This window comes from Streptomyces sp. NPDC046379 (assembly GCF_055587785.1).
This window is the reverse complement of the sequence record NZ_JBVJFP010000028.1, coordinates 1-43,631: the sequence shown is the minus strand read 5'-3', so window position 1 is coordinate 43,631 and position 43,631 is coordinate 1. Positions and strand designations below refer to the sequence as shown.

The window sequence follows — 43,631 nt, the reverse complement described above, 5'->3', positions numbered from 1 at the left end:
TGGAACAACTCCCACAACTCGTCCGGCACCAGCCGCTCAACGATCCCCACCACGCCCCACAGCCTACCGAGGTAGCCAAATGAGATGACCTCTAAGGCTTCCTGAGATCCCGCGCCCCGGAGAGGCCCACCCCTCAGGGCCACATCCGACTGCCGGAGCGCTCCGGAGATGGGTGCATTCGGCCGCAACGTCTCCTCCGGCAACTATGGAGGAAGGCGCCGCCTCTGCCTTCGATGTTCGAGCGCGTTGTATCCCCACGCGACAGTGTGTGCTCGCGGGGGAGAGCAGACGTACGCCTCGGCAGCGCATCCCCGAAGGTTACACTTGTCGCACTTAATCGCTTTGCCCCACAGGCTCGCGTTCAGGCCTGACGCATGCTGGAAGAGGCGGAATGGATGTTCCAGGTCGTGCCCGAAACGCTCGGCAGGACGGCTGCGCCAGCGACCTTGCGGCAGCCGTCCTGGACCGGCGGGGTGAAATCTTGGCTTGGACGCCCGGAGCCGTCCACATGCTCGGCTATTCCGCGAGCGATATGCTCGGGCGCTCGGCCCACACCCTCGTCATCCGCCCAGGTGACGCATCGGTACCGGCCTGCCCAGCGGGTGATGACTGCTTGCAGAGCCGTATGTTCCTGCGGCATCGCGAGGGAAACAGTATTGCTGTCACTCTCCAGTTGACACCTTTGGGTGACGGGTCAGCTGGCCTTCTCGCCGTCGCCGTGCCTGCCGACGAGGCGGACCTACGGAGCCAGAACGACGCGCTGGTCGATACGCTCGTGCAGCAGGGTCGGCCGCAGCTAATCGTCTATGACACGGACCTGCGCATTGCACGGGCGAGCACGATGCTCGGTGACGTGCGCGGTAAGAGGCTGCGAGACCTGTATGTGGCAGAGGATGCGGCGGCCGTGGAAGAGCGCTTGCAATTGCTCTTGAGCGACGACGGTGAGCGATCCGACTGGACGCAGCGCGTCCGGACACGGGAACAGCCCGAAGATGAAGTCGTCTTTTCCTTCACGGCGCTGCGTCTACTCGGGGATGCGGGTGTCCTGACAGGATTTGCCACCATTGCTCGTGATGTCACAGGAGAGCACCGTTCGCGTCGTCATCTGGCCTTGCTGCGCGGGGCGACGGCCGCCATCGGCGGATCCTTGGACGTTGCGCGGACGACCGGGGCGCTCTCTTGGGCGTTCGTCCCGGAATTCGCCGACTGGGCTGCGATCGATCTTGTCACTGCGGTGTTCGAGGGCACGCCGCTGCCGGGCTCGGCGGGGCCCTGGCCCTCGCAACAGCGACAGTCAGCCGTTGCGTACGTCGGCGCCACACCCCCTATCGACCTGCGCAAGCGTGCCACGGCATTGGCTCACACTCCGGACACGGACCGCACCAGGTCCCTCCGACTCGGTCGAGCGCTGCTCACCCATGACCTGTCTGCTCTCACACGGGGGCGCAGCGAGGAGGCGCGATTCCTGCGGACGATTTATCCCGAGACGGTGCGCTCCGTCATCACCGCGCCGCTTCGCGACCCCAACGGTCTGCTGGGCGTCCTGGCCATCGGCCGCGGCGCGACTGCTCCGAGGTTCGATGAGACAGACGTTCTGCTCGTCGAGGAGATCGCCTCACGTCTGGCCCTCAGTATCAACAACGCATGGCGATTCGCTCAGGAACACCGAAGGGCCGTCACCCTGCAACGCAGTCTGCTCCCCAGGGCGCACACCGACGGCCCTGCCGCCGAAACCGAGGGCTTCTATGTATCGGCGAGTGCCGGCAGCGGTGTGGGCGGCGACTGGTTCGACGCCATCCCTCTCTCCTCCCTGCGTACCGCCTTCGTCATCGGGGACGTCGTCGGCCATGGCCTGCAGGCGACCGCAGCGATGGGGAGACTGGCCACAGCAGTACAAACCCTGGCAGACCTCGATCTCGACCTCAGCGAGCTCCTCGCCCGGCTGGACGACCTTGTCCTGCGCCTGGCCGCGGAGCAGGATGCCCCGCAGGCGGGTTCGCAGGACGATCAGAGCGCGGCTGCGGCCGGGGCCTTCGGAGCTACCTGCCTCTATGCCATCTATGACCCCGTGAGCCGCCAGTGTGCCGTGGCGAGTGCGGGCCATCCGCCCCCGGCCCTTCTGCGCCCCGGCGAAACGACGGCGTGCCTGCTCGACCTGGAGCCCGGGCCGCCCCTTGGCATCGGCGGCATGCCGTTTGAGACGGTGGAGGTCGAAGCGCCGCCGGGCAGTGTGCTGGCGTTCTACACCGACGGGTTGGTCAGCGGGATCGCAAGCGACTGGAGCCAAGGCACGGAGCGGCTGGTTCAGACGCTCAACGCCGGCCGAAGCGCGGGCACCCCCCTGCGCCGACTGGGACACGACGTCACTTCTGCGCTCGCGAGTACTCAGCGGCGCGACGACGCCGCGCTTCTCCTGGCCAGAACCAGGGCGGTGTCTCCGGATGACATCTGCTTCCAGCATCTGCGCGCCGAGGAGTCGGTGGTTGCCGAGGCGCGCCATTCGGTTGTGCGGCAGGTGGCGGCCTGGGGGCTCGACGAGTTGGCCTTCACCACCGAGATCATCGTCAGCGAACTGGTGACCAACGCCATTCGCCACGCCGGCGGGCCCATTGGCCTGCGGCTGATTCGAAGCTCCGTGCTGGTCTGTGAGGTGACAGACTCGATCAACACCCAGCCCAGGATGCGCAGGGCCCGATCCACGGACGAGGGTGGCCGCGGTCTCTTCATCGTCGCCCAACTCGCCCAGCGCTGGGGCAGCCGCTACGGCCCCACAGGAAAGACCATTTGGGCTGAGCAGGCTTTGCCCGTGACCTGAATGCGCCGACCGCCCGGCGGAGGTCGAATCGTCCCACTCGGCGCACTCTGCGCTTCGGCCGGGAGAGGGGACGGATGATGTGCGAGCACCCCCGGCACGCGACGACTGGGCATCCCGACCGAGCCCAAGGTTGTCCTGCGTGAGGCGGACGGGGGTGCCAAGAATGTCGGCGATGGTGCCGCTGGTACCCCACGATCGGACCCTTGCGCCGAGGGCTGGAGCATGCCCGAGGCCATCCCCGGGGGAGAGGGGATCCGGAGCCGGCGATCTGGGACCGAAGGCAGGGGACGGATCGCTGAGCATGAGGCCTCACAAGGCGTGTCTCCCGCATGGTCGGCGTTGATCGTAGCTTCTCCGACCCCAGACGGAAAGCGCTTTCCTTGACGGCGACCCAGTCTGGCCTCAAGGGCGGCTCTCTGATGTGGGCCCGGGTAGCATCTCCGCGTGATCTGGTTTCCATTCGGATGTTGACAGAGGGGAGGTGGTCTTGTCCTATAGAAAGCGTTTACCCACCCCGGATCCTTGCGTGAGACGCCACCGCACTGTCGGCATCGGCTGTAGACGGCACCGGATCCAGTCGATCAGACGACGTGACCCGCACACGTCACGTCGAGGAGACGAACGTGAGAAGCAAGACCGTGGCGCGAACTCCCTCCAGCCGAGCCCCGCATTCCCGGAAAGCCTCCAGGAGAGCAGCCGCGAGCGGCTGGATCGGGAGCGCCCTTGAGTACTACGACTGGTTCATCTACGCCCAGGCCGCCGCGCTGATCTTCCCAACCGTGTTCTTCCCTACGGGGAACCCCGGCGTGGCCATCATCGCCTCACTGGGCACGTACGCCGTCGGCTACATCGCACGGCCCATCGGCGCATGGCTCCTCGGACACTGGGGAGACAAGCGGGGACGCAAGAACGTGCTGGTCCTCGCCATGCTGCTCATGGGTGTTTCGACCTTCGCGGTCGGGCTGCTCCCCACCTATGATCAGATCGGGATCCTGGCCCCTTGCCTGCTGCTTCTCCTCCGCCTCGTCCAGGGGTTCGCAGTGGCCGGCGAGCTGAGCGGTGCCAGCGCCATGATTGTGGAGCAGGCGCCGTTCGGCCGTCGCGGCTACTACGCGAGCTTCACACTTCAAGGCACACAGGCAGGGCAGGTCTTGGCCGCCGCCCTCTTCCTTCCACTCTCTGCAGTTCTGTCCGACGAGGCCTTCAACTCCTGGGGCTGGCGCGTCCCGTTCCTTCTCAGCGCACTCGTCGTCTTCGCCGGCTACTTCATCCGCCGCCGGGTCGACGAGACGCCCACGTTCCTTGAAGGGGAAGCGCAGGAGAAGAGCGCGAAGGCCCCCATCGTCCAGGTGCTCAGGGAAAGCGGGCTCGATGTTGTACGAGCGGTGTGCATGACACTGGTCAACGTCGTCGGTGTGACGGTGGTCGTGTTCGGGGCGGCGTACGCGACACAGCCCGGTTACGGCCTCGAAATGAGCAGGGACATCTATCTGTGGCTGCCCATCGTGGCCAACCTCATCGGGGTGGCGCTCATCCCGTGGTTCGGTGACCTCTCGGACCGTTATGGCAGACGGCCGCTGATGATTCTCGGCTCACTGGGATCGGGCGTGCTGTCATGTGCCTACCTGTTCGCCGTGAGCCAGGACAATGTGCCACTCGCCTTCATCCTCGCGGTCGTAACGTGGGGCGTACTGTTCCAGATCTGGAACGCCACGTTCGCCAGCTTCTTCCAGGAGCTCTTCCCGGCCCGGACCCGTGTCACTGGGTTCGCGATCTCCCAGAATCTCGGGCTCGCCATCGTCGCCTTCCTGCCGAGCCTCTTCACGCTGGTGGCTCCTCCGGGATCCGCGAACATTCCGCTCGTCGTCGGCGGCCTGTGCCTCGGAATCACCATCATCGGCGCGATGGCAGCCTGGTCGGCGAGGGAGACACACCGCATCCCCCTCGACAAGCTCGGCACACCGGACGCGGAACCCGTGTCGCGTGAGGAATACGACCGGATCCGAGCCGCTGCGCGGTGACCCGACCGACGAACCGGACGGCGGCGGGACCTCGCCCGACTGCCCAGACCCGCCGCCGTCCCGAAGGTCTTTGAGTGCGCCGTCGCCCCGACGGTTTCCCCATCGGCATCGGGCGCGCTACGTCGTCCAGCCGCTGGACCTGCCCCCCGGGCCTGCCGCTGCTCATGCCCGCGCGTCGGCGGCTCGCGCCGACCAGCTGCGCGCGGTGCGCCGACCAGGCCTCACGTGCCTGACTCTTACGCGAGAAGAAGCGCTGAGCTTGATCAGTTGAAGTCGGCTGAGGCCGGAGCGACCGCGAGCGTGATGTGGGGAACGGCCCCCAGACAGAACTCGGCCGCCCGCTCAGGTCCGAGACGGTGCGCGTGGTGACGCAGTGTCGGCAGACCGATCAGCACCGCTGTTCGACCGCTTCGTCGAGGATCCCGTACGCGGCGAGCTCGCCGCCGGGCACCAGTTCGTGGATCAGGTGATGGCCGCCTCCGGATCGGTCTGCCAGTAGGCGGCGACCTTCGTGCTGGCGCTCACCAGATTCATCGCGGCGGTCTGTCCACTGTCGGCAGCGGCACGCCGTTCTCGCCGGGCGGGCCGGCTTGCTCGGCGTCACGGCGCATCGTGCCGCAGACATCCGCCGGGCCTGCGCCCACCGACCGGCCCGGTGGCCGCCAGCCGTGACAGCCCCCTCCATCTGGGCCGTCACCCGGCGCGTCGAGGGCACCGAGACGAACGCCGGCGGGTGGACGGAAGCCACCAACACGCGGGCCGTCGCCGTCGGCGAGGCCCATGCCCCCAACTGACTCGCGCGGAGTCGTCCGAGTGCGCGGTGCCGGCTTGGTCACGGCGGCGGCTGCTGAAGAGGGCTTTGTGCCGGTAGTGGAGATGGCTTTTGAGCGCGCCGTGAGCCGTCGGTGAAGCCGTGGTGGAGACTCGCCTGCTGAGACAACTGGGTCGGATGCTGCGGGTGTGGGGGGCTTGTGCGGGTGACTGGGCTGGGGAGGGTTGGGAAACAGCCCTCGGGGTTCTTCGCCGTCCACCGAGTCGGCGGAGAACCCTTGATTGACCTAGTCGTATTGGGGGTCTGGTGGTCCACCGACGCCATTTGCGCAACCAGTTCTCGATGTCATTCGTCGGAGGGGCGGTCGGGCAAGACCGCCCCTGACGTGCCGGCAGCCAACTGCACTCCCGACGGTGCCTCTGACCAGGCCAGATAGCGAACCGCTGCACCCCGAACCGGTGCGACACCTGAACATCGAACCAAACAACCTTGTCGGAATAACCCCCCCCCCTTTCGATGCCATCATTGAAGCCGACCACGCCAACGTCGCGTCGCGGTAATTCCGTGGTCGGCAGGTCACGGGCTGGGCGTGAGCCCGGAGTCCCGCGGCGCGGGAGCCGGGAACCCTTCGGTCACACGGGTCAGTGTCTCCAGCGGCCGGGACAGCATCTCCGAGAAGGCGAGTTCGGCCGCGCCGACCAGGATGGCGTCGTTGCCGAGTTCGCTGACGCGCAGGCGCAGATCCTCCCGGCAGGCAAAGAGGGCGCTGGTGTTGATGCGGCTGCGCACTTGTGCGGCGGAGGCGAGGAAAACCTCCCGGAGGGTGCCGCCGAAGACGATCAGATCCGGGTTGAAGAGGTTGACGAGGGTGGAGATGCCGATGCCGAGCCAGTCTCCGACGAGGTGCAGCGCCGCACGTGCGCTGACGTCGCCGCGGTCAGCGGCGGTCACCACCGCCCGCACCGCCTCGGTGCCGGTGACACGACTGTCGCGTCCGGCGGCCTCCAGGAGGGTCTGCTCGCCTGCCTCGGCTTCCAGGCAGCCGTACCCTCCGCAACCGCACCGCCGTCCCTCGCGCGGATTGACGGTGATGTGGCCGACCTCGCCGGCGTAGCCGCGTTCGCCGCGCAGCAGTTCGCCTTCGACGACGATTCCGGCGCCGATGCCGATCTCGCCATGGAGGTAGATGAGGTTCCGGCTGGCCCTGCCGGCACCACGTCTGTATTCCGCGAGGGCGCCCAGATTGGCCTCATTGGCGACGAGGACCGGGATGTCCAGCGGCAGCCTGCCCGCCAGCTCGGCGGCGAAGTCGACGTCCTGCCAGCCCATGTTCGGGGTGAGGGTGACCAGCCCGTGGGGGTGGCGGACCATGCCGCGCACCGCCACGGCCACGCCGACGCACACGCTTGCCTCGGGAGCCGAGGCCAGCAGCTGCTGGGCGAAGTCGGCGAAGATGTCGGCCACCTCCGCGGGGTCCTGCCGGCGTTCCTGGGGCCAGGAGTACTCCCGCCGGTCCAGGAACACCCCGCCGAGCCCGATGAGCGCGGCGGCCAGACGCTCCACGCCGACGTCGAAGGCCAGCACGTGCACCCGCGTGGGCTCGGGCCGGACCACGAGCGAGGGACGCCCGGCCCGGCCGGTGTCCTGCGGCAGCTCCTCACGGACCAGACCCACTGCGGACAGCTCGCTGACCAGGCCGAGAATGGTGCTGCGGTTGAGACCCATCCGGCTGGTGAGAACGGCTCGCGAGGTGGGCCCGTCGAGATGGACGTGACGCAGGAGGGTGCCGAGGTTGTGCTGGCGGATCTCTTCCTGGGATGGGCCAGCTTTCATCGCGAGAAGACCTCAATGTTGAACCGAACGGCGGCGGGACAGTGCGTCCACACCGGCGGCCACCAGCAGCACCGATCCCGTGACAGCGTACTTGACACCGGAGGAGTAGCCCATCAGACCCATGCCGTTCTGGATCACGGCGACGACCAGACCGCCCAGCACGGCATCGATGACGCGCCCGCGGCCGCCGAAGAGGCTCGTGCCGCCGATGACGGCGCTGCCGACGGCGAGCAGCAGGACGTTGCTGCCACCGGTGTTCGGGTCCACGGAGTTGCCCCGGGAAGCGGCGATGATGCCACCCACGGCCGCCAGGGTGGAGCAGATCACGAAGGCGGCGATGCGGATGAAGGGGACGTTGATCCCGGCGCGGCGTGCCGCCTCCGGGCTGCCGCCCACGGCGTAGATGTGCAGGCCGAACCCGGTCCGCTGGAGGACGAGTGTGCCGAGCAGGACCAGGGCGCCGATGACCGGCACGACGATGGGAACGCCCTTGAGCGAGTCGACGACGACGTTACGGCTGCGTTCCTGGTTGAGGAGGAACACGGCCAGGCCACCGAGCGCGGTGATTATCCCGATCCGTACGGCGACGAGCATCGGGGGGACGTCGTGCAGGCCGCGCTTGCGGCGGTTGTGACTGCGGCGCAGTTGCAGACCGGCGTAAACAGCGACACACCCGGCGAAAAGGGCCCAGCCGAGGAGCGGGCTCAGGTTCTTGTTCGCGATGGCGAGGACCGTGGGGTCCTTGATGGAGATGTTGGTGCCTTCCTCGAGGAGGATGAGCACCACGCCCTGGAAGCCTAGGAACGCGGCCAGGGTCACGACGAACGAGGGGATGCCGACTTTCGCCACGAGGCTGCCGATGAGGAGCCCGATGGCAGCGCCCGTCAAGAGGGCTGCGGCCACCGCGGAGTACCAGGGCCAACCCTGGTTGGTCAGCAGGATGGCCAGGACAGCGGCGCAGACACCGCTGGCGTAGCCGGCCGACAGGTCGATCTCGCCGAGCAGGAGCACGAAGACGAGCCCCATGGCGATGGCGATGCTTCCGGCACTCTGAGTGAGGAGGTTGGAGAAGTTCAGATTCGACAGGAAGACCGGGCGCAGGAGGGAGAAGAGGACGCACAGGACGATGAGACCGCCGACGGCGGGAAGCGCGCCGAGCTCGCCGCCGCGCAACCGTTCCAGGTAACCGCGGCCGATGTCGCCGAGGCTGGGTGCTGCGGGCCTGCCCTCGTCGGAGGCGGCGCCGGACTGCTTCTGCTTCTGGGGTGTGAGGGCGGCGGTCATGCTGCGGCTCCCTTGGGGGATGTGGTCAGGCCCAGGTCACCGCTGCGGCCCGAGGTGATCAGTTCGACGACCTGGGAGTGCGTCACGTCCGAGGTCTTCACCTGGGCTGCCATGCGCCCCAGGTACAGCGCGGCGATGCGGTCGGACACCGCGAAGACGTCGTTCATGTTGTGGGAGATGAGCACGACGGCCAGACCTTTGTCAGCCAGTCGTCGCACCAGCTCCAGAACCTGTGCGGTCTGGGCCACGCCCAGGGCGGCGGTGGGCTCGTCCAGGATGACCAGTTTGCTGTTCCACAGCACGGCCTTGGCGATGGCGACGGTCTGACGCTGGCCGCCGGAGAGGCTGGAGACCTTCTGGCGCAGGGACTTGACCGTGCGGACGGACAGCCCCTTGAGCGTCTCGGCAGCCTTCTGCTCCATGGCCGAGTCGTCGAGGACGAGGCCCCGGCGGATCTCGCGCCCCAGGAACATGTTCTGCACGATGTCGAGGTTGTCGCACAGTGCGAGGTCCTGGTAGACGATCTCCACGCCTAGCGCGGCGGCGTCCCGCGGGTTGCGCACCTGGACCGGATTCCCGTCGAAGAGATACTCGCCGCCGTCGATGGGGTGGATTCCGCCGATGCACTTGACGAGCGTCGACTTGCCGGCGCCGTTGTCGCCGACCAGGGCGGTCACCTCTCCGGGGTACGCGCTGAGCGCGACGTCGTGCAGCACCTGTACCGGGCCGAAACTCTTGTCGATTCCGCGCAGTTCCAGAATCGGTTTCGATGTCATGGGGAAGTCTCCTGAAAGGGCTGAGCGAGAGCGGGTCCGTGTCGCAGCGAGCGCGGGACCCGCGGTCGCGTTCGGGTCCGACGGGCTACTTGATGCCGGCCTTGTTGCACAGGGCCGCGTAGTTGCCCGTGCAGAGCTGGGCCTTGGTGACGAAGCCGTCGTCGATGACGTCCTGGATGTTCTCCTTGAAGACGGAGACCGGTGTCAGGAGGTGCGCCGCCACGTCGCGCTTGCCTTCCGGGTCATGGACGGTGGCGTTGGTCTTGGGCTTCTTGCCGCGGGCGAGGTCGATCGCGAGTGCGGCGGCCGCGTCGGCCTCCTTCTTGACGGCCTTGTAGACGGTCATGCACTGCTCACCCGTCAGGATGTTCTGCAGGCCCTGAACGGTGGCGTCCTGGCCGGTGACGGGCACGTCTCCGCTGCGGTGGTTCTTGCGCAGGACGGATATGACCGCGTTGGCCAGACCGTCGTTGGCGGCGAGCACGCCGTCGACGTCGGGCTGGCTGGTGTACATCTGCTCGAAGATGGTCCCGGCCTGGGCGCTGTCCCAGTCGGGTACGGACTGGTTGGGCCCCTTGGCGTACTCGCCGGAGGCGTACTTGGGGTCGAGGACGCTGTTGTAGCCATTGGCGAAGAGCGTGGCGTTGTTGTCCGTCGGTGAGCCGTTGAGCTCGGCGACGACGGGCTTCTTCACTCCCTTGTCGCTCAGGCACTTCACGAGGCCCTGACCCTGCAACTTGCCGACCGCGGTGTTGTCGAAGCTGACGTAGTACTGGGCGGAGCCGCCGAGCGTGAGCCGGTCGTAGTCGATCGTGGCCACACCCTGCGCCTTGGCCTTGTCGAGGACCGCCTTGCCGGTGCCGCTGTCGAGGTTCACGATGATCAGTACGTTCACACCATTGGTGATCATCTGGTCGGCGATGGTCTGGAACGCTTGCTTGTCGCCCTCGGCGTTCTGGATGTCGTAGTCCACGCCGGCGGCCTTGAACGCCGCGCTCAGGTAGGTCCGGTCTGCGGTTTCCCATCGGACGGACGACTTGCTGTCGGGGAGGATCACGCCGATCTTCGGCTTACCGGCGCCGGCCCCATCGGAACCGCTGCTCGAGGAAAAGCTTCCGCAGGCGGTGGCTGAGGCGAGGACGAGCGCAGACGCGGAGACTGCGACGAGGGGGGATCCCTTGCGCACGGCAGGGTCCTTTCGGGGGAGGGGCGTGCCCGGGGCTGAGCCGGACGTGCGTTGGACAGGAAGACGGAGGCGCACTCGGCATCCTGCGGCGAGTGACGATCCGGTGAAAGTTGTCTGCGAAAACATACGATCCCCGCCGCCGTCGCACCAGACTTCGGGCGGGCGGCAAGGTAACGATCGGGTCACCGCGTCCGGGTACGCGCCGCCTGCTGGTCGGCACATGGGCCATCGCACCTGCTCAGAAGGCGGTCGGATGTAGGCCGGTCGGTGTGCGGTTGATGTCGGGTGCGTGCGACACAAGGGGCCGAACCGGCCGTCAGAGCCTGACTTCAGCGGATTGATGCGAAGGGTGCATGGGAAGTCCGGCACGGGACTCTCAGTGAATTCGTTTACAGCGAAAACAATCCCGGTGCGGAAGTGCGGCAGGATCGGCTCGCCGGAGTCCGGCAAGCCGAGCACTGGTCTCGGGACCTGGGCCCGCGGCTCAGGTCGGGCCGGTCAGGCGCGAGGCACGGTGAAGGCGAGGGGCCGTGCGCGGCCGTCCGCGGCCAGGTGGACCTTGGTGCTCAGCCCGCCGCGGGAGTGTCCGAGCGCGTGATCGGCGGGCTCGCCGCAGTGGGCAGCCCTCTCTTGAGTGTTCCGGCAGTGTGTTGGTGGGCCCGGATGACCGTGGAGTCCGCCGGCACTGTCCGATGCCATCGTCGGCGTCCGCGGCATCCAGGACGGCGGCGAGGATCATCTCCGAGGCACCGTCGACGCCCATCTGATCAGCCGCTTGAGAGCGGTCTGCAATGAGCCGAGCTCGTCGGGCAGGTCACGCCAGGGCGAGTCGATGCGGTACTTCCACGCAATGGGCTCGAGCGTGCGCCGGTGGTCGGCCCACCGTCGTCCGCGGACCGGATCGGCCGGCATCAGCGGCTCGATCCGGTCCTGCATGGCCCGTTCCGGATGTTCCCGTCCGGGTGAACTCGCGATTGATGCGGCGATTCGCCGTCCTGGTGACGTGATCATGTGGTTACAGGCGACGCGAAGAGCGTCCGGAGGGGAAGAAGTCGATCGTGAATCTGATGGTGCGTGTGCTGGAGGGGGCCGCTGCCGGCGCTTTCATGGCGTCGTCGTGGGCGGATCTGTACCGGCGTGACTCGCAGGCGACTCCCTATCAGTCACCGTCGTGGCTCACCGGGTGGGCGCGCCAACTCCCTCCCAACTCGCGCCTGGTCGTTGCCCTGTGCGAGGGGTCCGCCCGCCAGGTCCTGGCCGCTGTGCCGCTGGTCTGCGACCGTGCGGGCGCCCGACCGCGTACGGTCGCCCTGTCTGCGCCGATGGGGGAGTACGTCCGCGCCGTGGGCCCGGCAGCTGAAACTCACAGGTGGCGGCGGCTTTCGCCGGGTACCTACAAGGGCTGGCGGCTGACGGCCAGCACGTCGATATGGCGGGCCTGCCCGCAGACAGTGCCCTCGCCCGACACCTCACGTCCACCGGCCCCGCCGCTCCTGGGGGCTGGCACACCAGCATCACCGACTGCGCCGAGATCTCCTTACCCCTTGCCTATGAGGAGATGTCCCGTTCGACCCGACGTGAGCACAGGCGACGCCGGCGCGCCTGGGACGAACTCGCCCAACGTCACAAGGTGAGCTACCGGCGAACCCGCGATGGTGACGAACTGCTCCCCGCCTACGCGGTCCTGGCCCGCCTGCACGAGCGCCGCTGGGCCGGCCACGCGCCGCGTGCCGGCTCGCCCCACATTCCCGGCGCATTCCACTGGCCGGCCGTGCTTGAGCGCTGTGGCGCCGGCATGGCGTTCATCGCCACCCTCGCCGTGGACGACGAGATCGTCGCCGCCCAGCTCTGCCTGACGCGACACCGCCGGGCCTACTCCGTGGTGCCGGCCATGCACCCGCACTACACGGACCTCGCTCCCGGCCACGCCCTCCTGCGCCACCTCGCACAGAATTTGACCACGGCCGGATACGAGTACCTCGACCTGGGCGGCACCGTCCCGGGCCAGCACGCCTACAAGGATTACTGATCATTTCAGAATGAGTTTTGGTTCAGGGCTTGGCAGTTGGGCTGGCGGGCGGCAGAGTTCTGCGGGTGTCGGATGATCTTGTGCCTGATGATCTGTGGGACCGCGTGGCCCCGCTGCTCCCTCCTCGTCCGCCGCGTCGTCGCCGGTATCCAGGTCGGCTGCCGACGGACGACCGGGCCGCCCTGCGCGGGATCATCTATGTCTTGCGCACGGGTGTGACCTGGGCGGACGTGCCGACCGAGACGATCGGCTGCAGTGGGGTGACGTGCTGGCGGCGGCTGCGGGACTGGACCGAGGCCGGCGTCTGGCCCCGCCTGCACGAGATCCTCCTCGCAGAACTGCGCAGGGCGGGTCTGCTGGACATGGAGGACGCCGCGGTGTGGGCGGGCGGGAGGTTCAGATGACCGGCGGCCGTCCGGCAGCGGTGAGCCGGTATACGGTGCGCCGGTTCATCGGGTGCCGCGGGTGCGTACGCCGGGTCGTCCAGCCCTCGCGCATCCCGCGCAGCGTCTGACGCAGTCCGCCACCGCGTACGGCCCGGGCCAGGGTGATCACGGTCCACGCGCCCAGGTGGAGGGCGAGGAGCGCGGGGAGATGTTGCGGTATGCGATCCAGATCCGGTTGCGGGCGGCGAGCCGGTGGTACAGCGCGTGGCGGGCCGGTGTGGTGAGCGGGTGGTGCATACGGATGCCGGCGGCGTACCAGCCGCTCCAGTCCGCCGCGTACAGCCCGTAGGCCAGGTCGAAGCCTTCGTGGTTCAGGAACAGGCTGCCCTCCCAGCCGCCGACCTTGTCGAAGGCCTCCCGCCGGATCAGGACGATGCCCTCGGTCATCGAGGTGACCCTCCCCGGCCGCCCCGGGGCGGAGGCGCGCAGCCGGGGGACCCAGCGGCGCGGGGTGGTCACATCGTCCAGGCCCGTCAGCCGGGGCTGTACCCAGGCCGCTTCCGGATGCTGCTCGGCCTCGGCGACGAGCCGGACGAGGATGTCGGGGCGTGGGAAGCTGGCGTCGTTGTCGAGGAAGAACAGCCAGTGCGCGGGTTTCCTGCCTGACGGAGTGCCTCGGCGCCGGCGTTGCGGCCTGCGGGGATGCCGACGTTCTCCGGCAGGCTGATGCTGAGCGCGCCGGGCGGCACGACCTCGGGTCGGCAGCCGGTGCCGACCACGCACACCCGCACGTCGACACCGGCCTGTGCCACGAGGGTCTCCTGGGCGGCCGTTTCCTCGGACGGCCGGTCGTTCATCGTCAGGACGATGACGTCGATACGCGGCTTGGGCATGTGTCGGTGAGATGCTCGGCCCAGCGGGCGATGAGCGGGGCGAGGCGGGGGTGGACGCCCCTGGAGCAGGCCTGCAGGAGCTGGCCGAGCGGGACGAGTTCCCCGGCGCGGCTGGCATCCGTGCCGAGGACGTGGGCGAACTCGTGGCGGATCCGCGCCGCGGTCGCGGGCGCGGCCAGGGAGTAGGCGTGCAGGAGCCCCGGGTCGTAGCCGACGGGCAGGCGCCCCAGTTCTCCCAGTCGAGCAGGATCAGGGGCGCACGGGTGAGGTTCGCCCAGTGAAGGTCGCCGTGGCCGGTGGTGTAGGCGTGGATCTGGATGGGGTCGATGCCGAGGAAGCGGCGGAAGTTGTTGTCGATCCATCGCTGCCGTACCGCCTCCCGATCGGTGGGCACCGTGGCGAGCGTCTCCAGTGCCGCGCGGAGATCCGCCCACCACGCGTCAGGAAGGGCGACATCCCGGGCGAGCACCGGCGTACTGCTCGTGACCGGGGGCACGGGGACGTATTCGGTGAGCTCGGCGCGGTAGGCGGTTTCGTCCGCGGTCCAATCGAGCAGGCCCCGCAGCCGCGGCCGGGGCATGGACCGGGGCACGAGGGCGTCCGCCGAGGCGGTGCCCTCCCACAGCCGCCCGCCTTGCTTCGCGACCGGGGCGGCCACGACGCGCAGCCAGCAGCTCCCGGCCTGCCGGCTGAGGGTGCGGCCCTGCCAGCCCCATACTTCCGGGCCGGACGCGGTCACCTGGAGGCTGTGTGCCGCGGCGGCGTGAGCGGCCCGCATCCGCGTCTGCTCGTCACGTGCTGGCGGCGCGGCGAAGACCGCCGCCTGCCGGTCTATCCGTCACATGCCTCCCCGGAAGCGGTCCGGGCTTCGCCCCGGTTAACGGGGGAGGGCAGGAAGGCGTCACGGCGGGGCCACTGCACCACGACGCGGCAGTGGTTCTTGTCCACCACGTCGCCGGGAGATAGCCGGTGGTCCGGCGTTCCGGCGGGGTGCACGGTCATGGCCGGATCGCTGCTCGAGCCGCCGTCGCCGCGTACGTCCCGGTCCCATGCCTGGACTGCCTCCGCCAGCTTCGCGCCGAGGGCGGGACCCTGGTCACCGAAAGCGTGGACGTACCACTCCCACTCACGCTCCTCGAGGATCTCACTGTGCCGGGTCTGCACGTACGTGAGGTAGGCGAGCGAGGCGTCGGCGAGGACGGCCAGCGCGTCCGAGCCGGTGGCGATCTCGACGACCGGGCTCTCCTGGTCGGCGGCGACCGCCAGGCGGCAGAACCCGGGCAGCGTCGTGGCCGCGTAGAGCTGCAGCGACCCGAAGTAGAAGCCCGGTCCCATGGTGACGCCGGTGGAGATCTCGTGCCGCCGTCCGCGCAGTGCTCGGGAAGGGCGGCAAGACGCCGTGTCGCGGTGCCGCGCGCCCAGGCGGCGAAGCCTTCCGTTTCTGGCGGCGCGGCGGCCCAGCGGTCGAGCAGTTCCTCCAGCCGCCGTCCGGCCCGCGTGACGTCGCACACCTCGCGGGCCGCCACCGGGCGCGGCGGCCCGGCGGGATGGCGGGCCAGGAATCGGTGCAGACGGCCCACGGCTTCGCCCACCGCATCCCACCGGCCGCCGGACAGCCCGCCCTCGGCCGTCTCCGCGCCCGCGACGTACTCCGTCACGGACACCGACAGCCCGCCCGCCGACGCGATCACCTCACCGGACACCGTCCGCCGCACGGCCGGTACCGGAACCCCGTCCGCCCTGGCCGCCTCGCCCAAGGCCAGGGCACGGCGCTCCTGGTCCACGTCAGCGCCAGGGGGGTACGCCTTCACGAACCACCGCCGGCCCGCGCGATCCTCGGCCACGTAGTTACGGGTCGCCGTTCCCTCCGGACCTTCGCTGACCACGGTTGGCGTGATCCGGTACAGCAGCGCCAGGATCCCGGCGATGACCATGGCGTCGGACTCGGCCCTCACCTCGCTGCCCCGACGGTGCCGGCCTGCGGACGGACGGGGCATGCTGCTCGGGTTGGTTCCCGGTAGGTGTGCTCACCGTGTTCACCAGCCCAGCTGGGAGTAGGGGCGGCGTTCGGCGATCGCGGCGATGGCCGTGCGGGTGTAGGGGACGAGCCGGTCCGGCAGCTCATGGCGTGGCCACCACTTCCAGGCCAGGCACTTGTCGGACTCGAGGATCTTTGGTTCTCCCTTCCAACGGCGGGCCCGGAACACGAGCTGCATCAGCGGCAGCGCGCCTGGGCTGTCGACGACGTGGACGACGTGCGCCAGTTCCACGTCCGCGGGTTCGATGACGAGACCGGCCTCCTCCTCCGCCTCGCGGACCAGGCAGGCGAGGGCGGACTCCTGCTCGCACCGGCCGGCGAGGTAGTGCCAGGTGCCGCCCGCGTACTTCGCATCGGGGTGGCGCAGCCCGAGAAGCACACGGCCTTGGGCGTCTTCGAGGTGGAGGTGGACTCCGATGCCATTCAGCACCGTCCGGCTGCCCCCGTCCCACACGGCGGGAACCGCGTCCTGCTTGTCGTCCGGGGGTTTCTCCGCTGCGTGCCGCCGAATCAGGTCGCGCGTGCCAGGGCGCAGGCGGAGCCGGTCCAGTACGTCGGGGGTGAACCACCTCAGCAGCACGCCCTCGTGCAGCCGGAGCCGGTCGGGGTTTCCGCGCCACCGGCCCGTGACCACCTGAATCGGGACGCTGAGGCCGTCGACGCTGGTGGCCCTCTCCACGGCGTACGGCTCCAGCTCCCCCAGCCGGAGGTCGGGGACCTCCTCAGACAGCCGCCGCAGCAACGTGTCCTCAAGGCTGCGGTCTTCGTGGCTGCGGCCGCCGCCGAGAAGGTCGAACGCCCCCGGCTGCCAGATGCCGGGCTTGTCGTCGCGCAGATGGAGCAGGTACCGGCCCTGGCCGTCGTGGATGAGCGCGGAGGCGTTCACCGGCTCCGGCTGCCCGTCCAGCCGCGCCTCGAGAAGCTTCTCGCGCAGCGTCGGCGAGGTGACCTCCGACAACGGAACCCACCCGGCGCCCGACACCTCCTCGTCCTGCAAGGTGATCGCCAGCGGCTCCTCACCGGCGAGATAGAACACGTAGCGGAAGTCGTAGTGCTGGTGGGCCTGTTCGCCCTTCGAGGGGTTGGCGTCGATGTCGTGGACGTCGATGTCGACTGGTGAGCCGAGCGTCTGCCGGGTCAGGCACAGGGCCCCGGGCGGGATCCCGGCCTCCTCCGCCACCTCGCGCAGCGCCGCGGCGAGCAGCGTGCGGTCCTGGGGCTCGATGTGGCCCCCGGGGGTGAGCATGAGACCGGTGGCCCGGTGCCGGATGTGCAGGACCCGGCTCTGGCGGTCGACGATGACGGCGCTGCACGTGATGTGCCCGGGCAGCGTCGTGCGGGCGGTCACGTCGACGGGCCGGTCCAGCGCGGCGAGCAGCCCGGCCAGGGCGTCAAGCTCGCCTGGGTGACGGCCGAGGTACGCCTCGATGGTCTTGCGGATCGCGGTGGAGCTGGGAGGCATAAGCGTCGTCTCACCTTCGTCGTAGGGGCGGGGTGCTGCGGGGGCCGGGCTGGTGGAAGTCGCGTTGCTGAAGGTCAGCTCGCCGCCTCGTGGTCGGACGGCTGGACACCGCGGGGACGGGGAAGCGTGTCCGTCGTCGGCGCGAGGCCGTACTGGGCGGCCTGGGCAGTGAACATCCCCTGATACAGGCCGCCCGCGCGGGCCACCAGGTCCTCGTGGGTGCCGTCCTCTACGACGCGCCCCTGGTCGAGGACGTAGATGTGGTCGGCGTTCATGGTCGCGGCGAGCCGGTGGGTGACGAGGACGACCGCGTGCCCCTGCTCGGCCAGGGACCACAGCCTCTGGAACGAGGCGATCTCCGCGTGCGGGTCCAGGGCCGATGTCGGCTCGTCGACCAGCAGGAACGGCGCCTGCCGGTACCTTGTTCGAGCATCCCCAAGCTTCTGCCACTGGCCGCCCGAGAGCTGGACTCCGCGCTCGTAGCCCTTGAAGACGATCGAGTCCCAGCCGTGCGGCAGGCCCTCGATCAGGTCGAGCACGCCCGCCTCCTTGGCGGCCTGGCGGGCGCGGTCCATGTCCCTTGGCCGGTCGCCGGCGCCGATGGCCACGTTCGCGGCTGCCGTCATCTCCCAGCGCGGGAAGTCCTGCGCCAGCACCCCGACCGCGGCGAACACCTGGGCGCGGTCCGCCTCACGGAGCTCGACCCGCTCACCCGACTCACCCACCCACCAGACGTGTCCCTCGGAGGGCAGCAGCAGCCCGGCCAGCACCTTCGTGAGCGTGGTCTTCCCAGAACCGTTCGCGCCCACCAGGGCCGTCACCTTCCCGCGCGGCACCCGTACGCTCACACCCCTTAGGGACGGGGAGTCCGCCCCCGGGTAGGTGAACGACACCGCCTCCGTCCGCACCTCCCGCACCGGCGCGGGCAGCGGAGCGCCGGAGGACGGGATGGCGTTCTCCCCGGCGATCTTGATGGCGTCCTCGGTGTCGGTGAGAAACAGCAACTCCTCGTACAGCCGGTTGACCTGCTGCACCAGCGACGTGAGCCGCGCCGTCGACGTGCGGATGGCGATCACCGCCGTGCCGCCGACGGCGAGCGGCAGACCACCGGACGCCAGGAGCCACCACAGCACCCCGTAGCAGGCCACCGACGCCAGCCCCGCGAAGCCGCCGGCAACCAGGTCCGTGGAAGCCTGCGCCCGGGCCAGGCGCCGCTGTTCCGCCTCCGTCTGCCTCGACATCTCCTCGTAACTGGACAGCAGCTTCGAGCCGGCGGCGTGCACGCGGATCTCCCCGGCCGCGTGCGGACGGGTCAGGTACGCCAGCAGGGAGGCGATCGCCCGACGGTGGTCGACCCAGTTGAGACGGGAGAGGTACTCACGGCGCGCGGAGCGGACCGCGCCCCACCCTTTGGGCAGGGCGATCGCCAGCAGCATCGGCAGCAGTGCCCAGTGCAGCGACGCCAGCACGATGGCGGCCGCCACCATGCCGATCACCACGTTGCCCACGCCGACCGACAGCCGGAGCATGCTGCGGGCGGAGTCCGTGCCGAACTTTCCCGCCTCCAGGACCCGCTGGACCTCCGGCCGCTCGGTCGCTGCCACCTCGACGCGGGTGACAGCCGTGTAGTACCGGGCGGAGACCGCCCGCTCCACCTGCGGCTCCAGCCGGCCCGACATCGCCGTCGACCACGCCGACAGCACCGCGGTGGCCACCGCCGCGACCGCGAGCACCGCCAGCGACGGCAGCGACTCGCGGAGCTTGTCCCCGGTCGGGCCATCGGCGAACAACTCGGTGAGCACGCTGTTGACCGCCACCAGTCCCCAGCCCGCCGTCACGCCCTGCCCGAGCTGCGCCACCACGACGCCGACGAGCGCCCGAGGGTCCGCCTCCCAGCCGGTACGCAGCACCATGCCCACCATCCGGGGCAGCGCCGCCGCCATGTGTCCGAACGCCAGCCGGGTCAGTGGCCCCTCGTGCCGGACGTAGGACTGGTCGTAGCGCAGCCGGCCGCCGTACAGCTCACGCTCGGCGTCCGAGATGCCGCTGGTGGCCGCCGCTGCGGCCTTCGGCGGGTGCGCGCTCTCGTCGCTGTCTGGTTCGATTGGCGTCAATGTGTTCCCTCCCGGAGGTGTAGCAGTGGCGTCAGCGTGCTCAACGACGCAGCCGCGATTTCGAGCACGTGTTCTTTCGGACGGCTTTCGCGCGCCGGAATTCTGCGGTTGTTCGAAGGTGCGCAGTGCACTGACCCTTGCGGCGTAGGAGCGCGTGAGCGGGGGCGGGTTGGCCGAAACGCCGATGCTTGGCTTCCGCAGCCGTATGTGGTTGCCGCAAGGTCGCGACGATGCCTCTCAGTCGCCTTCGACGGTGATCTCGAGTTCGGTCACTAGGGCCTGGATGAGGTCGTGTTGCTGGCCCGGACCGATGCGGGCCCGGGTGAGGTGGGGGATCCCGCGCACGGTGGAGAGGTCATTGCCGCGCAGGTCGACGTTCCGGTAGCGGCCGATGCCGAATGCGGTGAGGCGGAGCGTGCACCCGGAGAAGACGACGTCACGGGACTGAAGGTGGGGCGGACACAGTTGCCGGCGGAGCGACCTCTGAGTGGACGCGGCCGCCGTGACCGCGACCGCCTTGACGACGCGGCCACCAGAGCGATCAGCCATCCGTGCCCCGGACGGGCGAGAAGGAGCGACATCCCGCACATCGGGTACGCGGCGAAGCCGACGAGCAGGACCATTCCGGGTCCCAGTCGGCGCACCATCCGGCCGGCGACCAGGGCGCCCACGAGGCTGCCGACCCCGACCGCGCCCAGCACCCATCCCAGACCGATGTCGCCGTAGTCGAGCTCAGTCAGCAGGTAGTACGCGAAGTACGTCACGACGATGCCCTCGGCGAACGCGTGGTAGGCCATCGTTAGGACCAGGGGCCGCTGGAGCGGATCGCGTGGCACGTGCGCCATGCCCTCAGGATCGACGTGATCATTCGGGTGCGCGATCTGGCTGAATGCTGGGCAGCGTGGACGGTGGAGATGCGCGAGGCGCACCAGGCACTGATCACGTAGGACGCGGAGTCCAGGAGCAGGCAGCGGGCGGCGCCCAGCAGACTGACCGCGGCGGTTCCGACGTAGGTGCCCGCTGATCCGGCGACGGCCAACGCTGCCATCGCACGGGCGTTGGCATCGGGCACGACCGCAGGACGGTTGTTCATATTCCCGTCGCGTCCGCGGCCGTTGTGCTCGATGTTCCAGCTCGGTACGCGGGAGTCACTGTCGTGCAGTTCCAACGAGTTCTCCTTCGGTGTTCTGCTGAGTGCGAGAAACGGGGGTCGCCTGCCGTGTCGATTCGCGAGACATGTGCGGCGGATCCGTTGAGTCCTGGTCTGTCGGCGGGGCCGGGAGGGCGACGCCGAGGTCACACAGTGCTTCTGCCTGATCTGCGGGCAGTTTTCTGTTTCGATGGCGTCGCACGCACTTGTCGAGCCATTTCCCCAGGGGGAGTGCGGCGGGCGGTTGCGTCTGGTACGTCTTCGGGACGCGCACGTGCCCGTGCTGGGCCTTGAATTCTTTGAGTGCTGTGATGCGTTCGTCCCAGCGGTACTTGCGTGCGTCCCAGATGAATCCCTCGGCGTTCAGTCGCTGCACTCTCGCGGGGTCGACTTCTCCGCGGCCGTGTGCAATGCGGAGTAGTGCGGTCATTTGGCCGAGCTTGTAAGTGCTGCCGTCGCGGCACTGGGCGACGTATCCCTTGGCGATTCTCAGATGGCCGTACCTCTTCTTGAAGGCGCGTATTTCCGCGAAGAGCAGCTCGAACCGGTAATCCGCCTGCGACCAGATCATGCCCAGGCTGTTCAGGTGCTGTATCCGCCGTGGCGGCATCTCGCCGTTGGAATAGCGGGTGCGCTGCTCAGCGATCCACCTGCCCAGTTCCAGACCGGTGGGCGTGCAGTACGCCCTGCGTACGAGGAGGTCTCCGTACTCGGCGCGGTACTGCTCAGCGGCGTCAAGGAACGGATCGGCCTGCGTCCAGATCATGTCCAGGTTGTTCAGCTGCCTGACCACGTCCGACGGCAGCTGACCGTGTGCGTAGCGCATGCGCTGCTGGGAGATCCACCTGCCGAGCTTCAGGCAGGCGGGAGTGCAGTAGGACACGGGCACGAGGAGGTCCCCGTGCTTCGCGCGGTACTGCTCAGCGGCGCGGAGGTACTCCGCCCGCTCGACTCTCACCCGCCAGACCATGTCAAGGCGGTCCAGTTGCTCCACCCGGCTGCGCGGTAGCTCGCCCTTTGCGTGCCGGCTGCGCTGATCCCTGATCCACCGGCCGAGCCTCACACCGGCGGGCGTGCAGTACGCCTCGGGTACAAGGAGGTTCCCGTGCTCGGCGTAGTACTCCTCGGCGGCACGGAGGTAGTCCGACGGCTCGGGCGTCATCCGCCAGACCATGTCCAGACGGTTGAGCTGCTCCACTTGGTCGTGTGGCAGCAGGCCTTCGGCGTAGCGGGTGCGCTGCCGGGAAATCCAGACGCCCAGCTTCAGGCCGGCGGGCGTGCAGTGCGCCATCGAGACGAGGAGGTTCCCGTGCTCGGCGCGGTAGAGCTCGGCGGCGCGGTGGTACTCCGGCCAGGAAGGGGTACCTGTCCGCACGGCGCGCACGCTGACCGCCCGGACGAACGCCTCGGGCAGAGGGGCGCCGCTCACAGCGAGCCAGTCCGGGACCGTGTCGGCCGGCTCACCTCGGCTTCCGGGCTCGGCCAGCGCCCGCCGGGCGGTCTCCAGCCGCTGGGCCAGGGTCTCGTCGTGGCTGGCCAGCGCCCGCACCGTTTGCCAGAGCGGAGCGAATGTGGACGTCGACAGTGCCGCCTCGGGGTCGTCGTCGGGGTCGACGATGACCGGGACGATGATCGACGCGGTCTTCCCGGGGCCTGCGCGGCGCAGGGCACGCCCGGTGGCCTGGATGGTGTCGATCGTGCTGCGGACGTTGAAGAAGGCCACCGCGTCGACGGCGGGCACGTCGACGCCTTCGGACAGCACGCGCGCGTTGGAGACGACGGCGAGGCCGGCTTCGTGACCGGCCAGCCGCTCCAGGGCACGGCGCCGGTCGCCGGGGCTTTGGCGACCGTGGACGCAGTCGGTCCACAGTGCCGCGGGCCGCTCTTCGGGGCTGAGCAGTGCGTAGGCGTGGGGGAGCAGGGTGGTGAACCACTTCGCGTCCTGGACGCTGCGGTGATAGGTGATCATGCGGCGGATGCCGTGCTCGTGTGCCGCGCGCAGCACGGCCAGTTGCGTGGCCACCATGGATGCCGCGACTCCGGCCTTGCCGATCCGCAGGAAGGCGTCGTCCCGGTCGGTCAGGGCTCGCACCTGTTCGCCGGCGACGACCGGCACCACGAGTCGGTAGGGCGCCAGCAGGCTGAGCTCGATGGCCTGTGCGAAGGACATCCGGTACGCGGCGGGGCCGTACAGGACCTCGTCGGACATGCTGATGACGTCGTCGTCATCACCGGTCACCACCCGTGGCGTCGCCGTCAGGTACAGGCGCCGCTTGACGGGGATGACATGGTCGTAGTGGATGGCCGCCCATGCCTTGCCCGCCGCTCCGGCGGTTCGGTGGGCTTCGTCGATGACCGCGACGTCCGCCGGGGGCAAGCCGTACTGGGTGTGGGCCTGGGCGAGGACGCTGAGGCTCGCATACGTGCAGGCGATGGTGACCGGCCCGTCTGGCGCTGCGAGCTGGGCCAGGCGGGCCGGATCGACCGTCACCGCGCAGTCGCCGAGGGGAGCTTGCGCGCCACGGCGGGCGAAGAGGATCTCCTTGTCGGAGCAGACGGCGATGATGCGGCCCAGTGCAGGCCGCCCGAGGTGATCGATCCACTCCCGTATCGTCTGGTGAACCAGTTCGAGGGTGGGGACCACGACCAGCCGCCGGCCGCGGCCGGCGGTGCCACGAGGTGCGACTTCCGCGCCCACGCGGGTCTTGCCTGTGCCGCAGGGCAGCACCCCGGTCGTCCGGCCGGTGTCCGCCAGGACCTTGCAGATCGCGGTGGCGGCCTGCTCCTGATGCGGGAACAGCCTGCGGTGTTCGGAGGTTGCGCGGCGGGCGGGCCCCGGAGGGACGGACTCAGTCACGGTCCGCTCCGCTCAGTGACATCGTGTGCGCGGCAGGCGCGGGCGGAGAGTGCAGGTGAGCAGCGCCGCGAGCCGGGGCAGGGCCTGAGCCGGTGCTTCCAGATGGGCCACCAGTCGTTCGCCCGTCGCGTCGCTGCCGGTGCTGCGGATTTCCGAGCCCGTGAGGCACAGGCGGCACAGGAAGCGCTCGCCGTCGTCGGTGTGGTCGTGGAAGGGGGCTGGTCGGCTGCGGTCGTTTCTGCTCATGGCACATAGATGGGCCCGGTAGCGGGCGTGGGGGTCGGTGTCCGGGAGGTGCCAGATGAGGGCTTCGGTGCGGACACACGGCAGGCCGTGGCGGGTGGCGTAGTCGGTGGCCCACAGGGTGATGAGCCGGCCGATGCCGTCCGAGCGGCCGGGCGCTGCGTAGAGGTGTGTGAGGAGCAGGCCCGGTCGGAGGCCGTCGCTGCCCCAGCGCGCGAAGTCGGGTTCGGGGTCCAGGATCAGACAGCCGGCCAGGATGTCGTCCTCGTACAGTCCGACGCGGTCGGCCTGGTCGTCGAAGTAGAGGGCGGGGATGTCGCCGGAGGCGGGCAGGGGCAGGCTTCGGCCGGCGAGCCAGCGCAGTCGTGCTTCGACCAGTGCCGCGGCGGCCTCCTGTTCGGCCGCGCTCTGGATGAGGCGCATCGCATACGGAGCCCTGATGCGTGGGGTGGCAGGGGACTGGCTGCTGGTCATCGGTGGCTTCCTGCGGGGGCGGTCTGGCCGTCTGGGCCGCTCGCGAAGAGTCCCCAGGCGTGGGCGTAGCCGATGAGACGGACGCGGTTGCCTGCGCCTGCCTTGGCGACCAGGGCCTGGATCTGCTTGTCGGCGCGTGTGCTGGTGGTGCCTGCGGCGTCGGCGATCTGGTGGATGTCCGGCTGCTCGGCCACCGCCCGCAGGAGACTGAGCTCCTGTGCATCGAAGTCCGGCGGCACGCTGGGTGCGGCGGGCGGGTCCACGAGCCGCTGCGTGAGCAGGGCGTGGGCCCGCTGCGCCCTGCTTGTGGCGCCGGTGTGTTGCCCGATCCGCTTCATGGCCCAGGTGACGGAGTGCGGTCTGATGCCCAATTTCGCGGCGATGGCGGTGTTGTCGGCGCCGGTCACCAGCTCACGGGCGACGGCGAGGTTTCCGGGTGTGAGCTGAACGGTGCTGGGCGCGGGATGCGGCGTACGGGCCATGCGTGGTCCTGATCGTCGGTGTGGTTCTGGTGATGGCAGGGGTGAAGGGCGTGCTGGTTCCTTCGGCGCTGGTGGATGGCGGCCGGGTCAGATTGCGGTCTCTGCGCGGAGCAGCCACAGGCCCGCCTCGTAGGTGTTGAGCGTGGTCAGTTGCTGCTCGTAGAGGCGGTTGTTGGTGGTGATGGCGGTTCGGCTGACGGCCACCACGCCGTGCACGGGCGTAGTCGGGTCGGCGAGTGCGTGCAGCATGCGGCTGTAGCCGCGTCGCAGTGACGGATCGTCGGCTCCGGTGCGGTCCTGGGTGTCATCGACGATCCGGTCGGTGACGGCCAGGTGCTGCGTGTCGGCGTAGCCCTGGCAGGCGGCGAGGTCGTCGCGAGGGTCTCCGCCGGGGAGGGTCAGCGCGTACAGCACCACCTGCAACGGCGTCGGATGCATGGTGCGCGCGGCGTAGTTGATCGCGGTGCGGCGTGCTGCTAGGGATCGCACGTTCGGCTTGTCTGCCGGCGGGATGAGTGGTTCGGGCCGGTGGCGGACGGCCCGCGGCAGCAGAGAGCGGTCCGCAGACGCGACGGGGGACGCGGACAGGCGGGTACGAAGGGTCATCGAACGTCCCGTTCCGCCGTGGCACCGGGGGCTGTGATCGGAACGTGGCATGTGACCAGTAGGCCCACCGCAGGACTGGCCTGAGCGGGTAGCCAGAGCACTGCGGTGAGGGTGCCTGCCGCGTCCCTTCTTGAGCCGACGTGCCTCCATCCACGGGTTTCGAGGTGGGACAGCAGGCGGTTGCTGGTGTCGCCGGGGGTGCTGTGGTGAACAGGTGCTTCGGCCTTCACGCCTTGCAGGTCGAGGCGGGCGGCATAATCCGCGGCCCACAACGTCATCAGCAGCCCCACATGGGAGTCCGGTTTGGGTGCCGTGTATGCCAGCGGAAGCGTCAGCGTCGATGCCCTTCTGCGCAGTACCAGGCAGCCGACCAGGATGTCCTCGCCGGCGTATTGGTCGTAGAGGCCAAGGGCCTCTGCCTGGGGGTCCCGGAAGACAGCCGCATGCTCCGCGGGGAGGTTGATGCCGCGCTCGGCGAGTTGCAGGGCCCTGTCCTGGACCAGGGCGGCAGCCGCCTCACGGTCGGCTGGGGTGACCAGTCGGCGCATCAGGTATGCCGTGCCGCCGTCGCGCGGGGCGGTGTCGGGGGTGCTCACCGCATTGCTCCTTCCTCGAGTTCTGCGTGCTGTGGGGGGCGGCACGGAGGCTTGGGTGGGGTGAGCCCCACCGCGTGCGTGAAGAGTTCCGTGCTCGCCGTTGTGATGGGGGCGGCGATCTCGGTCCGCGCGTCGGCAGCCGGTAGTCCCGCAGCGCGGCCGGGGTCCGCGTTGCGGGTGTGCACGGTGATCGCGGGCCCGGCTCGGTGCCGAAGAGGGCGGCTTTCGCCGCCGGCATCAGGCGACGGACGTCAGTTCGTGCATAACCGGGTCGGCGTCGGCTGCACGGCTGTCCGTCGCGGCCTGGCCATGTGCAAGGCGACGGCGAAGCGCTTCGAGGGCGGCCGCGGCGGGCGGCAGGCCGATGTCGGCGCGTCGCGCGTCGAGGCGGTCCGGATCGTGGACGGGTTCGCGCTCAACGTCTCCACAGCGCCCGAATCGGTACTGCGTCCCGTATTCCTGGCGGGCGCCTTTCTGCAGGAGGCACCGGTCGTGCAGGTGTGCCCACTGGCGGCGGGAGGCTTCGCCCAGGATGACGGCGTTGCGCATCAGATGCTCCGCGTGCCGCTGTAGGTAGAGGTGGTTGTCGGCTCGCAGGGCGATTCGCCAGGCTGCGGTTGCACCGTCGTCGCCGACGAGGCTGCGTCCTGGCCATCCGTGGTCGTCGATGATGCGGCGCAGCACTTCGGCGTTGGCGTGGTCGGCCAGGCGTCCTCGTCCGATCTGCTGGTGCGAGAGCCGGCCGTGGAGCAGATGTGACCAGTTCTCGTCCGCCGCCGCCGCGCGGATGGTCAGTTCCTGCGTGAGATCGGGACGGCGTGGGCGGGAGAGGGCTGCATCAGATTCCGGCTGGCTTGTGTTCGGTGCCGGTTCGCAGTGTGTCTCGGTGAAGGGGTGCGCCAGGCGTGGTGGTAGCGCCGGGGTGGTGCTCACGGGTGCTGTGTCTCCTGGGGTGAACGGCTTGCTCGATGATCTGGGTGCCGCCAGCCCTCCCGGGGGAAGGTGGAGGGCTGGCGGCGGGCCCGTGCGCAGCTGTTGCGGATGCACGGGGTGCTGCGCACGGGGGCTTTATGCGGGTGCGTGGCCGAGGGGTGGCCGGGCGGGCGGTGGGCTGAAGTGGGCGGACCACTGGATGGGTTCGTCGAGGGCGGCGTCGGCGAGGCGGATGCGCTGGACTTCGCCGGTGCCGGCGGGCGGGTAGGTGTGCTGGATGTCGCGCCACAGTTTCTGCAGCGGATAGTCGGCGTCGAGGGCGTGTGCGCCGTGCAGTTCCATGGCGTCCTGGGCGGACTGTGCGGCCCAGGTGTGGCCGAGGTACTTGGCGTTGATCAACTCGGCGTCGCAGGGCAGGCCGTGGTCGAGGAGGTGGACGGCCTGGTAGGCGAGGACGCGGGCGGCCCGTACCCGCGCCTGCATGTCGCCGATGCGGTCCCGTACCACCGGGTGGTCGGACAGGACGCCTTCGTAGCGTGGCCTGTTCTTGAGGTAGGCGGTGGTGGTCTCGGTGACTGCTTCGTGGATGCCCAGGCTGATCGCGGCCAGGTTGGGTCTGCCGTAGAGGATGCTGCTGCTCTGGGCGACGTCGAGACCGCGGCCGATCTCGCCGATCCGGTGGGTGTCGGGGACGCGGACGCGGTCGAGGTGGAGCCGGCCGACGGAGAAGCCGTGCAGCCCGAGTCCGGGGCGGTGGGCGGCGAGGTGGACTCCTTTGCGGTCGGACTCGACGAGGAACGCGGTCAGGGCCTGGGAGGCGCTTACGCCGCGGTCGGCGGTGCGGGCGATGACCAGGTGTGCTCCCGCGAGGTGGGCGTTGCCTATGTGTGCCTTGCTGCCTCTGATGACCCAGTTGCCGTCGGTGGCCCGTTCGGCGGTGGTCTGCATGCCTCCGATGTGGCCGCCGGCGTCCGGTTCGGTGGTGGCGATCGACAGCAGCAGTGATCCGTCGGCCACCTGTGGCAGCCAGTGATGCTGTTGCTCGTCGGTGGCGAAGTGCAGCATCGCGCCGACGGGGATCTGGGTGGCCTGGAGGATGGCTGCGGCGGCGGCGGAGGTGCGGGCGATGCGGTGGATCAGGATCGTCTTGGCGACGTGGCCGGCGTCCATGCCGCCGAGCTCGGCGGGCACGGTGACGGCGAACCAGCCGCGCCGTCCCGTGAGATCGGCGACCTCGCGCTCCACCTGGCGAGGTGCGGCTTCCATGCGTGCGGCGCGCGCGGCGATGTGGTCGGCGGCGACGGCGTCGGCCTCCTCCCACAGCGACCGGTGGGCAGGGGTGAGGTAGGGGGACAGTACTGGAGGGGGTGGGGTGGTGGACATGGTCGTCTTCCTGTGCCGGGGGTGGGGTGCGCGGTGTGCCGGCCGGGGCGGACGGGAAGGCTCTGGGGCCGGGCGGCGGAAGATGACGGGGGTCAGTGGCCGTAGTGGTTGGCGATGTGGTCCATCACGTCGCGGCCGGTTTCGATGACGATGTCGCGCAGGCGGCGTGCGTCGCTGAGGGATCGTTTGTCGGGGTCGATGACGCAGACGGTGCCCAGGACGGTGCCGCTGTCGTGGATGAGCGGGGCGCCGAAGTAAGCGCGGATGCCGACCGCGTCGACGACGTGGTTGCCGGCGAAGCGCGGGGAGGCGTGGACGTCGGGCAGCGGCAGGGCCTTCTTGCGGTCGACGACCTCCGGGCACCATCCGTGGTCGACGCTCATGGTCCGGCCTATGGTGACGTGGCCGCTGCCCGCGGGCGGCTGATGCAGGCCGACGAAGGTCTGCTGGCCAAGGAAGAGGTTGACGAACCCGTACAGGAGTCCGGTCTGCTCCGTCATGGTGCGGGCGAAGGTGTCGAAGTCGGGGTGGGCTTGCGTGGGCAGGCCCAGGCGTGTGATCAGCTCGTACCGCTCGGCCAGGCTCGGGTCCGGCGCCACGGCCGGCGCTGCTGCCGCAGCGCCGTGCTGGGGACAGGGCAGGGGATGGGGCCGGTGGGTCGGAGGGGCCGGGTGGTGGGCGGGGGAGGAGGGGAAGGTCATGAGGCGTCCTGTAAAGCGGGGCGGGTGGTGTCGGGGGTAGCGGCGTTCACGGCGTGTCCGACGAGGGTGAGCAGGACCGCGGCGACGCGGTCGGGGTTGCGTGCGTCGCAGGCCAGCACCGGTATGTGTGCGGGCACCTCGAGGGCGGTGCGGATTTCTTCGGTGTCGTAGCGGTGGGCGCCGTCGAATTCGTTGATCGCGACGACGAAGGGCATGCCGTTGTCCTCGAAGAAGTTGACGGCGGTGAAGCAGTCCTGGAGGCGGCGTGTGTCGACCAGGACGACGGCGCCGATCGCTCCGCGCGTGAGGTCGGGCCACAGTCCGAGGAAGCGGTCCTGGCCGGGGGCGCCGAACAGGAGGAGCTCGAGTGGCACGGGGGCGTCGTAGAGGCTGAGCCGGCCGAAGTCGAACGCGACGGTCGTGGTCCGCTTGGCCTCGATGCCGGTCAGGCTGTCCACGCCGGCGCTGGACTCGGTCAGCTGCTCTTCGGTCTGCAGGGGCGGGATTTCGCTTACGGCTGCGATCGCTGTGGTCTTGCCGACGCCGAAGCCCCCGGCGATCACGATCTTGAGGGTGGTCAGGTGGCTGTGCGGGGGTGGCGTCTGGGGCGGCATGAGGTCACCCGGCCCGAAGGTGGGAAACGGCATCGGGGAACTTCCTTCGCAGTCCGACCGCGACAGCCGCCAGCAGTTGCGTGCTGTGACTCTGCTCCGCGCTGTCGCCGGACGTGGTGGAGGGGGAGGACAGGGGCAGGGTGAGAGCCCCGACGTGCAGCAGGTCCGAGATGAGGATCTTCACGGCAAAGACGGGGCGGCCGAGCAGGCCCGCGAGCTCCGCCACCGAGCGCCGGTGTTCGCGGCACCAGGCGACGATGTCGCGGCACTCCTGCGGCTGGCCGGGGCCGGGCCTGCCGGACCCGGCTTCCAGCACCGTGTCCAGGCTCAGCACCATGCGCGCCGAGGTGCGCCCGAGCGTCAGCGTGTACGTCCGTACACGGTCGAGCTCCGCCTCGCCCGTGCGTGTGCGCTGCTCGTCACTGGCGCCGCTGCGGCCGCTCACCGGGTGTCCCCGCCCGGGGCGACGCGGACCGGGACCTCCATGTAGGGGGCGAACTTGTCGATCAGGCGGCTCATCTCGTAGCCGGCGGTTCCCACATCGGCATTCGGGTCGGTGACGACGAGCAGGATGGTGTCCACCACGCCCCGCAGGCCGGACTGATTCCTGAACACCTTGCTGCCGCCGGCGCTTTGCAGGAGGAAGAGGCAGTCCTCCCGCTCGATCAGGACCTGCCTGGCGGGACGCTTCTGGTGCGTCGGGCCAGTGGTGTTGGCCGCGAGCGAGGCGACGCCGCTAATCGCGGCCGCGAGTTCGTCCGCCCAGTCCTTGTCGACGCCGCTGTCCAGCAGCCGCATGCCGTCACGGGAGATCAGCACCGCGTGGGTGACGCCGGGCACGTCGCTGGCGAACGTCTGCAGCAGCCATCCCATCTCCTGCTGAGGGCTCTCGTGCGCTCCTGCTGCGGGCATGCTGCTCGCCGTGTTGGGTGCCGTGTTGGGGGTGTTGCTCATGGCCAAGGCCTCCAAAGAGGGGGGATGGGGGATCAGCTGTGGCGGGTCGGCAGGCGGCGGGTTGGCCGTGATCAGGCCTGCTCGGACGGCACCTGGGGCGACTGGCTGCTGTCGGCCCTGTGGCTGCCGGTGAGGAAGGCGGCTGCCAGACCGGGCCTGGCGGCCGTGGCGGGCTGGGCCGGTGCCGGAGTGCGCAGGGCCCCATGAGTGCGAGGGCGTCGGGGGAGTGGCGTCGTGCCGTCCGGCCGGGGCTGTTCGACGGTCCGGGGGTGTGTGTCGGGGCGGGCCTGCTCGTCGGTGCGGGGTGCGCCGGCGGTGGGCTGTGCGGTCGTGGGGTGTGCGGTCGTGGGGTGTTGCTGCGGGGCCGCCTGCGTGGGTGGCTGGGGTTGCTGCGCGCCTGCGCGGTGTGCCGGAGGTATCTGGACCAGGTGTTTGGCGGGCACTATCACCAGTGCTGTGGTGCCGCCGGTGGCGTTCTCCTGGAGCTGGACCAGGAAGCCGTGGCGCTCGGCGATCTTCGCTGCTACCAGGAGGCCGATCTTTCCGGCACGCACCTGTTCGCTTACGTCGACCTCGTCGGGCGCGGCCAGAAGCTGGTTTATCGTTTCGCGCACTCCTGGGGCCATGGGCACGGCGCGGTCTTCGACCTCGATGGCCAGGCCGCGCGGTACCTGCTGTGCGCGCACGGTGACCTTCGTGTCCGGGGCCGAGCACTCGCAGGAGTTCTCGATCAGCTCGGCCAGCAGGTGCATCAGGTCGGGGGCCACGTGTCCGGGAAGGCCCAGGCTCGTTCCGACGCTGCCGACGACGGGGGAGACGCGCGCGTACTGCACCACTTCCGAGATCGCGCCGCGCAGGATCAGCGCCACGCTGAACGGCTGGCGCCCGCCGCGCAGCGACTGCCCGCCCAGCACGGCGGTGCTCTCCACCTGGCGGCGCATCCGGGTCACCAGGTGATCGATCTCGAAGATCCTTGCCAACAGCTCCGGGTCGTCGGTGAGCTTCTCCAGTTCGCTGAGGGCTCCGAGTGCCTTCGCGACCAGGGCGTGCTCGCGCAGGGCCTGGCGGCGCAGGACCTCCAGCAGCACGACCGAGGCGGACTTGTCGTGCACGCGCAGCAGCGCCATCACAGCCTGGACCTGCAGTTCGTTCAGGGCTGACTCCGCTTCGCCGTCGGGGCCCGTCGACCGGGGGGCCTGCCGGGCTGGGATCGGAGGACGGGTCCCCCTGCACAGCTGGTCGGCCGACCACAGCACGGCTTTCTCCGTGGCCTCTGCTGCCTCGACGACCGGGGTGAGGTGGGCGCGCACGGCGTTGTCCGCAGCCTCCTGGGACGCCGCTGCGGCAGCACGCACCGCTCGGGTCGCGGCGTATGCCACGCCGGCCAGCGCACACCCCACGCCGGTCAGCACCGCGAAGGGCGGCCAGTCCGTTCCCCGCCACGCTGCGATGCCGGCGCAGAGCAACACCGCGAGAAGCAGCAGCGGCATCACGACCGCGCGTCGGATCCGGCTGAGCACGAATGCGTCACCGTGAGGTGGGCGCCGCCTGTGATGGCGGGCCGCCGGCGGGCGGGCGGGGATGACGGTGTCAGACATGACGAACCTCGAACACTCAACGGGAGGGGGTGGTACGGACGGTGAAGGCGTCGGCGCGACTGGGGGCAGCCGGAGCGGCGGCGTTGCGGGTGGCAGACCGCGGGTGCGGTGCGCGCCGACGGTGGGGCCTTGAGTGCAGCGCGGGTTGAGGGCGGGGGAGGGGCCCTGTGGTCCCGGGCCGAGGCATTACGCGGCCATCACGGGTGCTGTGGCCTGCTCCAGCTCGTGCAGCAGCACGGCGCTGAGCACCAGGCCGATGTGGCTGAAGGCCTGGGGGAAGTTGCCCAGTTGGTCGCCGGTGGCGGGGTCGTACTCCTCGGAGAGCAGTCCCAGGTCGCTGGACGCTTCCAGCAGCCGCTCGTACAGGTGCCGGGCTTCGTTGCGCTGGCCGGTGAGGGCGAGGGCGTCGACCAGCCAGAACGAGCACAGGAGGAAGGCGCCCTCGTCACCGGGAAGTCCGTCGGAGCCGGTGCGCCGGCCGGAGGTGGGGTAGCGGTGGACCAGGCCGTCGGCCGTGGTCAGTTCGCGTCGTACGGCGGCGACGGTGCCGACGACACGGGGATCGTCCGGGGGCAGGAAGCCGGTGCGGGGGATGAGCAGCAGTGAGGCGTCCAGGTCGTTGGAGCCGTAGGACTGGGTGAAGGTGTTGCGTACGGGGTCGTAGCCCTTCTCGCAGACCTCGGCGTGGATCTCGGCGCGCAGCTGGGACAGGGCGTCGAGGTCGGCCGGGTCCATGGCGAGTGCGCCGGCTTGTGCGAGGCGGACCGTGCGGTCGACCGCTGCCCAGGCCATGATCTTGGAGTGCACGAAGTGCCGGCGGCCGCCGCGTACCTCCCAGATCCCGTCGTCCGGCTCCCGCCAGTGGGCCGCGACGTAGTCCACGACGCGCAGGTGCAGGGCGGCGGTGCTGTCGCAGCGGGCGACGCCGTTCTCGTGGGCCAGGTACAGCGTCTCGATGACTTCGCCGGGGACGTCGAGCTGGAACTGGTCGGCGGCGGCGTTGCCCACCCGGACCGGGCGGGAGGCCGCGTATCCGGGCAGCCATGCCAGTTCCCGCTCGGGCAGGTCCCGCTCGCCCCGGATGCCGTACATGATCTGCATGTTCTGCGGGTCGCCGCCGACGGCGCGCAGCAGCCACTGCCGCCAGGCGGCGGCCTCGTCGCGGTAGCCGGTGGACAGCAGCGCGGACAGGGTGATGGCGCTGTCCCGGAGCCAGGCGTAGCGGTAGTCCCAGTTGCGGACCCCGCCGATCTCTTCCGGCAGTGAGGTCGTGGGCGCTGCGACGATGGCGCCGCTCGGTGCGAACGTCATCGCTTTGAGGGTGATCAGGGAGCGGATCACCGCGGCGCGGTGGGGGCCGTTGTAGGTGCACTGCTCTGCCCAGGTCCGCCAGAACGTGTCGGTCGCGTCGAGCGCCGTGTCCGCGTCGGTGATCCTCGGTGCAGGTCCGTAGGAGGATGCTCGGCTGAGGCGGAAGGCGATCCGCTCGCCGGCGGTCACGGTGAATGCCGTGTGCAGGGTGCCGGCTTTTTCGGTGCTGCTTACAGGGGCGTCCAGCCACAGTGCGTGCTCGCCGACTTCGGCGACGGTCCGGCCGCCTTCCTCGTGGATCCAGGGCAGGTGACGTCCGTAGCCGAAGCGGGCGCACAGGCTGGAGGTCATCGGCACGGTGCCGGTGACGCCTTCGACGATGCGGATCAGTTGGGGGTCGTCGGCGCCGTGGGGCGGCATGAAGTCGATGAGCCGGACCTGGCCGGTGGGGGTGTCCCATTCGGACTCGAGGATGAGGGTGTCGCCGCGGTAGCGGCGCCGGGAGGCCCAGGGCCGGGCGCCGTTCGGGGCGGCCGGTCCGATGCGCCAGAAGCCGTGTTCCTCGGTGCCCAGGAGGTGGGCGAAGACGGCGTCCGAGTCGAAGTACGGAAGACACAGCCAGTCGACCGAGCCGTCACGGCAGACCAGTGCGGCGGTCTGCATGTCTCCGATGAGGCCGTAGTCCTGGATACGTGGTGGGTGGTTCGTCATGGCGTCCGTTTCTGAAGGTCACAGGCGGGCGGGGTGGGGTGCGGGTGGTTGGGCATGGCGGTGGACCCCTCCGGCTGCCGGACGGGCGTGGGGATGTCGACGGCGAGCCGGAGGGGGGGGCGGGTGACTGCTTGGCGACCGTGCCGAGGAGCACGCTGTCGCCGCGCAGCAGTTCAGGTGGCGGACAACACGGCCGGATCTTGCAGTTCGTCCACCGGGATGAGGCTGAAGGTCTTCAGCTGGCGGACCAGCGTCACCGCCAGGCACGTCGACAGGCGTGGGTGGCCGTAGGGCAGCGGTTCCGTGCTGCGGCCGGCCGGCACGGGCCGGCCGTCATCGCCGTGGTCGTACAGGTGGCCGTGCACCCCGTACAGGCAGGTGTTCAGCGCCAGGTAGGCCTTCGCGCGGTCGCGGTCGGGGTGCAGGAGTGCGGCGGCGGCGACGTGCTGGGCGCAGACGGGCGGCTGGCTGACGAGGACCGTCGTGGGGTCGGGTGTGACGTCGCTGGGGTCCATCAGGAAGATCAGGCCGTGCGGGGTGTGCGCCGGCTGGATGCAGAACTGGCAGAGCAGGTTCCGCATGGCTCGGTGCTGCCGGGTGGGGTGCACGGTGGGCGGACGCGGCGTGCCCATCGGCATGCCGCGGCGGTCCTGGACGGTGTGGGTGTACCGCATCCACAGCACACTGTGCTCGTCGCGGTCGCCCTCCACTTCGTGCGCGTAGCCCAGGCGGAGCCCTGTGCGCTGCGTGTCCGGCTCGAGGACGAGATCGCCCAGTGTGGGGGTTTCCCCTTCTCGCGCGGTGGTGTAGGGCGCCAGTGCGGGCCTTCGCGTCTGACGGGCACTGCTCAGCTCTCCCGCCGAGAGAGGGCTGTATGGGAGCGGGGGGACGATCATGCTGTCTCCGTGAGGTTGAGGTGCTGGCCTGATGCCGGCTGTTCGAAGTCGTCCAGGGGCGAGGCAGCCCGGCGGGAGTGCACGTCGGCATCGGAGCGGAAGCGGGGCGGGCACAGCCCGTCGTCCGAGCCGTCGTCGCAGACGTGGGCGCTGTTCTGCCTTCCGCAGATCAGGCCGTGCTGTGCGGCACGTTCCTCCGGTCCTGGCCACTGCGCTGGCAGGACGCTCGGTGGGGGCCAGAGAGACGCATCGCATAACTCCTGTGAAGATTGCGCCGAGTAGGTCTGAGACGCCGTGCACTGCGGTCGACGGACGTGCAAGATGAGTGATCCGGCCGCTACGTTGAGCGAACCGCGAATCCCCGTTGTGGGGTATGCCTGCGCGGTCTCCAGGGCCGTCAAAGGCGTCAAAGATCATTTCGGAACCGAGGGGCAGCCCATGGCCCGTGAGCGAAACGTCGCTCTCGCCGCGCTTTTGCGCGAAGCACGCTGGTCCCAGCCGCAAGCCGCCGCCGCAGTCGCTCGCGTCGCTGCGGAGAGCGGGGCAAGCGAGCTGAAGGCCGTCTCCCGATCGCACATCGCCATGTGGATCCAGGGAACCAAGCCCAGCGGACAGACACCCCATATCCTGCGTGAGACGCTGTCCCGCAGGCTCGGCCGCCGCCTCACTCTCGCCGACCTCGGGCTGGAGGACGGGCCGACAGGCCCGACCGACAGCAGTCCCGACTGGAGCGTCGACCCTCTGACCGTGCTCGCCGAGCTGGGAAGCGACGACCTGGACATGCACCGACGCAAGCTGCTCGCGACCACCGCTTACTCGGCCGCCGGCCTCGCCCTGCCCGCCGCTTCGTGGTGGACGGCCGCCCCGGCCGCGGCGGCATCGCGCCCAGCAGTGTCCTCCCGGCTGGTGACCCAGGCCGACATCGACGACGTCCGCAAGCTGACAGCCTTCTACTCCGCGCGCGACCAACAACGCGGCGGAGCCGCGGGACGCTCGGCCCTGGCCGGCCACCTCCGTGACGAAGCGGTGCCGCTGCTGGGCAGCAGATTCCGAACAGAACAGGACCGCCGCGACACCTACTCGGCCGTCGCGGAGATGACCTACCTCGCCGGCTGGATGGCGTTCGACGCCTGCGAGCACCGCACCGCCCAGCGCTACCTCACCCTCGCCGCACGCATCGCGGCCGAGGCCGGAGACGGACCGCTCGGCGGCCACATCCTGCGCGCGCTCGCCCACCAAGCAGTCGACCTCGGCCACCCACGCAGAGCACTCGACCTGGCCGACGCCTCCGTGTCCCCCACCCACTACGGCCAGGCAGGCTTCCGCGAGAAGGCCCTGCTCGCCATCGTCCACGCCCGTGCCCTGGCCGCCGACGGCGACCGCCCCGGCACCCTGGCGGCAATCAGCCGCGCAGAGCGTGACCTGCAACGCGCCGACAACGAGGACGCCCCCGGCCGCGTCGGCTTCTTCCAGGAAGCCTCCCTCGCCCACGAGACCGCCTGCGCCCTGCGGGACCTGGGCCACCCGCTCGACGCAGAGACCCACTTCCAGCGCAGCGTCGCCACCCGCCGCCGACAGCAGTACGCCCGCACCCACAGCGTGACCCTTGGCTACCTCGGCGCCGTCCAGGTCCAGCAGGGACGCCTCGACGAGGCGTGCGCCACCTGGGGACAAGCTCTCGACGCCATGACCGGCGTCCAGTCCGGCCGCGCCCGCGACGTCATCGTCCGCATGCAGAGCGACCTCTCGCCCGTCCGGCAACGCGGAGGCCGCCACGTTGCCGCACTGGACCGCCGCGCGCGCCAAATGCTGCGCGCCATAGGCTGACCACAGGGAAGGTCCGCGACCACGGACCGCGGCTACCGGACACGCGATTGCGGCGGAGAGGAACGAGCACCGATGGCAACGTACGAGGTCGAGTCGATCGCAACAGTCGTCGGGGGCCATACCCGCGTTCAGGACGACTACCAGGGCGGGGTCGAATCGATCATTCGACTCAACGACGGCTTCCCGCTCGAAACGCTGCAAGGCATCGCGGAGTTCTCCCACCTGACGGTGACCTGGCGCTTCCACCTGGCGAGACCGGAAGACGTCCAGCTCCACGCGCGCAGCCCTCGCGGAAACCCGAGCTGGCCGGCGACCGGTACGTTCGTCCACCGCAACCACCGACGGCCCAACCAACTGGCAGTCAGTTACCCAAGACTGCTCAAAGTCGAAGGCCGCGACCTCCTGGTCACCGACCTGGACGCCGTCGACGGAACACCCGTGATCGACCTCGCGCCGTACTTCGAGCAGATGGGCCCCCGCGGCCAGATCCGTCAGCCTGCCTGGCCCGCCGAGATGCTTGAACCGAACTACTGGGCGAAGGCAAGCGACCGGCCCTCTTAGCACCCTGCGTAGCCGGGGTGATTGCGCCCTGCCCGAGTCCGCCAACACGGCGTCTGAGTTGAAGTGCGGCAGGCAGAGCCAATCGACTGAGCCCTTGTCGTAGGCATAAGGGCTGTTCTGCATGTGTCCGGTCAGGCCGTGCTGCGCGGAAGGTATTTCTGGTCTTGGCGACTGCGTTGGCAGGACGCCTGGTGAAGGACCAGCGACTTGCATGACATAACTCCTGTACAAACTGCGTAGAGTCGACGCTGAGACGCTCTGCACCGCAGTCGACGGACGTGCATGGTGAGTGATCAGGCCGCCACCTTGAGCGAATCTTGCATCCCCGGTTGGAGGGGGGGTGTGCCTCCGCGGCTGGGCCGTGCGCGGGCGGGGGTCGGCCGGCGTCGTCGCCCGTGCACGGCGACCGAGGAGGAGACTGAGGGGTCCGCTGTCCTGGCGGAGCAGTCACCTAAAGTCGTCCTGAGGCAGGCGGAGGGTGCACCAGGTCGTCGTTCCATTGTCGGCGGTGCCCCAGGAGCCGCCGCCCTTCTGGGCGACCGCGTTGACGATCAGCAGGCCCCGCCCGGTCTCGGAGTCTTCGGGCGGACCCTGTACCTCGGGGTGTCCAGGCATGTCCCCGGTCACTGCGATACGCAGGTGATCGCCTTGGACGGCCATGCCCACATGGACGCGTGAACCTCCACCGTGCCGGATCGAGTTGGTAACCAGCTCCGAGATGACGAGCGCCACATCATCCACGAGGTCCTGCAATCCGCAGAACATCAGGCGGGCCGCTGCGATTCTGCGCATGACGCCGACCCGGCTTATGTCTTCGGGCCGGTCGGCTTCGGGCAGGATCTCGAAGTGCTCGCTCATTACCAGCCTGTCGGGGGACAGGGCTGCGGGCGGCCCCGCGGGGGCCGGCGCTTCGGTGGTGTTGGGGGGCATGGCTGGTCTCCGTGTTCCTCGACTGCGCACGTTCGGACACTCTCGGTGAGGAGTGCTACGAGCGTGGCAACGCGGAAGGGACGGATCCACCCCCAGAGCCACCCCGGAACCGGACCCCGGAGTTGACGCTGTTCCCCGGCCTTTCCCCGGCTCTCCCTGGAAGCGCTAAGTGATGTAATTCTTGGGCATTTTGAGGGTGACGGCGCTCTAACGTCGGGACAGTGACGTACTGAGCGGATCGAGTGGGAGGTCCTCGTGTTGTTCTTCCGGCATGCCCTCGCGGCGCACGGGATCCGGACTCCGGATGACTTCCTTCCGCACTACCGGAAGGCGGCCGACCGTCTGGGGGTTCGCGCGGACCCCGCGCCGAAGACCGTCGAAGGATGGATTTACGAGGGTCGCAAACCGCAGCGGGTCTTCCGGCCGGTCATCGTCGAGATGCTCGGCTACAGCATCGACGACCTGTGGTGTGACGTCCCGGAGGGGGCCACACCCGCATTTGTTCCGCTGACCGGCGCGTCACCCACCGCACTCCATGCCGATGCCGACATGGACCTGAACGACATGAAAAGGACGGGCGCGATGGCTGTGCAACGCGCGAAGGAGTTCCTCCTCGGCAAGGACCGCTCCATGGTGGGCGAGGACACGCTCGCTCTCCTGGACGACGAAGTGACCCGCCTGGTCGTCTCCTACCCGAGGGAGCCGCTGTCGGGCATCTGGACGGACCTGCTGGAGACGCAGGACCAGGTGTTCCGACTGCTCGACAGCAGCAGGGTGCGGCCGTCCCAGCTCCGCGACCTCAACTTCAAGGCCGCCGTGCTGTCCTTCCTCGTGGCCAAGGGTTTCAACGACATGGAGTCCCCGCATCAGGCGATGACCATGACCCGGGTGGCCACCTCCTGCGCTAAGGACGCCGAACACCCGGGCTTGATCGCCCTGGCCGACGGCCTCAAGTCACTGATCGCCTACTGGGCGGACAAGCCGTCCGACGCCCGCCACTACGCCGAACGCGGCGCGGAGTCCGCCACCGGTCGGTGCGGGACGACCGGGCTCTGGCTGCTGGGTCTGCAGGCCCGCGCCGCCGCCGTTCTCGGTGACGCGGAGGCCGTACGCCTGGCCAACGAACAGGCGGCCGCCCGACGGGAGAGCGTGGTGCCCGACGACCTGGACCAGCTCGGCGGCCTGTTTACCTACTCGCCGGAGAAGCAGCTCTATTACACCGTGGAAGCCGAAGCACTGCTGGGCCACGGCGACGAGCGGCTGGCCGCTCAGGCTGAGCAGGCCGTCGCGGGCTTCAGCGACCCCACATCCCCGAACTGGGCCTTCGGCGACCTCGCCGGCTCCCAGTGCGACCTGGCACTCATTCGACTCTTCGGTGGGGACCTGGAGGGCGCCGCCGAAGCGGTCCGGCCGGTTCTCGACCTGCCGGTCACTCACCGGAACAACGGCATTGTGGTCTCCGCGATGCGCGTCCGGCAGGCGGTCATGGACAGCCCGGCATACACGGCACTCGAGGCCCGAGACCTGGTCGAAGAGATCGAAGCCTTCCCCGCGGCAGGACGTCCGGCGCTCCCACGCGGATAGAGTCCGGTGCCATGTACCCGATCAACCGCACCGCCCCTCGCCTCGCACTGCGCGAACTCACGCCCCACGACACCGAGGCTGTGTACGCCGTGTACGGCAGCCCGAAGGCCACGGAGCATCTGTCGTTTGAGCCGCGCAGCCGCGAGCAGGTCGCCGAGATCGTCGCCAGGTCCATTACATCCGCCAGGGCGGAGCCGCGCACGGAGTACGCGCTGGCGGTCGTGGAACGCGAAACGGCCCGGTTGATCGGGTACGGCCGCCTCGCCCTGGACCCGCACCAGCAGCGCGGAGCCACCTTCGGCTTCGCCCTGAATCCCGACGCCTGGGGCGTCGGCTACGGATTGGAAACTGTCTGCCTCCTTCTCGGCCTCGGCTTCGAGGAACTCGGCCTCCACCGCATTTGGGGCGCGCGCTCGCCTCTCAACGAGGCGTCAGCCAGAACGATGACGGCTGCGGGTATGGTCGAGGAGGGCGTCATTCGCGAGCACATTCAGAAGGCCGGGCAGTGGCGAGACTCCGTCGTCCACGCCATGCTCGACCGTGAATGGAGAGTCCGCCGCCTTCCCGGACGGTGATCGGCATCGTGAAGGAAGCCGGCTCTCACGCTACCGCCACCTCATAACGAGGTCTCAACGAAGCTGATTCATGCTGATCCTCGCAGCTCGGAGGTACTGTAGGTTCCTGCCATGAAGCAGGGTAAAGAGGTCGAGAACCCCGAGTCGCGTTTCTTCGCGGTGCTGCTGGCGGCGGCGAAGCTCCCCGGTGTGCGGATCCACAGGGAGGCGTACCTTCGAAGTGCGCTTGCTCGCCACTGCTCTGAGGAAGAGATCCGACGAGCGATAGAGGAGACTCCCGCTGCCGCGGGCATTACTGTCGAGCTCCTCGACAAGGTCGCCAACGACTCCATCCGCTACGAAACCGCCAAAGTCAGTGCTCTCTCGGCTGCAGCCGGGATACCCGGCATCTTCGCCCTGCCCGCCACGGTGCCCGCGGACCTGGCCCAGTACGTCGGCCACATGCTGCGCATCGCGCAGAAGCTCGCCTACCTCTATAGCTGGCCCGATCTGTTCGCCGATGAGGGGGAGGGCGTCGATGATGCGACGATGGGGGTGCTCACGCTGTTCTTCGGCGTGATGTTCGGCACCCAGTCGGCGAACGCCGCCGTGGGTAAGGTCGCCGGGATGATGTCGAAGCAGGTCGCGAAGAAGCTGCCCCAGAAGGCGCTCACCAAGGGTGTCATCTACCCGATCGTGAAGAAGTCCGCGGCTTACCTCGGCGTCCAGATGACCAAGCAGTCCTTCGCGAAGGGCGTCTCCAAAGCCATCCCCGTGGTCGGGGCCGTTGTGTCCGGCGGGCTCACTCTCTCGACGTACCTTCCGATGGCCAAGAGGCTCAGGAAGCACCTCGCCGGCCTGCCCCTGGCGGATCCGTCGCACCGAGTGCCGGAGGGGGACGTCGTGGACGGCGAAGTCGTGGAGGAACACGAGACATTCGCCCCAGCGGACGCCGAACTGCACGCCCCGGACACTACTGCCGTCAAGCTGAAAAACCCCAGGGCCTGACGCCGCGACAGCCCTCCTGGCATTCCCGCCCCAAAGGAGCGGCTTTCCGCCGTCTTCGACAGAGGTGCGGGCCGAGTTCGCTGGCGCTACAGCTGCTCGCGATGTTTTGCCCAGGACACACGCCCGCAACGCCATCACCGTGGGCTCAGGGAGCGGCGGGCCGATGCGATGACGCTGTGGGCGTCAGCCCCGTACACTGCCGACTCGCTGAGTGTCTTCCAGACCTTCTTATACAAGGTGATGTTGTCGGCGTCGTCCAGCCACAGTTCGGCATGCCAGTCCTCGGCGACGACCAGGCGGTCATCGAGCACCCAGAAGCCGTTGGCAGGCACGATCCTGACGGACGCCGTGAAGGGGATGACACCCAGCTCGACCGTGTCCATGCCGATCATGCCGTTGAGGCGGTCGAGTTGGCTCGCCAGCACCGAGGGCGGACAGATCAGTGATCGCAACGCGGCCTCCCACATCACCACGTGCAGCTTGCGCCCGGACCGGTACAGCCATTCCTGGCGCTGCACCCGGGAGCGGACGGCCGCTTCGATGTCGTCGGCTCCGCCCAGCAGCTCCGAGTACCGCTGGATGACATGCCGGGCGTACTCCGGAGTCTGCAGCAATCCGGCGACTACCGACTCTTCCCAGATCCACATGACAGAGGTGCGGTCGATCTCGGCGCTCAGCCCTTCGTGAAAGGGCTTGAAGCCGTTCGCCAGCGCTCGGCGCCATGACCTGATATGCGATTCGAATCCGGCCAGCCGAGCAGCGAGTTCGGGGTACGCCCCCGGCTGCTCGGTCGCGTCGGCCCACGCCCGCAGGTCCTCGGGGGTAGCCGTCTGCCTGCCGTTCTCCAGCTTGCTGACCTTGGAGCCCGGCCAGCCGAGTCGCTGCGCGAGCTGCTGGCCGGTGAGCCGACCACTGGGGCACGTGAAGCGGATTTCGCGCAGCCGCGCACCCAACGCCGCTCGTGCCTGCTGATAGTCGGTGCTCACCGGTCATGCGCTATTCGGTCGTGGTCACCTGCGCGGCGAACCGGTCGCGCGGGACGGCGTGGTGCATCGCCGCGTCGCGGACCATGGCGTACCGCACGACCTCAGCCGGTTCGGTGATCAGCTCGATGCCGAGAAGATTGTCCCCGTCGTCGAAGTGCAGCAGGGCGACCAGCCGTGAATCGAAGATCCAGAAGTCCTCGGCGGGCAGACCGGCTCGCTCGGCGTCCTTGCGCCACAGATACCGGATGTCCTCGCCGAAGGCGGCGTTGTGCCGGGCGTAGTCGAGCAGGAACAGCTGTTCCGTGGTGGGCGGGGCATCGGCGATGCGTACCCGGCCGACCGTCTTGCCGGCGTCCGTCTGGGTCTTGATGGTGACGAACCAGGGTTCGTCGAGGTCGCAGGGCGACGAGCCGGTGGCCAGGAACGCCTGGAAGTCGGGGTCCTGTCGGTCCGACGCGTAGCCGCGCCGCGTCTCCAGCCGCCAGGCGGTGTACTCGAAGGTCTCGAACAGGCGGCGGAAGGTGGCCCGGTCCACGAGTTCCGGCACCCGCTCCATCTCCTTCGGCCCCCAGTTCACGAGCAGTTCGCGCGGCACGGCCACCGCTGCCTCACCGGCCCCGAAGTGCCGGAGCTGTGCGAGGTCCTCGGGGTCCGTGACGGGCGTGCCCTGAACGATGATCTCGCCGGTGCCTTGGTCCGTGTGCAGGGCGGGGCAACCGTCGACCTTGCTGTCCGTGCCGGTGAAGCGCAACCGACGAACCATGGACGCTCTCCCTTTCGCGGGGTGTTGATCCCCTCAGCATGGTCGGTGGTCCGGCTCGGTACCACGGAGTCAGGCAGGGTTCAGCAGAAAACGTCAGCAATCTCGTGGCCGCAGTGAGAAAACTCGAGAAAACAGTGTACTGCCGGCTGGTGCTCAGCTTTTAGAGGTCCTAACAAAGGCGTTGGACGTGTCGGTGGGTGATGAGGCAGGTGGCGAGGCCGAGGAGGGCTTCGTGGATGTCGTCGCGTCTTTCCCAGCGGATGCGCAGGCGGCGGAAGCCGTGGAGCCAGGAGATGGTGC

The 43,631-nt window shown here is 69.3% G+C and carries 40 protein-coding genes and 5 pseudogenes; 12 read left to right on the top strand and 33 right to left on the bottom strand.

Annotation, left to right across the window (positions count from 1 at the left end):
- A partial coding sequence (locus tag ACZ6KF_RS31905) for a hypothetical protein (protein ID WP_469241596.1) occupies positions 1-203 on the bottom strand: 203 nt, incomplete at its 3' end.
- A 305-nt stretch (positions 204-508) separates the two neighbouring features.
- Here ACZ6KF_RS31905 and ACZ6KF_RS31900 point away from each other — a divergent pair.
- The 4 genes from ACZ6KF_RS31900 to ACZ6KF_RS31885 all read left to right on the top strand — a co-directional run bounded on the left by ACZ6KF_RS31900 (position 509) and on the right by ACZ6KF_RS31885 (position 5,630).
- The gene (locus tag ACZ6KF_RS31900) at positions 509-2,815 is read left to right on the top strand and encodes an ATP-binding SpoIIE family protein phosphatase (protein ID WP_469241594.1); all 2,307 of its coding nucleotides are present in this window, start codon (positions 509-511) and stop codon (positions 2,813-2,815) included.
- Positions 2,816-3,438: 623 nt separating this feature from the next.
- Positions 3,439-4,836 carry an MFS transporter gene (locus ACZ6KF_RS31895; protein ID WP_356633610.1) on the top strand — a complete coding sequence of 466 codons (1,398 nt, stop codon included), beginning with the start codon at positions 3,439-3,441 and terminating at the stop codon, positions 4,834-4,836.
- Positions 4,837-5,209: 373 nt separating this feature from the next.
- Positions 5,210-5,335, top strand: coding sequence for a hypothetical protein (locus tag ACZ6KF_RS31890; protein ID WP_356633608.1), 126 nt, complete (start codon positions 5,210-5,212; stop codon positions 5,333-5,335).
- A 169-nt stretch (positions 5,336-5,504) separates the two neighbouring features.
- On the top strand, positions 5,505-5,630 hold the full coding sequence (locus ACZ6KF_RS31885; RefSeq protein ID WP_469241592.1) for a hypothetical protein: 126 nt from the start codon (positions 5,505-5,507) through the stop codon (positions 5,628-5,630).
- Between the two features lie 554 nt (positions 5,631-6,184).
- Here the strand turns inward: ACZ6KF_RS31885 and ACZ6KF_RS31880 are convergent.
- The 5 genes and pseudogenes from ACZ6KF_RS31880 to ACZ6KF_RS31860 all read right to left on the bottom strand — a co-directional run.
- Positions 6,185-7,441 (bottom strand): ROK family protein, encoded by a 1,257-nt coding sequence (locus ACZ6KF_RS31880; RefSeq protein ID WP_469241590.1) that lies wholly within the window; start codon positions 7,439-7,441, stop codon positions 6,185-6,187.
- A gap of 12 nt (positions 7,442-7,453) precedes the next feature.
- Positions 7,454-8,725 (bottom strand): sugar ABC transporter permease, encoded by a 1,272-nt coding sequence (locus tag ACZ6KF_RS31875; RefSeq protein ID WP_469178736.1) that lies wholly within the window; start codon positions 8,723-8,725, stop codon positions 7,454-7,456.
- Positions 8,722-9,501, bottom strand: a complete 780-nt coding sequence (locus ACZ6KF_RS31870) for an ATP-binding cassette domain-containing protein (RefSeq protein WP_356633600.1) — start codon at positions 9,499-9,501, stop codon at positions 8,722-8,724. Before ACZ6KF_RS31870 ends, ACZ6KF_RS31875 begins: the two co-directional genes overlap by 4 nt.
- Before the next feature lie 85 nt (positions 9,502-9,586).
- Positions 9,587-10,558 (bottom strand): sugar ABC transporter substrate-binding protein, encoded by a 972-nt coding sequence (locus ACZ6KF_RS31865; RefSeq protein WP_469178734.1) that lies wholly within the window; start codon positions 10,556-10,558, stop codon positions 9,587-9,589.
- A gap of 639 nt (positions 10,559-11,197) precedes the next feature.
- A pseudogene (locus ACZ6KF_RS31860) lies at positions 11,198-11,623 on the bottom strand (transposase); the annotation flags it as partial.
- A 493-nt stretch (positions 11,624-12,116) separates the two neighbouring features.
- Here ACZ6KF_RS31860 and ACZ6KF_RS31855 point away from each other — a divergent pair.
- Both ACZ6KF_RS31855 and ACZ6KF_RS31850 read left to right on the top strand, forming a co-directional pair.
- Positions 12,117-12,716, top strand: coding sequence for a GNAT family N-acetyltransferase (locus ACZ6KF_RS31855; RefSeq protein WP_469241588.1), 600 nt, complete (start codon positions 12,117-12,119; stop codon positions 12,714-12,716).
- 65 nt (positions 12,717-12,781) lie between these two features.
- A pseudogene (locus ACZ6KF_RS31850) lies at positions 12,782-13,096 on the top strand (transposase); the annotation flags it as partial.
- Between the two features lie 171 nt (positions 13,097-13,267).
- Here ACZ6KF_RS31850 and ACZ6KF_RS31845 read toward each other — a convergent pair.
- Both ACZ6KF_RS31845 and ACZ6KF_RS31840 read right to left on the bottom strand, forming a co-directional pair.
- Complete coding sequence (locus ACZ6KF_RS31845) at positions 13,268-13,549, bottom strand: glycosyltransferase family 2 protein (RefSeq protein WP_356633594.1); 282 nt, start codon at positions 13,547-13,549, stop codon at positions 13,268-13,270.
- A gap of 86 nt (positions 13,550-13,635) precedes the next feature.
- Entirely contained in the window at positions 13,636-13,959 is a 324-nt protein-coding gene (locus ACZ6KF_RS31840; RefSeq protein ID WP_469241586.1) for a hypothetical protein, read from the bottom strand.
- Between the two features lie 47 nt (positions 13,960-14,006).
- Here ACZ6KF_RS31840 and ACZ6KF_RS31835 point away from each other — a divergent pair, with 47 nt between their 5' ends.
- Positions 14,007-14,276, top strand: coding sequence for a hypothetical protein (locus tag ACZ6KF_RS31835; protein ID WP_469160430.1), 270 nt, complete (start codon positions 14,007-14,009; stop codon positions 14,274-14,276).
- A gap of 550 nt (positions 14,277-14,826) precedes the next feature.
- Here the strand turns inward: ACZ6KF_RS31835 and ACZ6KF_RS31830 are convergent.
- The 21 genes and pseudogenes from ACZ6KF_RS31830 to ACZ6KF_RS31730 all read right to left on the bottom strand — a co-directional run bounded on the left by ACZ6KF_RS31830 (position 14,827) and on the right by ACZ6KF_RS31730 (position 35,118).
- A complete protein-coding gene (locus ACZ6KF_RS31830; protein WP_469241598.1) occupies positions 14,827-15,330 on the bottom strand; it encodes a hypothetical protein in 504 nt (167 codons plus the stop codon).
- Between the two features lie 56 nt (positions 15,331-15,386).
- A pseudogene (locus ACZ6KF_RS31825) lies at positions 15,387-15,929 on the bottom strand (phosphotransferase); the annotation flags it as partial.
- Between the two features lie 102 nt (positions 15,930-16,031).
- The gene (locus tag ACZ6KF_RS31820; protein ID WP_469241584.1) at positions 16,032-17,495 is read right to left on the bottom strand and encodes an NUDIX domain-containing protein; all 1,464 of its coding nucleotides are present in this window, start codon (positions 17,493-17,495) and stop codon (positions 16,032-16,034) included.
- Between the two features lie 74 nt (positions 17,496-17,569).
- Entirely contained in the window at positions 17,570-19,609 is a 2,040-nt protein-coding gene (locus ACZ6KF_RS31815) for an ABC transporter ATP-binding protein (protein WP_469178728.1), read from the bottom strand.
- Between the two features lie 237 nt (positions 19,610-19,846).
- The gene (locus ACZ6KF_RS31810; RefSeq protein ID WP_469178770.1) at positions 19,847-20,158 is read right to left on the bottom strand and encodes a hypothetical protein; all 312 of its coding nucleotides are present in this window, start codon (positions 20,156-20,158) and stop codon (positions 19,847-19,849) included.
- 38 nt (positions 20,159-20,196) lie between these two features.
- Positions 20,197-20,406, bottom strand: a pseudogene (locus tag ACZ6KF_RS31805) (MFS transporter); the annotation flags it as partial.
- Between the two features lie 2 nt (positions 20,407-20,408).
- Positions 20,409-20,777 (bottom strand): hypothetical protein, encoded by a 369-nt coding sequence (locus ACZ6KF_RS31800; protein WP_469178726.1) that lies wholly within the window; start codon positions 20,775-20,777, stop codon positions 20,409-20,411.
- Positions 20,758-23,616 (bottom strand): helicase associated domain-containing protein, encoded by a 2,859-nt coding sequence (locus ACZ6KF_RS31795; protein WP_469241582.1) that lies wholly within the window; start codon positions 23,614-23,616, stop codon positions 20,758-20,760. The genes ACZ6KF_RS31800 and ACZ6KF_RS31795 overlap by 20 nt, the downstream gene beginning before the upstream one ends.
- Before the next feature lie 12 nt (positions 23,617-23,628).
- Complete coding sequence (locus tag ACZ6KF_RS31790) at positions 23,629-24,333, bottom strand: hypothetical protein (RefSeq protein ID WP_469241580.1); 705 nt, start codon at positions 24,331-24,333, stop codon at positions 23,629-23,631.
- Positions 24,330-24,815, bottom strand: coding sequence for a LuxR C-terminal-related transcriptional regulator (locus ACZ6KF_RS31785; RefSeq protein ID WP_469160422.1), 486 nt, complete (start codon positions 24,813-24,815; stop codon positions 24,330-24,332). Before ACZ6KF_RS31785 ends, ACZ6KF_RS31790 begins: the two co-directional genes overlap by 4 nt.
- A gap of 87 nt (positions 24,816-24,902) precedes the next feature.
- Positions 24,903-25,304 (bottom strand): hypothetical protein, encoded by a 402-nt coding sequence (locus tag ACZ6KF_RS31780; RefSeq protein WP_469241578.1) that lies wholly within the window; start codon positions 25,302-25,304, stop codon positions 24,903-24,905.
- Positions 25,305-25,417: 113 nt separating this feature from the next.
- On the bottom strand, positions 25,418-26,017 hold the full coding sequence (locus tag ACZ6KF_RS31775) for a hypothetical protein (RefSeq protein ID WP_469241576.1): 600 nt from the start codon (positions 26,015-26,017) through the stop codon (positions 25,418-25,420).
- 237 nt (positions 26,018-26,254) lie between these two features.
- Positions 26,255-26,950 carry a DUF6624 domain-containing protein gene (locus tag ACZ6KF_RS31770; protein WP_469241574.1) on the bottom strand — a complete coding sequence of 232 codons (696 nt, stop codon included), beginning with the start codon at positions 26,948-26,950 and terminating at the stop codon, positions 26,255-26,257.
- Between the two features lie 135 nt (positions 26,951-27,085).
- Positions 27,086-28,333: an acyl-CoA dehydrogenase family protein gene (locus tag ACZ6KF_RS31765; protein WP_469241572.1), complete on the bottom strand. Its 1,248-nt coding sequence runs from the start codon at positions 28,331-28,333 to the stop codon at positions 27,086-27,088.
- Positions 28,334-28,425: 92 nt separating this feature from the next.
- Positions 28,426-29,034: a GAF domain-containing protein gene (locus ACZ6KF_RS31760; RefSeq protein WP_469178711.1), complete on the bottom strand. Its 609-nt coding sequence runs from the start codon at positions 29,032-29,034 to the stop codon at positions 28,426-28,428.
- The gene (locus tag ACZ6KF_RS31755; protein WP_469178768.1) at positions 29,031-29,648 is read right to left on the bottom strand and encodes a GTP-binding protein; all 618 of its coding nucleotides are present in this window, start codon (positions 29,646-29,648) and stop codon (positions 29,031-29,033) included. The genes ACZ6KF_RS31760 and ACZ6KF_RS31755 overlap by 4 nt, the downstream gene beginning before the upstream one ends.
- A 4-nt stretch (positions 29,649-29,652) precedes the next feature.
- Complete coding sequence (locus ACZ6KF_RS31750; protein ID WP_469241570.1) at positions 29,653-30,093, bottom strand: DUF742 domain-containing protein; 441 nt, start codon at positions 30,091-30,093, stop codon at positions 29,653-29,655.
- Positions 30,090-30,602 carry a roadblock/LC7 domain-containing protein gene (locus ACZ6KF_RS31745; protein WP_469241568.1) on the bottom strand — a complete coding sequence of 171 codons (513 nt, stop codon included), beginning with the start codon at positions 30,600-30,602 and terminating at the stop codon, positions 30,090-30,092. Before ACZ6KF_RS31745 ends, ACZ6KF_RS31750 begins: the two co-directional genes overlap by 4 nt.
- Before the next feature lie 71 nt (positions 30,603-30,673).
- Positions 30,674-32,122, bottom strand: a complete 1,449-nt coding sequence (locus tag ACZ6KF_RS31740; protein ID WP_469241566.1) for a sensor histidine kinase — start codon at positions 32,120-32,122, stop codon at positions 30,674-30,676.
- Between the two features lie 264 nt (positions 32,123-32,386).
- Positions 32,387-34,222, bottom strand: a complete 1,836-nt coding sequence (locus ACZ6KF_RS31735) for a glycoside hydrolase family 15 protein (protein WP_469241564.1) — start codon at positions 34,220-34,222, stop codon at positions 32,387-32,389.
- A 173-nt stretch (positions 34,223-34,395) separates the two neighbouring features.
- Positions 34,396-35,118, bottom strand: coding sequence for a hypothetical protein (locus ACZ6KF_RS31730; protein WP_469241562.1), 723 nt, complete (start codon positions 35,116-35,118; stop codon positions 34,396-34,398).
- A gap of 438 nt (positions 35,119-35,556) precedes the next feature.
- Here ACZ6KF_RS31730 and ACZ6KF_RS31725 point away from each other — a divergent pair, with 438 nt between their 5' ends.
- Both ACZ6KF_RS31725 and ACZ6KF_RS31720 read left to right on the top strand, forming a co-directional pair.
- A complete protein-coding gene (locus tag ACZ6KF_RS31725; protein ID WP_469241560.1) occupies positions 35,557-36,945 on the top strand; it encodes a tetratricopeptide repeat protein in 1,389 nt (462 codons plus the stop codon).
- Between the two features lie 72 nt (positions 36,946-37,017).
- Positions 37,018-37,506, top strand: coding sequence for an SAM-dependent methyltransferase (locus ACZ6KF_RS31720; RefSeq protein WP_469178695.1), 489 nt, complete (start codon positions 37,018-37,020; stop codon positions 37,504-37,506).
- Positions 37,507-37,953: 447 nt separating this feature from the next.
- Here ACZ6KF_RS31720 and ACZ6KF_RS31715 read toward each other — a convergent pair whose 3' ends face one another.
- Positions 37,954-38,436, bottom strand: coding sequence for an ATP-binding protein (locus ACZ6KF_RS31715; RefSeq protein WP_469178693.1), 483 nt, complete (start codon positions 38,434-38,436; stop codon positions 37,954-37,956).
- A 582-nt stretch (positions 38,437-39,018) separates the two neighbouring features.
- On the opposite strand from ACZ6KF_RS31715, the gene ACZ6KF_RS31710 reads away from it, so the two are divergent.
- The 3 genes from ACZ6KF_RS31710 (at position 39,019) to ACZ6KF_RS31700 (ending at position 41,582) form a co-directional block, all read left to right on the top strand.
- Positions 39,019-40,020 carry a hypothetical protein gene (locus ACZ6KF_RS31710; protein WP_469178691.1) on the top strand — a complete coding sequence of 334 codons (1,002 nt, stop codon included), beginning with the start codon at positions 39,019-39,021 and terminating at the stop codon, positions 40,018-40,020.
- 11 nt (positions 40,021-40,031) lie between these two features.
- On the top strand, positions 40,032-40,595 hold the full coding sequence (locus ACZ6KF_RS31705; protein ID WP_469241558.1) for a GNAT family N-acetyltransferase: 564 nt from the start codon (positions 40,032-40,034) through the stop codon (positions 40,593-40,595).
- Positions 40,596-40,706: 111 nt separating this feature from the next.
- Positions 40,707-41,582 (top strand): hypothetical protein, encoded by an 876-nt coding sequence (locus ACZ6KF_RS31700; RefSeq protein ID WP_469241556.1) that lies wholly within the window; start codon positions 40,707-40,709, stop codon positions 41,580-41,582.
- A 134-nt stretch (positions 41,583-41,716) separates the two neighbouring features.
- Here the strand turns inward: ACZ6KF_RS31700 and ACZ6KF_RS31695 are convergent, their stop codons facing one another.
- From ACZ6KF_RS31695 to ACZ6KF_RS31685, 3 genes and pseudogenes are all read right to left on the bottom strand, one after another.
- On the bottom strand, positions 41,717-42,568 hold the full coding sequence (locus tag ACZ6KF_RS31695; protein ID WP_469241554.1) for a helix-turn-helix domain-containing protein: 852 nt from the start codon (positions 42,566-42,568) through the stop codon (positions 41,717-41,719).
- Positions 42,569-42,578: 10 nt separating this feature from the next.
- Entirely contained in the window at positions 42,579-43,331 is a 753-nt protein-coding gene (locus tag ACZ6KF_RS31690; protein ID WP_469241552.1) for a DUF6879 family protein, read from the bottom strand.
- Between the two features lie 169 nt (positions 43,332-43,500).
- Positions 43,501-43,631, bottom strand: a pseudogene (locus ACZ6KF_RS31685) (IS5/IS1182 family transposase); the annotation flags it as partial.

Coding starts and splice junctions, on each gene's coding strand:
- ACZ6KF_RS31710 (WP_469178691.1), top strand. CDS start 39,019: ATGGCTGTGCAACGCGCGAAGGAGTTCCTCCTCGGCAAGGACCGCTCC.
- ACZ6KF_RS31810 (WP_469178770.1), bottom strand. CDS start 20,158: ATGGCTGATCGCTCTGGTGGCCGCGTCGTCAAGGCGGTCGCGGTCACG.
- ACZ6KF_RS31730 (WP_469241562.1), bottom strand. CDS start 35,118: ATGATCGTCCCCCCGCTCCCATACAGCCCTCTCTCGGCGGGAGAGCTG.
- ACZ6KF_RS31735 (WP_469241564.1), bottom strand. CDS start 34,222: ATGACGAACCACCCACCACGTATCCAGGACTACGGCCTCATCGGAGAC.
- ACZ6KF_RS31855 (WP_469241588.1), top strand. CDS start 12,117: ATGGCGGGCCTGCCCGCAGACAGTGCCCTCGCCCGACACCTCACGTCC.
- ACZ6KF_RS31725 (WP_469241560.1), top strand. CDS start 35,557: ATGGCCCGTGAGCGAAACGTCGCTCTCGCCGCGCTTTTGCGCGAAGCA.
- ACZ6KF_RS31830 (WP_469241598.1), bottom strand. CDS start 15,330: ATGGGACCGGGCTTCTACTTCGGGTCGCTGCAGCTCTACGCGGCCACG.
- ACZ6KF_RS31745 (WP_469241568.1), bottom strand. CDS start 30,602: ATGAGCAACACCCCCAACACGGCACCCAACACGGCGAGCAGCATGCCC.
- ACZ6KF_RS31715 (WP_469178693.1), bottom strand. CDS start 38,436: ATGCCCCCCAACACCACCGAAGCGCCGGCCCCCGCGGGGCCGCCCGCA.
- ACZ6KF_RS31690 (WP_469241552.1), bottom strand. CDS start 43,331: ATGGTTCGTCGGTTGCGCTTCACCGGCACGGACAGCAAGGTCGACGGT.
- ACZ6KF_RS31760 (WP_469178711.1), bottom strand. CDS start 29,034: ATGACCTTCCCCTCCTCCCCCGCCCACCACCCGGCCCCTCCGACCCAC.
- ACZ6KF_RS31765 (WP_469241572.1), bottom strand. CDS start 28,333: ATGTCCACCACCCCACCCCCTCCAGTACTGTCCCCCTACCTCACCCCT.
- ACZ6KF_RS31845 (WP_356633594.1), bottom strand. CDS start 13,549: ATGACCGAGGGCATCGTCCTGATCCGGCGGGAGGCCTTCGACAAGGTC.
- ACZ6KF_RS31875 (WP_469178736.1), bottom strand. CDS start 8,725: ATGACCGCCGCCCTCACACCCCAGAAGCAGAAGCAGTCCGGCGCCGCC.
- ACZ6KF_RS31705 (WP_469241558.1), top strand. CDS start 40,032: ATGTACCCGATCAACCGCACCGCCCCTCGCCTCGCACTGCGCGAACTC.
- ACZ6KF_RS31700 (WP_469241556.1), top strand. CDS start 40,707: ATGAAGCAGGGTAAAGAGGTCGAGAACCCCGAGTCGCGTTTCTTCGCG.
- ACZ6KF_RS31820 (WP_469241584.1), bottom strand. CDS start 17,495: ATGCCTCCCAGCTCCACCGCGATCCGCAAGACCATCGAGGCGTACCTC.
- ACZ6KF_RS31790 (WP_469241580.1), bottom strand. CDS start 24,333: ATGACCAGCAGCCAGTCCCCTGCCACCCCACGCATCAGGGCTCCGTAT.
- ACZ6KF_RS31870 (WP_356633600.1), bottom strand. CDS start 9,501: ATGACATCGAAACCGATTCTGGAACTGCGCGGAATCGACAAGAGTTTC.
- ACZ6KF_RS31755 (WP_469178768.1), bottom strand. CDS start 29,648: ATGCCGCCCCAGACGCCACCCCCGCACAGCCACCTGACCACCCTCAAG.
- ACZ6KF_RS31785 (WP_469160422.1), bottom strand. CDS start 24,815: ATGGCCCGTACGCCGCATCCCGCGCCCAGCACCGTTCAGCTCACACCC.
- ACZ6KF_RS31840 (WP_469241586.1), bottom strand. CDS start 13,959: ATGAACGACCGGCCGTCCGAGGAAACGGCCGCCCAGGAGACCCTCGTG.
- ACZ6KF_RS31900 (WP_469241594.1), top strand. CDS start 509: ATGCTCGGCTATTCCGCGAGCGATATGCTCGGGCGCTCGGCCCACACC.
- ACZ6KF_RS31720 (WP_469178695.1), top strand. CDS start 37,018: ATGGCAACGTACGAGGTCGAGTCGATCGCAACAGTCGTCGGGGGCCAT.
- ACZ6KF_RS31835 (WP_469160430.1), top strand. CDS start 14,007: ATGCTCGGCCCAGCGGGCGATGAGCGGGGCGAGGCGGGGGTGGACGCC.
- ACZ6KF_RS31880 (WP_469241590.1), bottom strand. CDS start 7,441: ATGAAAGCTGGCCCATCCCAGGAAGAGATCCGCCAGCACAACCTCGGC.